The organism is Peribacillus sp. SRI_006 (assembly GCF_057586375.1).
On sequence record NZ_JBYCZT010000003.1, the window covers coordinates 230,687 to 288,357 of the forward strand.

General features: G+C 38.0%; 46 protein-coding genes (2 of these 46 running past the window's edge). 39 read left to right on the forward strand and 7 right to left on the reverse strand.

The window, feature by feature from the left end; translation table 11 throughout:
• From AC2YHV_RS05345 to AC2YHV_RS05355, 3 genes are all read left to right on the forward strand, one after another.
• A protein-coding gene (locus AC2YHV_RS05345; protein ID WP_063577410.1) for an amino acid permease crosses the window boundary here: on the forward strand, positions 1–614 show its 3' end. Its footprint begins 775 nt before the window's first position; 614 of the gene's 1,389 nt are visible here — the last part of the coding sequence; the start codon falls outside the window, past its left edge; it ends in the stop codon at positions 612–614.
• A gap of 64 nt (positions 615–678) precedes the next feature.
• The gene (locus tag AC2YHV_RS05350) at positions 679–1,029 is read left to right on the forward strand and encodes a hypothetical protein (protein WP_487372746.1); all 351 of its coding nucleotides are present in this window, start codon (positions 679–681) and stop codon (positions 1,027–1,029) included.
• Entirely contained in the window at positions 1,013–1,141 is a 129-nt protein-coding gene (locus AC2YHV_RS05355; RefSeq protein WP_487372747.1) for a hypothetical protein, read from the forward strand. Before AC2YHV_RS05350 ends, AC2YHV_RS05355 begins: the two co-directional genes overlap by 17 nt.
• Here the strand turns inward: AC2YHV_RS05355 and AC2YHV_RS05360 are convergent.
• A complete protein-coding gene (locus AC2YHV_RS05360; protein WP_487372748.1) occupies positions 1,125–1,334 on the reverse strand; it encodes a hypothetical protein in 210 nt (69 codons plus the stop codon). The two genes, AC2YHV_RS05355 and AC2YHV_RS05360, sit on opposite strands and share 17 nt — an antisense overlap.
• A 111-nt stretch (positions 1,335–1,445) precedes the next feature.
• Between AC2YHV_RS05360 and AC2YHV_RS05365 the strand changes: the two genes are divergently transcribed.
• Positions 1,446–2,795 carry an FAD-binding oxidoreductase gene (locus AC2YHV_RS05365; RefSeq protein WP_369315997.1) on the forward strand — a complete coding sequence of 450 codons (1,350 nt, stop codon included), beginning with the start codon at positions 1,446–1,448 and terminating at the stop codon, positions 2,793–2,795.
• 109 nt (positions 2,796–2,904) lie between these two features.
• Here the strand turns inward: AC2YHV_RS05365 and AC2YHV_RS05370 are convergent, their stop codons facing one another.
• Positions 2,905–3,111, reverse strand: a complete 207-nt coding sequence (locus AC2YHV_RS05370) for a hypothetical protein (RefSeq protein ID WP_487372749.1) — start codon at positions 3,109–3,111, stop codon at positions 2,905–2,907.
• A gap of 443 nt (positions 3,112–3,554) precedes the next feature.
• On the opposite strand from AC2YHV_RS05370, the gene AC2YHV_RS05375 reads away from it, so the two are divergent.
• From AC2YHV_RS05375 to AC2YHV_RS05455, 17 genes are all read left to right on the forward strand, one after another.
• Positions 3,555–4,466 (forward strand): LysR family transcriptional regulator, encoded by a 912-nt coding sequence (locus AC2YHV_RS05375; RefSeq protein ID WP_487372750.1) that lies wholly within the window; start codon positions 3,555–3,557, stop codon positions 4,464–4,466.
• A 133-nt stretch (positions 4,467–4,599) separates the two neighbouring features.
• The gene (locus AC2YHV_RS05380; protein WP_487372751.1) at positions 4,600–5,622 is read left to right on the forward strand and encodes an LLM class flavin-dependent oxidoreductase; all 1,023 of its coding nucleotides are present in this window, start codon (positions 4,600–4,602) and stop codon (positions 5,620–5,622) included.
• 73 nt (positions 5,623–5,695) lie between these two features.
• Positions 5,696–7,030: an LLM class flavin-dependent oxidoreductase gene (locus tag AC2YHV_RS05385; RefSeq protein WP_487372752.1), complete on the forward strand. Its 1,335-nt coding sequence runs from the start codon at positions 5,696–5,698 to the stop codon at positions 7,028–7,030.
• A gap of 38 nt (positions 7,031–7,068) precedes the next feature.
• Entirely contained in the window at positions 7,069–7,329 is a 261-nt protein-coding gene (locus AC2YHV_RS05390) for a glutaredoxin family protein (protein ID WP_098187108.1), read from the forward strand.
• A gap of 123 nt (positions 7,330–7,452) precedes the next feature.
• On the forward strand, positions 7,453–7,986 hold the full coding sequence (locus AC2YHV_RS05395) for a GNAT family N-acetyltransferase (RefSeq protein ID WP_239860198.1): 534 nt from the start codon (positions 7,453–7,455) through the stop codon (positions 7,984–7,986).
• Positions 7,987–8,006: 20 nt separating this feature from the next.
• Positions 8,007–8,825, forward strand: a complete 819-nt coding sequence (locus AC2YHV_RS05400; protein WP_057278661.1) for an amino acid ABC transporter substrate-binding protein — start codon at positions 8,007–8,009, stop codon at positions 8,823–8,825.
• A gap of 32 nt (positions 8,826–8,857) precedes the next feature.
• On the forward strand, positions 8,858–9,565 hold the full coding sequence (locus tag AC2YHV_RS05405; protein ID WP_057278662.1) for an amino acid ABC transporter permease: 708 nt from the start codon (positions 8,858–8,860) through the stop codon (positions 9,563–9,565).
• A 20-nt stretch (positions 9,566–9,585) separates the two neighbouring features.
• The gene (locus tag AC2YHV_RS05410) at positions 9,586–10,296 is read left to right on the forward strand and encodes an amino acid ABC transporter permease (protein ID WP_487372753.1); all 711 of its coding nucleotides are present in this window, start codon (positions 9,586–9,588) and stop codon (positions 10,294–10,296) included.
• Positions 10,293–11,063 carry an amino acid ABC transporter ATP-binding protein gene (locus tag AC2YHV_RS05415; protein WP_230136303.1) on the forward strand — a complete coding sequence of 257 codons (771 nt, stop codon included), beginning with the start codon at positions 10,293–10,295 and terminating at the stop codon, positions 11,061–11,063. The genes AC2YHV_RS05410 and AC2YHV_RS05415 overlap by 4 nt, the downstream gene beginning before the upstream one ends.
• A 23-nt stretch (positions 11,064–11,086) precedes the next feature.
• Positions 11,087–11,596: a GNAT family N-acetyltransferase gene (locus AC2YHV_RS05420; RefSeq protein WP_057278665.1), complete on the forward strand. Its 510-nt coding sequence runs from the start codon at positions 11,087–11,089 to the stop codon at positions 11,594–11,596.
• A gap of 14 nt (positions 11,597–11,610) precedes the next feature.
• Positions 11,611–12,753: an amidohydrolase gene (locus AC2YHV_RS05425; protein ID WP_487372754.1), complete on the forward strand. Its 1,143-nt coding sequence runs from the start codon at positions 11,611–11,613 to the stop codon at positions 12,751–12,753.
• Positions 12,754–13,195: 442 nt separating this feature from the next.
• Positions 13,196–14,200 (forward strand): LLM class flavin-dependent oxidoreductase, encoded by a 1,005-nt coding sequence (locus tag AC2YHV_RS05430; RefSeq protein WP_487372755.1) that lies wholly within the window; start codon positions 13,196–13,198, stop codon positions 14,198–14,200.
• Between the two features lie 68 nt (positions 14,201–14,268).
• Positions 14,269–15,102, forward strand: a complete 834-nt coding sequence (locus AC2YHV_RS05435) for a MetQ/NlpA family ABC transporter substrate-binding protein (protein WP_487372756.1) — start codon at positions 14,269–14,271, stop codon at positions 15,100–15,102.
• A 43-nt stretch (positions 15,103–15,145) separates the two neighbouring features.
• Positions 15,146–16,225 (forward strand): methionine ABC transporter ATP-binding protein, encoded by a 1,080-nt coding sequence (locus tag AC2YHV_RS05440; RefSeq protein ID WP_034305564.1) that lies wholly within the window; start codon positions 15,146–15,148, stop codon positions 16,223–16,225.
• A complete protein-coding gene (locus tag AC2YHV_RS05445) occupies positions 16,167–16,817 on the forward strand; it encodes a methionine ABC transporter permease (protein ID WP_057278667.1) in 651 nt (216 codons plus the stop codon). Before AC2YHV_RS05440 ends, AC2YHV_RS05445 begins: the two co-directional genes overlap by 59 nt.
• A gap of 35 nt (positions 16,818–16,852) precedes the next feature.
• On the forward strand, positions 16,853–17,701 hold the full coding sequence (locus AC2YHV_RS05450; protein ID WP_082609436.1) for a MetQ/NlpA family ABC transporter substrate-binding protein: 849 nt from the start codon (positions 16,853–16,855) through the stop codon (positions 17,699–17,701).
• 17 nt (positions 17,702–17,718) lie between these two features.
• Entirely contained in the window at positions 17,719–19,071 is a 1,353-nt protein-coding gene (locus tag AC2YHV_RS05455; protein ID WP_487372757.1) for an LLM class flavin-dependent oxidoreductase, read from the forward strand.
• A 140-nt stretch (positions 19,072–19,211) separates the two neighbouring features.
• On the opposite strand, the gene AC2YHV_RS05460 is transcribed toward AC2YHV_RS05455, so the two are convergent.
• The gene (locus AC2YHV_RS05460) at positions 19,212–19,997 is read right to left on the reverse strand and encodes a glucose-1-dehydrogenase (protein WP_487372758.1); all 786 of its coding nucleotides are present in this window, start codon (positions 19,995–19,997) and stop codon (positions 19,212–19,214) included.
• An 18-nt stretch (positions 19,998–20,015) separates the two neighbouring features.
• Positions 20,016–20,867: a GRP family sugar transporter gene (locus AC2YHV_RS05465; RefSeq protein ID WP_098864676.1), complete on the reverse strand. Its 852-nt coding sequence runs from the start codon at positions 20,865–20,867 to the stop codon at positions 20,016–20,018.
• Positions 20,868–21,077: 210 nt separating this feature from the next.
• Between AC2YHV_RS05465 and AC2YHV_RS05470 the strand changes: the two genes are divergently transcribed.
• On the forward strand, positions 21,078–21,638 hold the full coding sequence (locus tag AC2YHV_RS05470; protein WP_095678642.1) for a thioredoxin family protein: 561 nt from the start codon (positions 21,078–21,080) through the stop codon (positions 21,636–21,638).
• Between the two features lie 183 nt (positions 21,639–21,821).
• Here the strand turns inward: AC2YHV_RS05470 and AC2YHV_RS05475 are convergent, their stop codons facing one another.
• Positions 21,822–22,367 (reverse strand): helix-turn-helix domain-containing protein, encoded by a 546-nt coding sequence (locus AC2YHV_RS05475; RefSeq protein WP_034305549.1) that lies wholly within the window; start codon positions 22,365–22,367, stop codon positions 21,822–21,824.
• Between the two features lie 405 nt (positions 22,368–22,772).
• On the opposite strand from AC2YHV_RS05475, the gene AC2YHV_RS05480 reads away from it, so the two are divergent.
• From AC2YHV_RS05480 to AC2YHV_RS05545, 14 genes are all read left to right on the forward strand, one after another.
• Complete coding sequence (locus AC2YHV_RS05480) at positions 22,773–23,012, forward strand: PLD nuclease N-terminal domain-containing protein (protein WP_034305547.1); 240 nt, start codon at positions 22,773–22,775, stop codon at positions 23,010–23,012.
• Complete coding sequence (locus AC2YHV_RS05485; RefSeq protein WP_487372759.1) at positions 23,009–23,914, forward strand: ABC transporter ATP-binding protein; 906 nt, start codon at positions 23,009–23,011, stop codon at positions 23,912–23,914. The genes AC2YHV_RS05480 and AC2YHV_RS05485 overlap by 4 nt, the downstream gene beginning before the upstream one ends.
• The gene (locus tag AC2YHV_RS05490; protein ID WP_054397906.1) at positions 23,911–24,699 is read left to right on the forward strand and encodes an ABC transporter permease; all 789 of its coding nucleotides are present in this window, start codon (positions 23,911–23,913) and stop codon (positions 24,697–24,699) included. The genes AC2YHV_RS05485 and AC2YHV_RS05490 overlap by 4 nt, the downstream gene beginning before the upstream one ends.
• 49 nt (positions 24,700–24,748) lie before the next feature.
• Complete coding sequence (locus AC2YHV_RS05495; RefSeq protein ID WP_487372760.1) at positions 24,749–25,465, forward strand: ABC transporter ATP-binding protein; 717 nt, start codon at positions 24,749–24,751, stop codon at positions 25,463–25,465.
• The gene (locus AC2YHV_RS05500; protein ID WP_487372761.1) at positions 25,440–27,032 is read left to right on the forward strand and encodes a hypothetical protein; all 1,593 of its coding nucleotides are present in this window, start codon (positions 25,440–25,442) and stop codon (positions 27,030–27,032) included. Before AC2YHV_RS05495 ends, AC2YHV_RS05500 begins: the two co-directional genes overlap by 26 nt.
• 88 nt (positions 27,033–27,120) lie before the next feature.
• On the forward strand, positions 27,121–27,408 hold the full coding sequence (locus tag AC2YHV_RS05505) for a transposase (protein ID WP_034305533.1): 288 nt from the start codon (positions 27,121–27,123) through the stop codon (positions 27,406–27,408).
• A 359-nt stretch (positions 27,409–27,767) separates the two neighbouring features.
• Positions 27,768–28,478 carry a 4'-phosphopantetheinyl transferase family protein gene (locus AC2YHV_RS05510; RefSeq protein ID WP_095678637.1) on the forward strand — a complete coding sequence of 237 codons (711 nt, stop codon included), beginning with the start codon at positions 27,768–27,770 and terminating at the stop codon, positions 28,476–28,478.
• Positions 28,469–29,128 carry a hypothetical protein gene (locus tag AC2YHV_RS05515; protein ID WP_487372762.1) on the forward strand — a complete coding sequence of 220 codons (660 nt, stop codon included), beginning with the start codon at positions 28,469–28,471 and terminating at the stop codon, positions 29,126–29,128. Before AC2YHV_RS05510 ends, AC2YHV_RS05515 begins: the two co-directional genes overlap by 10 nt.
• Before the next feature lie 12 nt (positions 29,129–29,140).
• Positions 29,141–36,676, forward strand: coding sequence for an amino acid adenylation domain-containing protein (locus tag AC2YHV_RS05520; protein WP_487372763.1), 7,536 nt, complete (start codon positions 29,141–29,143; stop codon positions 36,674–36,676).
• A 12-nt stretch (positions 36,677–36,688) separates the two neighbouring features.
• Positions 36,689–36,955: a phosphopantetheine-binding protein gene (locus AC2YHV_RS05525; protein ID WP_487372764.1), complete on the forward strand. Its 267-nt coding sequence runs from the start codon at positions 36,689–36,691 to the stop codon at positions 36,953–36,955.
• A 26-nt stretch (positions 36,956–36,981) separates the two neighbouring features.
• A complete protein-coding gene (locus AC2YHV_RS05530; protein WP_487372765.1) occupies positions 36,982–41,700 on the forward strand; it encodes an amino acid adenylation domain-containing protein in 4,719 nt (1,572 codons plus the stop codon).
• Between the two features lie 79 nt (positions 41,701–41,779).
• On the forward strand, positions 41,780–49,465 hold the full coding sequence (locus AC2YHV_RS05535; RefSeq protein ID WP_487372766.1) for an amino acid adenylation domain-containing protein: 7,686 nt from the start codon (positions 41,780–41,782) through the stop codon (positions 49,463–49,465).
• On the forward strand, positions 49,462–52,365 hold the full coding sequence (locus AC2YHV_RS05540; RefSeq protein WP_487372767.1) for a non-ribosomal peptide synthetase: 2,904 nt from the start codon (positions 49,462–49,464) through the stop codon (positions 52,363–52,365). The genes AC2YHV_RS05535 and AC2YHV_RS05540 overlap by 4 nt, the downstream gene beginning before the upstream one ends.
• A 20-nt stretch (positions 52,366–52,385) precedes the next feature.
• Positions 52,386–53,117 (forward strand): thioesterase II family protein, encoded by a 732-nt coding sequence (locus AC2YHV_RS05545; RefSeq protein WP_369316014.1) that lies wholly within the window; start codon positions 52,386–52,388, stop codon positions 53,115–53,117.
• Positions 53,118–53,452: 335 nt separating this feature from the next.
• Here AC2YHV_RS05545 and AC2YHV_RS05550 read toward each other — a convergent pair whose 3' ends face one another.
• Positions 53,453–54,841 carry a hypothetical protein gene (locus AC2YHV_RS05550; protein WP_487372768.1) on the reverse strand — a complete coding sequence of 463 codons (1,389 nt, stop codon included), beginning with the start codon at positions 54,839–54,841 and terminating at the stop codon, positions 53,453–53,455.
• Positions 54,842–55,240: 399 nt separating this feature from the next.
• On the opposite strand from AC2YHV_RS05550, the gene AC2YHV_RS05555 reads away from it, so the two are divergent.
• On the forward strand, positions 55,241–55,759 hold the full coding sequence (locus tag AC2YHV_RS05555) for a LysM peptidoglycan-binding domain-containing protein (protein ID WP_487372769.1): 519 nt from the start codon (positions 55,241–55,243) through the stop codon (positions 55,757–55,759).
• A 69-nt stretch (positions 55,760–55,828) separates the two neighbouring features.
• A complete protein-coding gene (locus tag AC2YHV_RS05560) occupies positions 55,829–56,215 on the forward strand; it encodes a peptidoglycan-binding domain-containing protein (RefSeq protein ID WP_487372770.1) in 387 nt (128 codons plus the stop codon).
• A 305-nt stretch (positions 56,216–56,520) separates the two neighbouring features.
• On the opposite strand, the gene AC2YHV_RS05565 is transcribed toward AC2YHV_RS05560, so the two are convergent.
• Positions 56,521–57,141, reverse strand: coding sequence for a hypothetical protein (locus tag AC2YHV_RS05565; RefSeq protein WP_487372771.1), 621 nt, complete (start codon positions 57,139–57,141; stop codon positions 56,521–56,523).
• A gap of 315 nt (positions 57,142–57,456) precedes the next feature.
• Between AC2YHV_RS05565 and AC2YHV_RS05570 the strand changes: the two genes are divergently transcribed.
• Positions 57,457–57,671, forward strand: partial view of a YolD-like family protein gene (locus AC2YHV_RS05570; RefSeq protein WP_487372772.1) — the 5' portion only. Its footprint extends 37 nt past the window's final position; 215 of the gene's 252 nt are visible here — the first part of the coding sequence; the start codon lies at positions 57,457–57,459; its stop codon lies off the right edge, out of view.

Genomic DNA, 57,671 nt, shown 5'->3' on the forward strand with positions numbered 1-57,671 from the left:
GGGATCAACTGGATGACTTAGGCAGTCCGTTTGTTTCGACCTTTGCCAAAATAGGTATCACTGCAGCGGCAGGCATCATTAATTTTGTCGTCATCACTGCGGCGATGTCTGGATGCAACAGTGGGATTTTCAGTGCAGGTCGTATGCTTTACACACTGGCATTGAATGGCCAAGCTCCGAAAGTCTTTGCTAAAGTATCTAAAAATGGAGTTCCGGCATATTGCACGATCGCTGTACTATTAGGGTTGGGCATCGGGGTTATCCTGAATTACCTTGCACCGCCGCAAGTATTCCTTTATGTGTACAGTGCGAGTGTTTTGCCTGGGATGATTCCATGGTTTGTCTTACTTATCAGTGAGCTTAAGTTCAGAAAGGTAAATGCCGCTGAAATGGAGAAACATCCGTTCAAAATGCCGTTGGCCCCTTACAGTAACTATGCGACAATAGCCTTTTTACTGATGGTGCTGGTAGGTATGTGGATCAATCCTAGTACAAGGATTTCCTTGGTTGTCGGGATCGTTTTCCTAGCCTTGGTAATAGCAAGTTATTACATGCTGAAAATGGATAAACGAACACCATTGGATGTTAAATCCGATGATGAGATTTCAGGATAAGAAATTCTAGTAAAAAGCCCTTCTCTAATTCGAGAAGGGCCTTTTTTTTCCTTGTAGATCAATTGTGGAATTCACGAGTAAAACAGCGAAACTCACGAGTAAAGTCGTGGGATTCACGAGTAAAGCCGTCGAATTCACGAGTAAAACAGCGGAATTCACGAGAAAAGTCGTCGAATTCACGAGTAAAACAGCGAAACACACGAGAAAAGTCGTCGAATTCACGAGTAAAATAGCGAAACTCACGAGTAAAGTTGTTGAATTCACGAGTAAAACGGCGAAACTCACGAGTAAAGCCGTCGAATTCACGAGTAAAATAGCGAAATTCACGAGTAAAACAGCAAAATTCACGAGTAAAGTCGTCGAATTCACGAGTAAAATAGCGAAATTCACGAGAAGTTGTGGAATTCACGAGTAAAACGGCGAAACTCACGAGTAAAGTCGTTGAATTCACGAGTAAAACAGCGGAATTCACGAGTAAAGTCGTCGAATTCACGAGTAAAATAGCGAAATTCACGAGAAGTCGTTGAATTCACGAGTAAAACAGCGGAATTCACGAGTAAAGTCGTCGAATTCACGAGTAAAATAGCGAAATTCACGAGAAGTTGTTGAATTCACGAGTAAAACGGCGAAGCTTACGAGTAAAGTCGTTGAATTCACGAGTAAAACAGCGGAATTCACGAGTAAAGTCGTCGAATTCGCGAGTAAAACGGCGAAACTCACGAGTGTAGCTAATTTGACCTCGTAACAAGGGAGGGACAGCAAGGGGAATGTATCTTCATGCCAGGTTTTTTCATAGGATGTTACATATTTACCCGAGGAAGGGGTTATCTTTTGGAAAGAACAAAGCTTACCGGTCGTATCGTTACACCTAATGATGCTGAGTATGAGCGTGCCAGGATAAATAATAACTTAAGTTTTTCTAAATTCCCAAAGGTCATTGTGTTTTGTCAAAGTTCCGATGATGTGTTGAATTCATTGAAGTGGGCCCGGGAAAATCATGCACCTTTCCGGGTTAGGAGCGGCAGGCATAGTTATGAAAATTTTTCATTAGTGAATGGCGGTCTAGTCATTGATATTAGTGAAATGTACAATATCAAGGTCAATCGTGAAAAAATGATCGCAAAAATTGAAGCCGGAGCTGATTTAGGGCGAGTATATAATACGTTATGGGACTATGGCACGACGATTCCGGCAGGGACCGAAAGCAGTGTTGGTGTTGTAGGTCTTACGCTCGGCGGTGGAATAGGTATGTTAACGAGGCGCTTTGGACTTACTTGTGACAATCTACTTGAAATAGAAATGGTAAGGGCTTGTGGAAAGAGGGGAGCCAAACTCATTAAAGCGAATAGGAAAATCAATAGTGATTTATTTTGGGCATGCTGCGGGGGAGGAGGGGGAAACTTTGGCATAGTCACATCTCTTACTTTCAGGGTAACCCCCGTATCAAGGGTTTCCGTTTTCTCCGTCACATGGGGGTGGGAGGATTTCGAAGCGGTGTTTGAAGCCTGGCAGGATTGGGCCACTCAAGCTGATGAAGGCTTAACTTCAGAAATAGAATTCAAGGCAAAGGAAGCAAACGAAATTTTTGCTAAAGGTGAATTTGTTGGAACGTCACATAGATTGAAGCAGCTATTAAAGCCTTTGACAAAAACCGGTTCACCAATAAATGTCATGATAAAGGAAGTCCCATACATTGAAGCCGTAAGATTCTTTGATTATCCAGCTGGAAATCAACCGGCGCATCGAAAGAGGTCAGGATCTTTCATTGAAAAAGCTTTTCCACAGCAAGCAATCGCAACTATGAAACATTTTTTAGGAAATGCTCCAAATGAAAATGCAGCCATTTGGCACCAATCCCTAGGAGGAGTGGCGGGCCTTAAAGATCCAAAGGAGACAGCTTTTTATTATCGAGATGCCATCATCGCCCAGGAGTATCAGGCTACATGGACCAATCCAGAAGAAGAGCGGCTAAACATTCGTTGGATCAAGGACCTGAAGCATGCCTTGTCACCATTTACTACCGGTGACTATGTGAATTGGCCGGATACTCTAATCAAAGATTGGCCAACTGCGTATTATGGAGAAAATTTCAAACGGCTTAGGGAAGTGAAAACGAGGTATGATCCATACAATGCGTTTAAGTTCCCACAAAGCATACCGCCATTAAATAAGTGGGGGTGAAAAAAGCTTGGAACACCATAAACATTCGTTATATAAAGGCCTATTCCTGAATTTGGATATAGGCCTCTTTCTTCTTGTTTTGAATCAATTATTCGGATAATCCCCAGAATCATTCCGCTTGCTGGGCTTGTACTGTACTATAAACCTGATTTACGGAAGATTGGGCTTGGGCAATTTCTTGAGCAGCTTGTTTAATGGCTTCTTGTGCCAAAGCAGAGGAAGATTTTTCAATTGCTTGTGAAAGTAAGGTTTGCGTAAGGGTAACGTTAGCTTTTGCTTGATTTAATTGATTGATATCAATTTGCTGTTGAGGCATGTAGTTTCTCTCCTTATGTCATTATTGAAATTACTCCATTAGGATGACCTTTCTTTTCTATTTTATAAGGAGAAAAAAATATAACGTAGACAGATGGACAGCTTGGAAAAGTTCAATCCAAATTTTAAAAAAAGATGCACACTCAGGATTGAAAAGCGGGCAATAAGAGAATGGGATTATTCGTTTTATTTACTTAGAATCCTGAAATTTTCATCTGCATAATAGATTGCGTCCCTTGAATAAAATTGTAAGATAATGCAAAAAAAATGTGATTTATTCTTTGTTAAGTTAATTAAATTATACTTTACTTATTGGTTTTATCAGATTAAAATCGGAGAAAGAATTATTATAAGAGGATGAGCTGATTGGACAACCGAAAGCTCCTGAACGCGATAAGCGAACAGGAGCTTTTTGCGTTCATTTTGGAAAAAGGAGTTGGCTAGATGAATATTGATCATATTGAAGCGTTTATGTATGTTGTTCACCTTAATAGTTTTCATAAAGCCGCAGAGGCGATGTTTTTATCACAGCCAACGGTTTCGGCAAGAATTAAGACGCTTGAGAGTGAACTCGATTCAGTACTATTTGAGAGGCAAGGAAGAGGGATTATTTTAACCGAAAAAGGGAAAGCCTTCATTCCATTTGCGGATCAAATTATTCGTACCTTTCACCAGGGGAAAAAGCAGTTGAAGACAGGAAGCGAACTGGAGGAAATAACGATAGGGGCTAATATCATTACATCGCAATACTTTATTCCATTTGCTCTTCCTCTATGGAAAAAGGAAAACCCAAATTTACGCTTTAAATTCATTTCAGCAACAAATGATGCATTAATGGAAAAATTGCTTCAGAAACAGGTTGATATAGCCTTTATGAAGGATGTTACACATAGTGGTCTGCAAAATCACAAAACCCTTGATAATTCAATTCGTTTAGTCGTGTATCCAGGACATCCATTTCAACTTCGAACTGGGCTAACAGTACAGGAATTAGCAATGGAGCCGTTGGTATTTTTTGAGTGTGGTGCGCTTGACTGGAACCACGTTCATAAAATTTTTGAAGTATCAAATGTAGAGCCGCGCATTGATTTTCAGGTTGATCACCTGGAAGTGGCGAAGTCGCTAATTCTTAGCAGAAGCTGTATCGGATTTTTACCGTACTTATGTATTAAAAAAGAGTTAGAACAGGGAACTTTGATTGAAGTGGATGTGTCACATTTAATCAAGATAAAGCAGCACATCTATCTGACGCATTTAAATCACGGGATGGAATCCCCTTTATTATGGAAAGACATTCTTTTATCAATTCAGAAATTTGAGAAAACCCATCAGCAATTACAGATACAATCTAATTGATAGATATTTTCTATCAATACAATATTTTTTTCTATTAGTAAAACCATTGCCATTAACATGTTTTAGGTGATAGGATATGTCAAAATATAATTATTCGCATAAGTGAACTTTGAATTAAATCGGAGGAGAGAATATGAGTTATAAGCTTGGCATTTTAGACCAGAGCCCGATATTTCCAGGAGCTTCAGCATTTGATGCACTGCAGCAAACCATTAACCTGGCTAGACATGCAGAAGAGTGGGGTTATACCCGTTTCTGGGTATCCGAACATCATCATGCCGAACAGCTGGCGGGGTCCTCCCCGGAAGTATTGATTTCTTATTTATTGGCCCAGACAAAATCGATTCGGGTAGGGTCCGGAGGTGTTATGCTTCAGCATTATAGTCCATATAAAGTGGCGGAAAACTTTCACGTATTATCGAATCTTTCGCCCGGCAGGGTAGACCTTGGCATCGGAAAGGCACCAGGTGGGCTCCCCTTATCAACGAAGGCGCTACAGTTTGGAACTGTGAATGCTGGAAAAGATTTCGAAGAGCGGTTATCTTTCCTGCAAGAAATAATCGAGAACTCAGTTGATGAAACTCACCCGCTTGCAGGCATTCAAGCGACACCGCTACCTTCCGAAAAGCCTAAGATGTTTCTGCTTGGTGCAAGTGCTGACAGTGCCAGGTTAGCAGCCGAACTTAGGATAGCTTATGTATTTGCTCGATTTATCAACAGTAATGAGACTGTACTTGAAGATGCTGCACGCATTTACCAAAGTATCTATCCAACTGGTAGCTTTAAGGTATCGGTTTCAGTGATTGCTGCTCCTTCACAACAAGAAGCGGAACAGTTAACAGGTGATCAGAAGATTGTGAAAGTTCATCTCAAAAGCGGTCGCTCTGTCACAGTCCAAACCTTAGCGCAAGCTGAGTTATTCGGGAAGCAGTCTGGGGAGCTTTACGAAATAGAAGAACAGGATTCCAATATTATTGCTGGAACTCCTTCTTATGTAAAAGAAGTCTTAGCAAATTTACATGAAAAGTACGGGGTAGATGAGTTTATCCTACATTCGCCGATTTTAAAGGAAGCAGAAAGGTTCAGATCTTTTCGATTGTTGAGTCCACTTCAATTAGTCTTATCTGAAGAGAAACACGTTACGAGCCAAAATTAAAAAGGCCTCAGCAATCAGGGGAGATGTGGGATGTAGCAAATTTGAAAACCGATTAATTAAAGGAGGAGTATCGATGTCTGAACAGAGAAAGTTGAAATTTGGAGCGCTTATTCATGGAGTAGGAGGGAGTATATCCGGTTGGAGACATCCAGACATTCAAGCAGATGCCAGTGTAAGTCTTGAATTTTATAAGGAGCAGGCCCAGAAGGCTGAAGAGGGAAAGTTCGATTTACTTTTCATTGCTGACGGATTGTTTATCAATGAGAAGTCAATTCCGCATTTTTTAAATCGATTTGAACCACTTACCATTTTATCCGCACTCGCTGCTTTTACATCAAGAATAGGGCTTGTCGGAACAGTTTCCACCTCATACAGTGAGCCATTTACTGTAGCCCGGCAATTTGCTTCACTTGATCACATTAGTCAAGGTCGTGGCGGATGGAACCTTGTTACTACCCCTCTTGAGAGTACGGCCTTGAACTATAACAAAACGATTGAAGAACACCCTGATCATGCCAAACGCTATCGGATTGCATCAGAATATATACAAGTCACCAAGGGACTTTGGGATTCATGGGAGGATGACGCGTTTACTCGGGATAAAGAGTCCGGTGAGTTTTTTGATCCTTCTAAAATGCATCAATTAAAGCATAAAGGAGAATTTTTTTCCGTGCAAGGACCACTCAACATTGCCAGATCAAAACAGGGGAGACCAGTCGTTTTTCAAGCAGGTTCATCAGAAGCTGGAAAAAACCTTGCGGCTAAAGAAGCGGATGCAATCTTTACAGGTCAACCAACTTTGGGAGATGCCAAGATTTTTTATCAAGATGTGAAAAACAGGGCTATTGCATTCGGGAGAGATCCTGATGAAATTGTTATTCTGCCAGGTATCGCGCCAATCATTGGTGCAACTGAGGAAGAAGCGGAGCACAAATATCAAGAACTCGCTAACCTGGTTTCTATAGATAAGGCGCTTGACTATTTAGGACGATACTTCGATCATCATGATTTTTCCCAATATGAACTGGATGCACCTTTCCCAGATCTCGGAGACATCGGAAAAAACAGTTTCCGAAGTACAACTGATCGAATTAAACAGGAAGCCAAGGAGAAACAGTTAACGCTCCGTCAAGTAGCAGTTAAAGAGTCTACACCCCGGACTTCTTTTATTGGAACTCCAGAGAAAGTGGCGGATTTGATTCAGAAATGGTTTGAAGAGAAGGGTGCGGACGGATTTATCTTTGCTTCAAGTGTTCCTAATGCTTTAAGTGACTTTGTATCTTATGTGATCCCTATCCTTCAAAAAAGGGGAATATATCGTACTGAATATGAAGCAGAAACATTAAGAGGCAACTTGGGGCTTCCATTCCCGGAAAATCGTTATGCGAAAGAAAGCATTAATCAATGATTGAAGAATCAATTTAAAAATTGAAGGAGGAATAAGAAATGGGAGAAGCGTTATCTGTCGTCGTTTGGTCAAAACAAGGATGTCACTATTGCGAAGAGGTTAAACAATACTTAAAAGAAAAGAAGATCGCTTATCAAACGGTGGATGTTACCAATCATGATGATCGGCGAGATATTTTAGAAATCAAATATGGAGTTCGGTATGTGCCCATTATTGAAATTGGGCGAGGTAGTGTATATGAGAGCGTTACGGAAATTGGAATTCCTCATCTTGAAAAAGTACTCAAACGAGTACAATAACAAAAAATATCACGCCCTTAAATCTGAGTCTATAAGTATGACTGATTGAATTAAGGAAAGATTGCAAAAATAAATCCGACTATTCTTGTGTAAATAATATGTTATAGAAAAGGGGAGTTAATCATGACACAGTTAATCCGTCTTGCCACTGTAAACGATGCTCCAGAAGTGCTAAACGTCACACTTCGGGCTTATGAACCAATCAGGGAATTGAATATTAACTTTCTGGCTGCGACAGCTGATTTGCAGCTAGTGACGAATAATATTAGGCGGAATCTCACTTATGTTTTAGAGGAGGAGTGCCAAATTGTTTCCACCGTGACAGTTCGTCATCCATGGAATGACCCTGATCATTTCAGTCCGTACCCATTCATTTGGTGGTTTGCAGTCGACCCCCTTTATAAACAAAAAGGTATTGGCTCGACTTTGTTAACCTACGTGGAAGAAAACATACTTCGGAAACAGGTGAAAGCGCCGGCCGTCTATTTGGCGACAGCTGAACGTCATCCTTGGCTTGTTTCCATTTATGAAAGAAGAGGCTATGAGATTTTTGCAGAACGAGATCACGATGGAGAAAAAATTGTGTATCTTCGTAAAATTCTAGATGAAACGCTGTATCGCATTATTGAAAATAAAGAACCAATTGTTAGTAATTAAAAATGTTCGGGGGAATTGAGATGAAAAAAACGTTATTAATTGTCATGGCACTGCTACTAACTTTTTTAGGAGCTTGCTCTTCAGAAGAAACAACCAGTACAGCAAAATCTGGGGATTCAAAAGATAAAGAAGTTCAGAAAATCATTGTTGGAACAGGGACGCAGTTCCCTAACATTTGCTTTTTGGATAGTAATGGTAAGCTGACAGGGTATGATGTCGAGTTGGTTCGTCAAATCGATGAAAAACTGCCTGAATATGAATTTGAATTTAAAACGATGGAATTTTCTAATCTATTATTAAGTTTAGAAACGAACAAAATAGATTTTGTTGCTCATCAAATGGAAGTGAACGATGAACGGGAAGAAAAATTTCTATTTAATAAAGAACCATACAATGTCTTTCCGCTTCAAGTTACAGTTCATCAGGACAACAATGATATCCATTCCATTAAAGATTTAAAAGGAAAAAAAGCGATAGTGAGTGCAACGAGCAATTCTGCTGTTTTTCTTGAAAAGTATAATAAAGAAAATAATGCCGGTATTGAAATTGTCTATTCTGGCCAAGGCGCAGATGATACGAAGAATCAAATCAAAACTGGTCGGGCGGATGCTACCATTACTACACCATTTGCAGTCGACTTCTTAAATAAACAAGCAGATGCACAGCAAAAGGTTGTGGGTGAGCCGCTTCTTAATTCAAAAGTATACTTTTTGCTAAGAAAAGACGAAACGCCTTTACAGAAGAGAATTGATGAAGCACTTGTGGAACTGAAAGAAGAAGGGGTAGTTAGCGAACTAAGTAAAAAGTGGCTGGGGGCAGACTATTCAGTGGGATTTTAATTAGATAGTAGTAAGCGCGGAGGTGCTAAAGCATGGGGAAAGCATTTGATCCTTCATTAATCGTCGATTTCATTCCGACATTAATATATTATCTTGGAGTAACATTGCAAATTCTGGCAGCATCCGTTTTATTAGGAATGGTCATCGGGATAGCGGCAGCCATCCTGAGAGTATTTCGTATCCCTGTCTTGAATCAATTTGTCATATTATATATTTCATTCATTCGGGGAACGCCTATTTTAATACAATTATTTCTAGTTTTTTATGGACTGCCTGCAATCCTGTTATTCATTAATATTGATATTTCTAGAATGGATGCTCTGTATTTTGTCATTATTACGTATGCATTAAGTAATGGGGCACATTTTGCAGAAATATTCCGGGGAGCGATTAAGGCTGTCGATTATGGGCAAACGGAAGCAGCCTATTCTGTTGGAATGAATAATAGTCAAAGCTTTTTTAGAATTGTGCTTCCTCAGGCCATACGGATTGCTTTTCCAAATATCGCAAACTCTATTATCGGATCCTTAAAGGATACCTCACTTGCCTTTACCATTGGCGTAATGGATATGATGGGGAGGGGAGAGACATTGATTGCCGCAACTGCACATGCTCTCGAAGTCTATCTCTCATTGGCCGTTATCTATTATGCAGTCGTGCTATTGTTCGAGAAGATATTCAGACTTTATGAAAACCGCATTAATCGGCATCAATCTGTAGATGTGTCTGTTACTGGATAACAAAGGGAGGAGGGAAGGACTTGACGATTGATATATTATTCATTTGGACTGCTTTTAAGGAGATTATTAGAGCACTTCCGATCACACTTATCTTAACGATTCTTCCTCTTCTTGCAGGTTTTATTATCGGCCTCGCTGTTGCCTTGATTAGGATTTATAAAGTGAAATTTTTAAGTAGAATTGCAAATGGCTATGTTTCCTTCTTTAGAGGAACACCGATTATCATGCACATAATGCTCATCTATTTCGGTTTTCCATTATTAATCGATCAAATTTCTAAAAAGTTTGATTTGGGTATACAATCTAATTCCATTCCGATCATTTTATTTGTCTTAACCGCCTTATCGTTGAGTGCGGGTGCTTATTTATCAGAAATATTCAGATCGGGAATTATCAGTGTCTCCAATGGCCAAATGGAGGCAGCCTATTCAGTGGGGATGAATTCGTTTCAAGCCATGAAGCGAATTGTTTTGCCACAGGCCATTGCTCAGTCCATCCCGAATTTCACGAATATTTTCATTGGATTTCTGCATACGTCATCCATTGCTTTCATTGTATCCCAAAAAGAAATGACAGGAGCAGCCAATGTTGTTGCATCCACCAATTTGAAATTTTTGGAGTCTTTTATCGCTGCTGGTTTAATTTATTGGGGTCTCACAATCATTGCAGAGGGGCTTTCGTTTTTAATTGAGAAAAAGGCCACTGCCTATAATCGAGGAGGAGTACAATGATTTATTTAAAAGATATAAAAAAATCATTTAACCAGCAGCCTGTTTTAAAAGGGATTAATTTGAAAATAGGCAAGGGAGAAGTAGTTACCATTCTAGGACCAAGTGGATCTGGGAAAACGACCTTGCTTAGGTGCTTGAATTTTCTGGAGAAACCAGAAGAGGGTATCGTTCAAGTGGGAGATATACAGGTGAAGTCCAAGAAGGCGACGAAAAGGGAAATCTTGTCCCTTAGGAGACAATCGGCAATGGTTTTTCAGCATTATAACTTATTTGCTCATAAAACTGTTTTGGAAAATGTAATGGAAGGGTTAATTGTTACAAAAAAATATAAGAAAGCTGAGGCGAAACGGGAAAGTGAGCTGTTATTGAAAAAAGTAGGTTTGGGAGATAAGCATGACCATTTCCCTTCGCAATTGTCAGGAGGTCAACAGCAACGTGTTGGAATTGCCAGGGCACTTGCTTTAAATCCGGAGGTCATTCTATTTGACGAGCCAACGTCGGCACTCGACCCTGAGTTGGTTGGGGAGGTGCTTTCTGTCATAAAAGCAATTGCACAGGAAGGCATCACGATGGTGATTGTAACCCATGAAATGAGTTTTGCTAAAGAGATATCGGATCGTGTTCTTTTCATGGATGGCGGGGTGATTGTAGAAGAAGGTTCACCATTGGAAATTTTCAATGCTCCAAAGGAAGATCGAACACGACAATTTTTAAATCGGATATCAAGAGATTTTTCCGTATCGTTTTTAGAAGAAAGGGCCAATTAAAGGAAGGGGCCAAGGGAGGACGTATGATTAATACAATCGTAGTCGATGAATTGATTGAAGCAGATAAAGAGACGGTGCGCCGCTTATTGGTAGAAAGTTATCAACAATATGAACATGAATATTCGAACCCGGAAGCTTGGGAAGGATATTTAAAAAATATTGAATCCTCGTTGGATAATCCACATGTTGATAAGGTGCTGGTTGCAAAGTGCAATCAGGATATCCTTGGCACATTACAGCTTTTTCAATCATCTGAAAAAGCATATGAAAAGCCGGAACTTGGGATTTTTTCACCAATCATTCGGTTGTTGGCCGTTCATCCCGAATCAAGGGGACGCGGTATCGCTCAGGAATTATTAAAGGCTAGTGTAAATTATGCAAAATCGCAAGGTGCTTCCAGTTTGTATCTACATTCTACTGATAAGATGCATAAGGCCATTAAACTATATGAATGGTTTGGCTTTAAAAGGGATCGAACGAAAGAATTTCAAAATCAGGATATTTTAGTAAAATGCTATCGCTTGGATTTATAGAAGGAGGCGACTGTATGAGTCGAGAGCTGGAAAAGCGCTTAATATCGATACGGCGCCATTTACATCAATATCCGGAATTATCAAATGAAGAATTTGAAACGACAAAATCTATACAAACGTGGCTCGAGGAAGAGGGCATTGAAATCCGTCATACAGGATTGAAAACAGGTGTTTTTGCAGATATAAAGGGTGGCAGACCCGGACCGACAGTAGCCATAAGGGCGGATATTGATGCTCTTCCAATTGAGGAACGAACCGGGCTTCCATTTGCTTCGAAAGTAAAAGGGATGATGCATGCTTGCGGCCATGATTTTCATACGGCAGCCGTTATAGGTGCTGCCTACCTTTTGAAAGAATATCAATCAGAGTTGTGCGGGACAGTGCGATTGCTTTTTCAACCCGCAGAAGAATATGGAGGCGGAGCGGTACATGTGATAAAAGATGGTCAAATTGACGATGTAGCGGCTGTGATTGGGCTGCACAATAAACCCAATTTGCCTGTAGGCACCATTGGGATAAAAGATGGTCCGTTAATGGCGGCAGTGGACCGTTTTCATATTGTTCTTCAAGGGAAGGGGAGCCACGCGGCCATCCCTCAACACGGAAAAGATCCATTAGCAGCAGCGGCTCAGCTTATTACCGCTCTTCAAACTATCGTCAGCCGGAATGTATCCCCATTAGAAAGTGCCGTGGTGAGTGTTACGAGAATAACAGGTGGAAACACGTGGAATGTAATTCCGGGTGACGTCATATTGGAAGCAACGATTCGAACCTTTAGTTCTGAGATACGCGAAGAAGTAAAAGAGAAGTTTTATTCGATTGTGAATCATATCGCCGCCGCTTTTTCACAGGAACCTGTGATTGGTTGGTTTCCTGGACCACCCGCGCTTCATAATCATCCAGCAGTCACAGAGATGGCCCGCTTGTCTGCTCGCCAGCAATCATTGCATGTAATCAATCCAGAACCTTCAATGGGTGGTGAAGATTTCGCTTATTACCTTCAACATATCCCCGGTACCTTTGCCTTTTTTGGTACAAACGGAAACGAAGACTGGCATCATCCAGCTTTTACTATTGATGAAAATGCCATTATTAAGGCCGCTTATTTTTTATCTGAAAGTGCCAAGGATTTATTATATAACCATGGTAAGTGGTGAATATACATGACAAAGGTGCCAGACACAATTTTGTGCCTAGCACCTTTGTTGTTGTAATTCCTAAGGTTTCGGTCCAATTTGAATTCAAAGCATATTCATGATGCGAACATTCCCCCCATTTTAGCTTCCATACATAGTCACTCTTCATTTTTTTATTCCAGCTTTTCATAGACTCCTCTCCCTCTCATTGATTAATTCTATTCTGATAGCGGTAAGAAGAATAAATCTCAAACCATGATAGGCGAGAGCATGGTTAATTATTAGGCAAAGGCATTCCAAAATCATAATCAATTAATAGAATTTTTTTATCAATTAAATAAATTTTTCTATCAAATAAGGTGTTGTCAAGTGCTTGTTTACAATGTTAGGATGAATTTCAATTACATTAAAAACAACTAATTCGATTTGTTAACTCGGTATTAATGATTGGAGAGAAAGTCATATGAGTTTTAAGCTTGGAATATTAGATCAAAGCCCCATTTTTCCTGGGGAATCGGCAGTTGATGCACTTAAGCAAACCGTAAACCTAGCTCAAAAAGCTGAAGAATGGGGATATACCCGTTTTTGGGTATCGGAACATCATCATATGGAACAAGTTGCTGGGTCTTCACCGGAAGTATTAATCTCTTATTTATTATCGAAAACCACAACCATTCGTGTAGGTTCGGGAGGTGTCATGCTTCAGCACTACAGCCCTTATAAAGTCGCTGAAAATTTTCATGTTTTATCCACTCTTGCCCCGGGCAGGGTAGATCTTGGCATTGGTAAAGCACCAGGTGGATTTCCTTTATCAACAAAGGCGTTACAATTTGGAACTGTGAATGATGGAAAAGATTTTGGGGAACGTGCATCCTTATTGAGAAAGATAATTGAAAATTCAATCGATGATATTCACTTGCTCTCTGGTATTCAAGCAACACCGATACCGCCTGAAAAGCCGGAAATCTTTCTGCTTGGTGCTAGTTCAGACAGCGCTCAACTAGCCGCTAACCTCGGAATGGATTTTGTATTCGCCAGATTTATCAATAGTGATGATACCAAGCTGTATGAAGCGTCTTCTGCTTACCGAAGCAAGTACCCAGAAGGTCGCTTTATCGTATCAGTAGCGGTTGTGGCAGCTCCTACCCAACAAAAAGCAGAGGAGCTGGCAAGCGAACACAAACTATTTAAAGTTCATCTACAAAGTGGCCGGACGCTGACAGTTCAATCACGTGAGCAGGCTGAGTCATTTGAGAAGCAGGCTGGTGAAGCATATGAAATAGAAGAGCAGACCGCAAGTGTTATTGCTGGGACTCCAGGATATGTTAACGGGATTTTAAAGGAAATTCAGAAAGTTTTTCAGGTGGATGAATTTATTTTGCATACACCGCTTCGAAGAGAAGCAGAACGGATCCAATCCTTTCAGTTGTTGAGTCCGCTTCTCTTAGGGGAAGAGACCAACATATAGAAAAGATCCAGAGGGCATGAAGCAGCTGTTATTTCCAATATAAAAGGATAAAAAAGGAGCGAGAAACATTGAAGAAAATTAAATGGCTGTCCGTTACGGTTTTAACAGTAGTATTGCTGGTATTAGGAGCTTGTGGAAGTAATGAGCAAACATCATCGGAGAGTAAAGGAGACAAGGATGAGGAAGTGACTTTGAAAATTGGTGCAGCCTCAATACCACATGCAGAAATTTTAGAGTTTATCGCACCGGATTTAGAAAAACAAGGCGTGAAACTGGATGTCGTGATTTCTACGGATGGTATTCAAACGAATCAACAAACAGCAGACAAAGAATTGGATGCAAACTTCTTCCAACATACCCCTTACTTAGAGCAAGTAAATATAGATAGTGGTTTGAATTTGGTTAATGTGAAGGGTGTACATATTGAACCATTTGGTGTCTATTCCAAAAAAATTAAGTCAATAGGTGAATTGTCAGACGGAGCGAAAGTAGCCGTACCGAAAGATCCAGTAAACTTTTCGCGGTCGTTACAGCTTTTTGCGGCAAATAATATCATTGAGTTGGATGCTTCCAAGTCAGGGGATTATACGATTGAGGACATTACAAAAAATGATAAAAAAATAGAATTCATTCCAGTCGATTCCCCTCTTTTAGTTCACTCGCTAGATGATGTGGAAGCATCGGCCATTAACACAAACTATGCTCTGGAAGGACGGTTAAAACCTCTCGATGATGCACTGATAATTGAAGGGAAGGACTCACCATATGTAAACATTTTAGTTGCTCGTCCAGACAATAAGGACGATAAAGCGATCCAAAAACTTGCGAATGCATTAACGACGGAAAAGGTCAAAGAATTTATTTTTGATCAATATGAAGGAGCCGTCGTGCCCGCATTTTAAGGGGTGTCTATACCAAGCTAGTTAATATGAGGAGGTGGCCACTTTGATAGAATTTCGTCGGGTTTCAAAAGTTTTTGATGGCGGGGAGAAGAAAGTTGAAGCGTTAAAGGAGATTAATATAACCGTTGAAAAAGGGGATATATTCGGGGTTATCGGTTTTAGTGGAGCCGGAAAAAGTACACTCATCCGAACTGTGAATCTACTTGAATATCCTACTTCAGGTGAAGTGATTGTAGAAGGAAAAGACCTTGCCAAGATGTCTGAAAAAGATTTGCGTGAAGCTAAGAAAAATATTGGCATGATTTTTCAGCATTTTAATTTACTTAATTCCAAAACAGTCTTTGATAATGTGGCGATGCCATTATTGTTAGGTAAAAAAAAGAAAAAAGAGATTGAAGAACGAGTTAATGAGATTCTCCGTTTTGTTGGTCTAGAAGACAAAGCAATGAACTATCCAAATCAACTTTCAGGTGGACAAAAGCAGCGTGTCGGGATTGCCCGTGCTTTGGCTACAAACCCTTCGATTTTATTATGCGATGAAGCAACATCGGCATTGGATCCACAAACAACAAAATCAATCCTGAATCTGTTGAAACGGATTAATGAAGAATATAAAATTACCATTCTAATTATCACGCACGAAATGGAAGTGATTAAAGAAATTTGTAATCGGGTTGCAGTGATGGAGGATGGGAGCGTGATTGAATCAGGAAATGTGATCGATATTTTTGCCCGTCCACGAACAGAAACAACACGTAACTTCATTCGATCGGTTGTTCGCGATGAAGTGCCATCAAGTGTATATGGATTGCTCAATGAGGATGCCTATTTCAGTCGAATTTTTAAAATTGATTTTTTGGGATTGAGCTCTGGGCAGCCTATCGTTTCAAAAACAGCGAAGAGGTTTAATGTGGAAATAAACGTTCTGTTCGGCAATATTACTGAGTTACAAGGCATCCCATTTGGTAATTTAATTGTTGAAATAATAGGAAATGAGGATGAAATTGATCGGGCATTACAGTTTATAAAGAATCAAAATGTCAAAGTGAAGGAGGTTACGAAGGATGGAAGTAAGCAAAGAGCTCATTTTAAACGCCTTGTGGGAAACGCTGTACATGGTTAGTATTTCACTTTTCTTTGGAAGCATCATTGGAATATTCTTAGGCATTTTATTGGTTGTAACAAGAAAAGGTCATATTTATGAAAATAGATTTATTTTTTCTATCGTGAATCCGATTGTGAATATCTTCCGATCGATTCCGTTTATTATCTTGCTTGTGGCGATTATTCCATTTACAAGACTAATGGTTGGTACTTCGATTGGTACAACAGCAGCTATTGTGCCACTCGTGCTTCATATTGGCCCATATATCTCAAGACTTGTGGAGAATTCGCTATTGGAAGTGGATGAAGGCATTATTGAAGCCGCGAAAGCCATGGGAGCAACGCCGATACAAATTATTTTCAGGTTTTTAATGCCTGAGGCTTTTGCGTCATTAATTCTAAGTATAACAACTGCAACAATTGGTTTAGTGGGCGCTACAGCCATGGCAGGAGCTATAGGTGGCGGTGGACTTGGAGATGTAGCGATAACTTATGGCTATCAACGCTTTAGTACTATTACGATATTCGTCACCGTTGTAATTCTAGTAATTGTTGTTCAGGGAGTACAAAGTTTAGGAAATATATTCGAACGGAAAATTAGAAGAGTGTAGTGGCGGTAGTGTACTAAGGGAGAGTGGAATGAATGATGAAAAAATGCATTTTACCTATACTGCTTATCTTGGGGGTGTTATTGGCAGGTTGCTCAAGTGATTCAACGAATGCAGGAGGGAAACAGAAAGTGAAGGTAGGGATTAGAAACTCTGAACTTCGAACATGGGAATTTTTAAAGGAACAGGCTGAAAAAGAAGGGGTGGAAATTGAACTTGTTAATTTCTCTTCGGCATATGATCCGAACGAAGCGCTGGCAGAAGGGGATATTGATATCAACGCCTTTCAACATGTTGCCTATTTAGATTCATTTAATGCGAACAATAATACAGACATCGTTCCAATTGGGACTACAATTATTGCTCCTCTCGGTTTGTATTCAAGCAAATATAAATCGGTGGAAGAGATCCCAAATGGTGCACAAATTGCTGTCCCCAATGACCAAGCTAACTGGGGAAGAGCTTTATTGCTATTACAAGAAGCAAAACTCTTAGAGGTTGTGGATGACTTTGACGGGAATGGCGGACAGGACAAAATAAAGGAAAATCCGAAGAAAATCAAAATTGTTCCTGTCGATGGTGCCAGTGCCCCGCGTGTGATGGAAGATACAGCTGGTTCGGTGATTAATAATGGAGTTGCGGTAGAAGCGGGACTAAATTTAAAAGATGCTCTTATTTATGAAAGCAGTACTGCAAAGCCTTATATTAATATCATAGCGGCTAGGAGTGAAGATCAAGACAATGAAATTTACCGAAAATTAGTTGATCTCTATCAATCAGAGAAAACGGCTAAATTTATTGAAGAGACTTACAATGGAAACTATATTCCAACATTCATTACCTTGAAAGAATTGAGCAGTTATAAGGAGATTTATTCTAATAAATAAGGAAGGAGAGATTAGAAATGGCTCAAGACAGACAGATGAAGTTAGCTGCTTATCTGATTGGAACAGGTATGCATGTTGCGTCGTGGCGGCATCCGGCATCAAATCCCAATTCAAGTATTGATGTGAAAGCCTTGCAAAGACTCTCGAAAATTGCAGAAAAAGGGAAATTTGACCTTGCCTTTGTGGCAGATAGTTTGGCCATTAATCATGAATCGCATCCTCAGATACTTAATCGATTTGATCCGATTGTACTAATTACAGCATTAGCTGCAGCGACAGAAAAAATCGGCATTGGGGCGACAGCTTCTACAACGTATAGTGAACCATATGTACTCGCTCGCCAATTTGCTTCTGTTGACCATATAAGCGGCGGACGGGTGGGATGGAATGTTGTTACTACAGCTGATGCGACCGGAGAGACGGCCTTGAATTTCAGTCGTGATAAACATTTGGCGCACGATCATCGTTATGAACGAGCGGAGGAGTTCATCGACGTTGTCCAAGGATTATGGGATTCGTGGGAAGATGATGCGTTTGTGCATAACAAAGAAACGGGACAATTTTTTGATCCTGATAAAGTGCATGAGCTTCGGTATAAAGGCAACTATTTTTCGGTAAAAGGTCCATTGAATATCGCACGTTCGGCGCAGGGGCAGCCGGTTATCATTCAAGCGGGTGCGTCTATACCAGGGCAGCGATTAGCCGCTCGAACAGCCGAAGTCGTTTTCACACATTGGGATAACATTGAAGAATCCAAACGATATTATCAAGAATTAAAAACGTCTTTATTGGATTTTGGAAGAAGCGTGGAAGAGCTCCACATCCTTCACGGCATTTCCCCTATTATCGGAGAAACCGAGGAAATAGCCATTCAAAAATACAATAAACTCCAAAGTCTCGTCGACCCTTATGAGAGTTTGAAATTCGTTTCTGGTTATATGGGCAACGTGGATTTTTCAAAATATTCTTTAGATACACCAGCGAAGTATGTTGAATTTCCATTAGTAAATAGCATACAAAGTAACTTTAATGAAATGAAGAAAATTATTGGTGAAGAAGACATAAAAGTGGGTGAATTATATGCGAGATTTTTCAGTCCTGCCAGACGAGATAGATTTGTCGGTACACCAACTCAAGTAGCTGATGAAATGGAGGTATGGTTTACTGAAAAAGCTGCAGATGGCTTTATGCTTCAATTTCCATTGTTACCAGGAGACTTAGAGGATTTCGTCGAGAAGGTTGTTCCAATTTTACAGGAGAGGGGTTTGTTCCGTTTGGACTATGAAGGAGACACTCTCCGTGATCACCTTGGATTAAAGAATCCAAAAAATCGCTTTGCTAATGAAGAAATATCAAATTATTTGGAATAAGGGATATCTCGCATTTTCATTAGAATCATTAAAGTCATATATAATGGGAGTAAAAAGGAATTAGGGACATAGGAGAAATCCTAGTCCCTCAAATTCTTTTCTCCTAAATATCAATCGCTACTAAAACTAACAAGTTAAGTTCAGCCTTTTCCTGCTTGGAAACCTGGATATTTGGTCATTCCGCCATCAGCATATAAGGTCATTCCCGTTACATAGCTCGATTCGGCGGAAGCAAGCCAAGCGGCACAAGCGGCAATTTGTTCCGGTTTTCCGATGTATCCCATCGGTATCAGGTTGATTACTTCTTGTTTAGCTTTCGGGTCATTGAATTTTTCGGCATTGATGGGTGTGTCGATTGCACCAGGTGAAATATTATTAATGCGGATCCCTTTAGGAGCATATTCAAGTGCAAGGGTTTCTGTCATCATCTTGACTCCGCCCTTACTTGCTGCATAGTGGACAAAATGAGGCCAAGGTATCCGGTCATGAACGGAAGACATGTTAATGATATTGCCCTTAATGCCATGATCGAGCATATAACTGATTGCTTCCCTGCTTGCCAGGAACATCCCCGTTAGATTTACATCGATGACTTTCTGCCAATCTTCAAGAGTCAATTTTTCGCTGGGCACTTCATTTTCAATACCAGCATTGTTGATCATGATGTCGATTTTACCAAAGGTGTCCACAGCGAAAGAAAGCAATTTCTTCACATCCGCTTCCTTTGAAACGTCACCTTGAATGGCTGCGGCTTTCCCGCCTGCTGCTTCAATCGTTTTGATGATTTCCTTATGGTCACCATTTTCAGTGTGATAATTTAATACGACATGTGCTTTTTCTTTACCGAACCTTTCGGCCATGGCCTTTCCTAATCCTTTTGCCGCGCCAGTGATCACGACCACTTTTTTCTTTAAATCTTCATACATCATTCAGCTCTCCTTTGACTATTCTTTTGTAAAGCCAATCATGATTCCGCCAGCAATTACGAGTACACACCCGATGATGACAAAGGCCATTTGCTTTTGGGATTTTTTCTCTCCTAAAAGAAAGATGCCGCCTAAAGTGGAAATGACGATTCCCATTTGGGAAAATGAGAATGCGATGGCCACGCCCACTTTGGGATTAGCGAGCAGGAGACCGATATTACCGACAGCCCACATCATTCCGGTAAGGATATTCCGTCCGGCATACTTATTAAACGGTTTATGTTTGATGGAAAGGAGCAAGGCAGCCAGGAACATGCCAATTGCTTGCGGCAGGATGGCCGACCATCCGTCAACCTCATTCCATCTGACGACGATGACATATGTAACATAACCCACCGTAGAAATAGCAAGGTAAATAATCCCTTTTTTCATGTTTCCTTCTTTTTTGTTATCACCATCGCCATAGCTTGTCAGCAAGACACCTGTAATCAAACAGATGATTGCAACAATGCCGATGATGATTGTCATCTTGTCATTCCATTCCCTGAAAATGATGACCGCAAAAAATGTATTTCCTAGAATTTGCAGTCCTGTTGAGATTGGAACGGTTTTCGATACCCCGATTTCCTTGACGCTATTGAATTGAAATAACTGCCCGAATGCCCAGCCTATCCCGGAAATGATGCCGACAATCCACACTAGACTGCTCCATTCCGGCGGATTGATGAAAGTCATCATGATGGCGAACAGTAATGAACCGATTGTAATGCCAAGTGTTTGATTATAAGAGTTGCCTCCGAGTTTTTCGGAAACAAGCACTAAGCTGCCCCATGTCAATGCAGGGAGTAGCGCAAAGAGAAAGCCTTCCACAAAATTTCATCTCCTAAACTAGAAAACAATGTTTCTATCAATATAAAATAGTTAGTAAGCTATTGAATGTAAGTATAGTTTTCCCTTTACACGGGAAAGAAAACATGGATTTAATTTACCAATTTGTCATTTTATTTTTCGGGATGGAAACAATGAAATAATAAGTGGTTTATGGTACTTTTAATTTAAAGAATAGTTAGGAGAAATACGATGACGACACTGAATGAATGGTTTGAAAAGGGGATTCCTGCTCAAGAATTTGTATCTTCGATGAAAGTTCATAAAGAAAACTTACAATCGATCCAGCAAGGTTTTTCCACTTCTGCAGAGGACCAAGACTTTTTTGATGCATTAAAGAAGAAGGAACTTCGAGTTATTGTCATTACTGAAGACTGGTGCGGGGACGCGATGATGAATATTCCTATTCTGCTGAATATATCTGAAGCGGCAAATATCGAAACTCGCATGATTTTACGAGATCAAAATCTTGAACTGATGGATCAATATTTAACGAATGGAACAGCGCGTTCGATTCCCATTTTTATATTCATTGATAAGGATGGTGAAGAAAAAGCTGTTTGGGGACCTCGTGCACCAAAGGTACAAGAGTTCGTAATGGAGTTAAGGTCTGACCTGCCTGCCAAGGATGATGAACGTTTCGAGGCAGAGCAAAAAGCAGTTATTAAAAAGATAACTGCGGCTTTTGCTGAAGAAAAACACCTGTGGGACGAAGTATACAGCAGTATCAAGGAAACATTGGGGAACTGCTGATTGCGGGTGCATCACTTTTAGTCATGTCCCATAACGGGTGGTAAGCCCATTATGGAATTATTGGGCTGTTTCAAAACACGGACTGCAACCTGACTGGTTGGTGAATATATAGATATGTTTCCTAACGGTTTTTTCTATAATATTCGTTTTTGAGTCCAAGGTTTTGGAACAGCCTTTTCATTTTTATGATTCTGGAATAATTGTAACGCCGATTGTTCGAATAGGAGAGTCTTGTTTCGCACTTTGATTCGTTGCTTTGTAGTATTTTAACATTAGATCGTTCAATTCATTTTGGAAGTTAAGGAAGCTTTCATCATCAAGCTTTAGTTCTAAAAGGGAAAAGGTTGAACCATCTTCTGCGCAGTCTCTTTCTTCCAATTTAGTAAGATAGTTTTGATATTGGGTCATAAGGGATAATTGATAATAAGAAAAATAGTTCACCTTTTTTTCATTAGAGGATTTTTTCCATTCTTCCCCGCTAAGTCGTGCTTCTTCTTCATTTAAAACGTAGTATTTTTCGGAAACGGACCTCACTTTTTTTTCTTTTACTATGCGAATGACCCCTGAATCCAAAAGAACCTGTATATGTCTATATAATGTTGCTTGGGGTACATCTTTAATGATTTTTAACATTTCTAATGGTGTTAAACCATTTTCCCTATTTCTCATTAAAGCTTGGGTAATCTTTATTCTTACTGGGTGCATTAAAATTTCAGCTTTATTAATCATCGTATTCTCCTCACATTGGAAATTATAACTGGATAATTTTTAGTGAACTTTCCTGTTGGTCATGAATAATACGTTTAATTCTTCATATATTGTAATGTTTGAATCATTGTCATTTACATGAAAATGACACGGTTCGAAAAATAATAGTACCGAAATATTTTTTCTAAGTAAATAATAAGGTATTTTTTAATTATTTTAATTTTTAAAAAAATGTCTACATTTAATGAAAATTAATAAATATCGCTATATTTTTATTATTATTCATTATGATAATATTATCATTATAAATAACAATAAAAACTAAAACAATATTTTGTTAAGAAAAAAATAGGTGCAAAATTCCAAATTAGATGTTATCATTATCGATAATGATAATAATATTTCGTTACCAAAGGAGTGGTATATATGGAATTGCATTATGGATGGAACGAATTGAAAGATATTGATTTCATGTCTATTCTGCCGATCATTTTACCGGTAATTGCAATTGGAATGATTTTAGTGCTTATAGCATTAATTGATTTATACAGAAATCGAAAGACGAGGAAAAATGTTTTATTGTGGACACTCATCATTATTTTTGCAAATACTATCGGTCCAATTCTGTACTTCGTTATCGGTAGAAAGGACAGTGAAAGAATATGAAATTAGAAATTAAAAATGTTACAAAAAAATTCAAAGAAAAAACAGCGGTCAATAATTTTTCAATGGAATTGCAATCAGGGGAATGTGTTGGATTGATTGGGCCAAATGGGGCTGGTAAATCGACACTGATAAAAGTGATTGCAGATATTATAGATCCAAGTATGGGAGAAGTAATGCTTGATGGTAAGAAAATTTCAAAAATGAAAAAGGAAATAGGCTACTTACCACAATACCCTAACTTCTTTCAATGGATGACAGCCAAAGAAACCCTTACTTTCATGGGGCAGCTTTCGGGTATCAAGAGGGAAGAGTTATTAAACGGCATCCCAGAGATATTGTCGAAAGTGGGGTTGAGCGGGGAAGAGAATTCAAAGGTGCGGACTTTTTCGGGCGGAATGAAACAAAGGCTTGGTATTGCACAGGCGCTGTTACATAAACCGGCATTGATTGTCATGGATGAACCGGTTTCGGCATTAGATCCCATCGGCCGGAGAGAAGTGTTGAATATCATAAAAGAGATAAAGCAAGATACGACAATTTTATTATCGACGCATATATTAAGCGATGCAGAAGAAATATGTGAGAGGTTTGTCATTATAAAAAGCGGTAAAAAAATTGAGGACACAACGATGTCAGAATTATTGAACAGGAATAGCGGAAATAAAATCAATGTCGACATAACCTCTAAAAGTCAAAAATGGATTGAAAACGTTAAAAGCTTGAACTTCGTCAAAGGTGTAGAGGTAATGGGGAACAAATTAAAGATAGAAGTGGAGGATATTGAGTCAAACAAGAATATGTTACTGGCGAATGCTTTGGAGCATAATGTTGATCTTGTCAGGTTCGAAATAGATAACGATACATTGGAAGAGATATTCTTAAAATTGGTGGTGGAAAAATGAATAACTTTGCCGTTTTAGCTAAAAAGGAATTTGTTCAGATGGTACGTGAATTTAAAGTGATTTGGCTGCCGCTCGTATTTATATTTTTAGGAATAACTCAACCAGTTGTAAGCTATTATTTACCTTCAATATTAGAGGCACTGGGCGGGGGCCAAGGGATCACCATTGATCCAAGCATGGCTGCCCAAAAAGGCGGCGAAGTTCTTGCCAGTACTTTAGGGTCTCAATTTGATCAGTTAGGGGTCATGATCATCATCGTTTCCATGATGGGAGTCGTTCAATCCGATAAAGCAAATGGGATGCTTGCTTTCATACTTACAAGGCCTGTGACGGTTGGATCTTATATAAGCGGGAAAATCATTTCCAATTACCTGTTTGTTGCCTGCAGTGTGGCATTGGGATATTTGGTTTCATATCTGTATGTAGTTTTTTTGTTTACGAGTGTTGATTTTGGGGATTTAATAGTGGCTTTACTGTTCTATCTGCTGTGGATCCTATTCATCGTTTCATTCACGACGATGATCAGTACCATTTTTAATAGCCAGGGTATCATTGCATTAATTTCGATAGTATTTCTCCTCGGCTGCAGAATCATAGTTGGATTAAGTCCGGTAATAGACAATGTGAATCCGGCAAGCATGAGTAAGCATGCCATGGAAGTACTGATTTTAGGCACAGTCAATTCACAAGCGGTTTGGGGTGCATTAGCTGCACTTGCATGGACGGCAGTAACGATATTGATAACGAACATATGGATTTCTAAAAAGAAATTCAATAATGAATAAGTTGAGGATGGAAATGTGTTAATCATGAAGTGATGGGAGGATGATAACTTTGTTAAGCATCACAGATTTGGAGAAAGGCTACTCGGCCAAGAAGATTTTGAATGGTGTAAATCTAGAAATCAAAAAAGGGGAAACCTTAGGTTTTATAGGAGCAAATGGTGCAGGGAAAACCACGACGCTGAACATCATTACAGGCATTTTAGATTCAGAAAATGGAAAGGTTGAAATAAATGGCCTGACCAAAGAAGACGGCATAGAATATAAAAAACAATTTTTCTTCATTCCTGATACTATCAATGTGTTTAACAATGTTTCGGGATTTGATTGGATTCGTTTCTTGATGAACCTATATGGAAATGATGACAAAGAACGGTTGGGGAAATATATCAATCGGTTTGGGATGCAGGAGTCCATTAAAAAGCCAATGGGAAGTTATTCTTATGGAATGATGCATAAGATATCCCTGATAGCGGCTTTTACCATTAATCCCCCGATCATCATTATGGATGAACCATTGAACGGATTAGATCCAAACGCCGTTTTAGTTTTTAAGGGGTTAATCAAACAATATGTTGAAATGGGCGGTACAGTGTTTTTCTCGACGCATCTGCTGGATGTGGCAGAGAAAATTTGTAATACAGTGGCTATTTTAAAAGAGGGAAAAATCATCCTGCATGATGAGATACAAAATATAATAGGTGAAAGTTCATTAGAATCTACCTTTATGGAGGCTCAGGTATATGAAGGAAAAACTTCAGTTAACTAGATTTTTCGTTTCTTCCTTCTATAAAATGCCCAAGCAGACAATGTTGCAGGCTGTCCTGATAATAGCCGTTTTTTATATGTTTTTGCAGCTGACTGTCGTTAACGCCTTTGTTTATTTTCTTGGAGATACCCAGGTCTTCCTGTTTTATAATTTAACGATTTCCAGCATTCTGGTCTTTGCGTTGGTTTGCTATTTGTCCACATCACAAATATTTTCTTATGATGAATTTAAAGTATTGGCACCTCTGCCACTCACCTATAAGGAAATATCAAGGGCCAAAGTGTTAAGTAGCTTATGGGTCCCGATCATCTTATCAATGATGATCCAAGTGCCAACATTAGGCTTCTTGATAGTCGATCTAAAGTTTATCGAAGCGATTAAATTAATCACGTTTTTACCAATTGTCAATGGTTTAACGGCCTTGTTCCTGCTTTTTATCCTATCGTGCATGAATAGGCATTATTATAGATTCAAAAGTAAAGTAGCATACTTAATGGTTAACATTGCTATCATCCTAACGCTTATGATTATTTCCATTGTATATTTTGCAGGAAAATCACCAGTTACCATTTCAAAGGTCATCTCGGAAATAGATTTGAATTCTTTTGAAGGGCTAAAAAACTCGTTGGAATTGTTGATGAGACATATATTTGAAACCGCAAATATGATTCCAGTGATCAAATGGATATTGGATGCTTTTGTATCAAATGAAATAACCGTTCAATTTTTCATTATTTATATTTCGATAATGGTAATAGGTTTCCTTTTGTATTCAATGATTATAGAGAACATTTCTGTTCATTACTTTAAAAATGGGATATTGGGAAACAACAAAACGAATATGAAAAACTCAAAGGTTAATATATCAAAAAATCAATGGAGTAACTATTTACAAAGAGAGATATGGATCATTAAGTCTGAAGCATATTTTAAGATGCAAATCGCTTTAGGTCTTCTTTTGCCTCCGATCTTTTCACTTGTCATGTTATTGCTGATTCAGAATGAAGTATTCCCGAATTATTTGAATATAACGAAAGAGGGAGTCTTCGATAAATACTTTTCCTATTCGGTCCTTTTCTTGTGTTGTATAAATAATATAAGCGGAACCCCCTATTCAAGAGAAGGTAAATACCATTATTTACTGAAAAGCGTCCCGTTTGATGAAAAATATGTTTATTTTTCTAAAGTGATATTTTCATCAATCATCAGTATTATAGCCGTGGTGATCAGCTTTTTGATATTTGCCCTATTTGGCTATTGGGAAATGGAAAATGCAGTCATGTTATTAATCACTTCTTGTTTAGTAGTTTGCTATAATCTTCTAACACCATTATATGATATGAAAAATCCTAGTATTGAATGGGAGAACCCATCTGCTGCAATTAAATCCAACCCCAATGTATTAATAAGCCTGCTTTATGGATTACCATTATTGATCTTGGTAACAGCGATTCATTTTGGCTTGGTTTGGTTCAGTGTCCAACCCCTGATTGGAGCGCTAATGATTTTAGTGATCGCAATAGCGATCAATTCCATTTTGATTAATAGATTGAAATTAAATTTATGAAAGTCTTTATATTAGAAAAGCATTTTCGTTTGATAAAGGAAGTACAGAAAATCGGCACTAAATAAATTTAAAAAAGGAGTGTCTTATTATGGGGAAGCACCATGATAAAGATTTTAAAATTTATGCTGCTCGATTAGTATTGGAAGAAGGCAGAAAGCCTAGAGAATTGGCCGAAGAACTTAATATATCCATACCTACATTAAGAAATTGGATCAATATCTATAAAGAAACAAATGAAGTTGGCTCGGCGGACTCCAGTAATGGTTTTTCAGGGCTTAGTATGAAAGAGGAAAAGGATAAAATAATTAAAGATCTACAAGAAGAGAATGAGATATTAAAAAAGGCCATGCACATTTTCATTAAACAACCAAAATGATTGAACAGTATTAAAGCCATATTTTATTTTTCACAAATTATAGTGAAAAATAAAATATGGCTTTTTTAATTAGAAAATTTCAAGTTGATTTTTTCATTCTAAATTTCACACGATAAGTCCTATGAAAATACTACTAAAGTAGAAAAATAATAAAAAATGGTAAAGTTATTATGTAATGTAGATAATTTACAAATTTTTAATGGACTCGACAAAATTGTTGTGATAAAGTGTTATCGATAATGATAATAGGTAATATTTGACCCAGAAAATGAAATATTTGTTTAAAAAAAGAAATTTTAGAGGAAAAAAATGGACAAAAAATGCGGATTTCTAGAAAAAAGAGGGGAGGAAAATTATAAATGATTGAATACTTTATGAATAAGAAAAAAATTTATAAATCTTATATCAAGTATTATGAAGCGAATTCAGTCAATTTGGACTATATTGATGATATTTTTAACGAAAAAGAATGGAATTATTTAAATTTGCAAAATGGTCCCAAAAGATCCATCGAAGCAAAGAAAAGTTTGTACTTTGGAAAAAAAGCAATTATGGAGTTTTTTGGTATTGGTTTGGATGAAATAAAAAATGTATCCCTGTTGAAAGGAGTCTTTGGACAGCCGGTCATTGTTACAAGCTTGTTCTTTTTAATGAACATAGGTATATCCATCACACATACGGATAAAACATTCGGAATATTGCTTTTTGATCAACTGCATCCAATGGGAATCGATATTGAGACTAAAACGAAGTCCGATTCTGAATTTTTAGAAACCTACTTAACGGAATCCGAGAAAAAAATGATCAAGGAAAGCGATGGTGTTTTAAGTAAAGAAGTTTTCTTTAGTGCAAAAGAAAGTCTATCAAAGATACTAAAAACAGGATTGACCTCTCCACTTGAAATCTATGAAATTTCCAAGGTTGACATGGATCATGATAACATCTCACTTTTCTATAAAAATTTCACCCAATATAAATCAACGGTTGTACTCGTGAATGATGAAATAAGAAGTGTTACCTTTCCGATAAATTCTACGAAAATAATTGAGGGGGAATACCAATGGAATTAAAAATGGCAGCAAATGCTGAATTAAAAAACAAAAACAAATTAGTGCAATATCTTTTTAAAAAAGAGGATAGAGTTCACAAGTTAGTCATTTCGTTATTGATACTCAGTTTAATAGCAGGTATCGAAACGACGCTTTTGTTATATTCTGCAGATCAAAAAGGGATGAACGTATTAAATGGCATGTCCATTTCAGAGATCGGAGCCCTTAGTTTTGCCATTAACACAATTGTAATGGGAGCTCTTGGATTATTGGTTACATTCATCATTCAAATATTAATTGTGTGCCTATTATTTTTAGTTTTAAAAGAAAGACCGGTAAATATAAAAGGGGTTTGCCAAGCTGTCATAAATGCAGGGGTATGCATCGTGATTGGATCCGGTGTTAATGCGATCATCGCATTATTGGTTAAGAGCAAGGAAACGACATTCACTAGTTTATCCTTACTGGTGCATGATAAAAGCTCCATCCTTCACACATTCATGGCTGAGTTTGAGTTGTTTTACATTGTCAGTTTAATTCTATTCAGCTATAGTCTGGAAAAATTGGCGCTCATTAAGAGAAGAAATGCATGGATCATAACGATTGTAATCGCTTTGGTTTCTTTGGTTTTTCATATGTTGACAGTTGCATCAGGCACATATTTAAAATAATGGGGGAAAATGATGAATATGAATTCTTTAGCGAATTTATTTGAAGAAAGTGTCAGGCAATATGGAGACAATATTGCAGTAAGAAATAAGGATATGCAATTTACATATAAAGAAACGAATATCTTGGCAAATAAAATGGCAATGTACATAAAGGACAAAGGGATAAATAAAGGGGACAATGTCGGAATCTATATTGAAAAATCCGAGCAGGTTTTATTTTTGATCATAGCCCTGCTTAAATCGGGTGTTACTTATGTACCTATCGACCCTAAAAGTCCTGATGAAAGAGTAAAGCATATAATAAAGAATTCAGAATTGAAGTTATTAATTGGGGATAAAAGCCGGATGAGCGACATTGGTTGTAATTATGTATCCATTGATGAAGTGATGGATAAATCAAAAGGTATGACAGGTGAGAATGTACATACTTTAATTGAACCAGAAGATCCAGCCTATATCATTTTTACATCGGGCTCAACAGGAAAGCCTAAAGGGGTTTGTGTTTCACATGAAAACGTCATGAACTTGTTTTATGGCTGCGACGATTTGTTCGAGTTTACTAATAAAGATAAATGGACATTTTTCCATTCCTACGCATTTGATTTCTCCGTATGGGAGATGTGGGGGGCTTGGATATATGGCGGAGAAGTTGTTGTGGTTTCATTTGAAGAAAGCAGAAATCCAATATCCTTTGTTGAATTATTGATAAATACACAAACAACCGTTTTTAATTGTACGCCAAGCGCTTTCTTCGAAGTGAGTGGTGAGCTCATAAATCGTCAAAATGAATTAAGTTTAAAATACATTATTTTTGGAGGGGAAGCATTAAACTTCAAGAAATTGGCGCAGTGGTTTTCACCCGAAAATGGCAGGCTGCCAAAGCTAATAAATATGTATGGAATAACTGAAACCACCGTTCATGTAACCTACAAAGAAATCGCTAAGGGTGATGTTGAAAAAGGAATGACCAATATCGGAAAAGTCCTGCCTCATCTTGGGTTCAAAGTGATGAATCAAAATGGAGAAGAAGTAACTGGAGATGAAGAGGGCGAGTTATACGTTTCAGGAAAAGGTGTATCGCTTGGTTACTATAAAAACCCGATGATGAATGAGATGAAATTTACGGATATCGATAATGTCCGCTACTATAAGTCAGGGGATATAGTGAAACTGTTGGATGATGGTGATCTGCAATATATCTCCAGAAATGATGAGCAAGTGCAGCTAAGAGGTTTCAGGATTGAATTAGGGGAAATTGAGAGCGCGTATAATGAATTGCAAAACATCAAGAACGCAGTTGTTAGGATGGATAAAGCGTTTAATGATGATATGCATTTATTTTTATACTATGTTGCTGATGAAGAATTAGCTGCTGATTATTTGAGGGAAAGTGTAAAAAGCTCATTGCCAGCGTATATGATACCAAGCTTTTTTATCAAGGTGGACAACATCCCCCTAACTGTAAATGGAAAACTGGATAAATCTTCATTACCAAAATTCATAATAAAAGACCGTGAAACTACACCGAATTTCAAGAACCCAGCAGATGAAACAATAAGCGAAAAAGTAAGGGAATTAGTGGTTAGCATCATAGGCAATGGGGTTATAAAAAATAATCAGTCGCTACTTGAAAGTGGAATGAACTCATTATCGATAATGAGATTGATTGTCAATATTAATAATCAATTTCATATTGAAATTGCTCCTTCCGTTTTATTGGAAAACGATACGATTATGAAATTATCCGAAGTCATAGAAGCTCGTCAAAAAGAAGAGGTAAAGCAAGATTATACACCTATCCATATCAATGCCAGAAATACATATCCTTTAACATATGAGCAAGAAAATTTGTGGTTCATTCATCAAACCAATGTAGACAAATCATTATATAACATCGTTTTTTCGTATGAAATAGCAGGTGAAGTGAATGAAGGAAACCTGGAATTATCGTTAGATAAGCTAAGCAATAAACATCAAATCTTAAAAAGTGTCATTAGGGAAGAAGCTGGAGCGGGCATCTTGGTTTTCGATGAGTCGATTCATCATGATATTAATTATTTCGATGTTTCGGATCTTCCTTTAGACATGCAGGAAGAAAAAATGAATCACTTTGTGAAGGAAGAAACGGAACGGCAATTTGATTTAGTAAATGGTCCCCTCCTATCAATGACGTTAGTGAAGAGGAATGAAAGTGAATATCAATTATTATGTAACATCCACCATATTATTTTTGATGGTTGGTCGATTCCATTATTGATCAATGATTGGTTTGCCATTTATGAGGAAATCGAGAATGGCGACCGAAATGATAGAGATAACCAATCAATCCAATATGGAGATTATGCTTTATGGCAAAAAAACTCACCAAATTATGTAACAGATAAAGATAATGAGTTCTGGAGTAATGAAATAACGGCATTACGGCAAAAGTCTTTTTTACAATATGATCATCAAAAAACCGGAGAAGGTAAAAGCACGTCCGATATTATCAGCTTTTTGTTACCTAAAGAAATTCAAGACAACCTTAAAAGTCTTCATAAAAAAACGAAATCGACTTTGTTCATGAGTTTACTTACTGCCTATCAAACCTTTTTATCAGTTTACTTTGATGAAGAGGAAGTTGTCGTCGGCAGCCCTTTGGCGAAGAGAAACCATGTGGATACTGAACAATTGATAGGATATTTCGTCAACACCTTGCCCTTTAAATTACATGTATCCCAGGAAGATTCATTTGAAGGGATTTTGCGAAAAAACATAAAAAATATTGCAGGTGTTTTTGACCATCAAAATTTACCTACTAAGGAGATTTTGAAATATTTAACGGCAGAAAGAACCATGGAAAATACGCCATTGTTCGATACAGTATTCGTCCTGCAAAATAACCAAAAAGAAAAGCTGGCATATAGGAATTTCAAGTTAAAACCGAAAAAAATCAATACCTTTAAAGCTAAATTTGATTTGGTTGTTCAGGCAGAAGAAATGGATGAGGATGAATTACTCATTTCGTTTGAATTCAACAAAGCATTATTCAGTAAAACGACGATTCAAAGAATGGCTAGTAATTTTCAGCATTGGCTGTTAGAGATTACAACCAAGGAAAGCAAGCGGATAATGGACATTACCTACTTAGAGCCTGCACAGTTGCGATCATTAATCGAAATGGGGACAGGCAATGTAACTCAAGAAGTGGAAGATCATCGTTTTGAAGATGTAATAACCAGGTTTGAGAATAAAGTGAGTACAAATTTCAATGATGTTGCCATTGTCCATGGTGATGACCAAGTGACGTATAGCGAATTAAATGTCCGGGCAAATCAGGTGGCACAACGCTTATTCCTAAATCATGTAGGTGTAGAGGATAGAATTGGGATTTTTATGGATCGATCGATCAATATGGTTGCAGCCATTTTAGCCATTATGAAAGTTGGGGCGGCATATGTGCCTTTGGACCCTTCACAGCCAGTGTCACGGTTGAAACATATGATTGAGGATTCTCAAATCACATATTGTTTAAGTAATGAAGAAGGACTTCCAAAGTATCCCGGTGATGAAGGAAAACTTTTATGTATCGAAGACATACTAAAAGAACCAGAAATTGAATGCACAGTATTCGATTCAACAAAGATATCGGAAAGTGATCTGGCCTATATCATCTACACTTCAGGAACAACGGGAAAACCTAAAGGGGTCATGATTGAACATGGAGGGTTGGCCAACCTTTGTAATTGGCATATCAATTATTATTCAGTAGATGGAAAGGATGCAGCAGTACTGGTTTCGAATACATCTTTTGACGCTTCCGTTTGGGAGATATTCCCTTATCTGACGAATGGGAATAAATTCCTGATACTGGATTACTATGATTTATTGGATGTAGAGATCCTTTCGGAGAAGATGGAAAAGGAGAAGGTCACACTCGCGTTTTTTTCAACGGGGCTGCTCGAGCAATTATTTATTAACGATATGAAATTTCCAGAATCAATCAGAGCTATTTTGACAGGGGGAGATCGTTTAAAAACGATACCCGATCGTTTGAGCTTTGATTTATATAATAATTATGGTCCAACGGAGGGCACTGTCGTTGCAACAGCATATAAGGTACTTCCAAGTGATGATACAGTGATTCCAATCGGAAAGCCAATCTTAAATGCAGAAGCATACGTGTTCAATTCCAGGATGAAGCCTGTTCCTAAAGGTCAAATAGGCGAGCTGTATATCGGCGGGAAAGGCATTGCAAGGGGATATATAAATAATCCGGGGAAAAACGATGAAAGCTTCATTCAAAATCCGTTCAATCCCTCAAGGAAACTATATAAAACTGGAGATTTGGTTAAGTATGCCGAGGATGGAAATCTACTTTTTGCAGGCAGGGCTGATGACCAAGTGAAAATACGCGGATATCGTATCGAACTTGGGGAGGTCAGTGCTGTTCTAAATAAATGCCCTGGTATAAAGGATTGCTTTATAGCGATAAAAGATGAATCTAAATCGAAGAAATTCATCATAGCCTATTATATCTCCGACAATGACCTTGAAGAAAATTATATCCGGGATTATATGAAGAATCATCTTCCCCATTATATGATTCCTTCTTATTTCATTAAAATGGAGTCCTTTCCGCTAACCGTTAACGGCAAAGTGGATGCGAAGAGCTTGCCGGATACAAAAACGAACCCGGAAGGAACTAACAGTAAAAGTGTCATGAATGGAACGGAACAAAAATTGTTAAAGATATGGAAAGAGGTACTGAATAATCAGGAAATAACCATCTTTGATAACTTTTTCGAATGTGGAGGAGATTCCATCCTAAGCATTCAAATTTGTTCACTTGCCAAGAAAGAAAATCTTCTCATCACATCAAAAAACATCTTTGAAAAACAAAGTATCGAAGAGCTGGCAAAGGTTGTGGAATTGACGGGCGATGTAACGATAAATCAGTCTGATGTTTTTGGAAAGGCACCATTTACACCTATTCAAAGTTGGTTTTTTACTCAACAAATAAATAATTTTAATCATTGGAATCAATCTGTAACGTTAAAGGGCTACCCGCAATTGAATGAGAAACGGCTGCAAAGAATCATGGCCCATATCGTCAGACATCATGATGGGCTCAGATCAAGGTTCAATAGAGAAGAATCATTTTCGCAAGTGGATAAGAATATCGACACTTCTGAAAAATGGACTTTGAATTACGTAAATCTATCAAACCTGAATAAGGACCAACAGGAACGGGAAATAGCTAGACTCGGGATTGGTGCACAACAGGGCATCAACATTTCAAACGGACCACTAATGAAAATAGTATGCATCAATACTGGGCAAAACGAGCATGTAATCATTTGGATCATTCATCATTTACTTGTTGATGGGGTTTCCTGGAGAATCTTGATCGAAGATTTTGACCGGCTATATATTCAGGATATGAACAATCAGGAACTAAAACTGGATAATAAAACGACATCATATAAGGAATGGGCGAATAACCTCAATGAATATAAAAATCGCATTCCTTTAGGCATTAAAGAGTACTGGCTGAATGAACATGAAACGGTATATGAAAACGCCCTGGTCAAAACAGGAAATGTTTACGATGGAAAATCATTTGAAATGAAGCTGAATAAAGAGATTACAAGCAAAATCTATAATGATATGACAAAAGCGTATAAAGCATCTATCGATGAAATATACTTATCCATTTTCGCAGCGCTAATCGGGAAATATTTCAATAAAAAAGATATTCATTTTACTTTGGAGGGACATGGCCGCGAAGAGTTATTTCCAGGTGTCGATCTGTCCAGGACAGTAGGCTGGTTTACGACCATGTGCCCGGTTTATATAGAAAATAAAGAATCGATTTCGAACACGATTCAAGGTACAAAGAAAAAGTTGAGGACCCTGCCTAATAAAGGGATTGAGTATGGAATCATAACCGAATTATGCAACGAGACATATATGAAACAAAATAGGCCGATCATCAGTTTCAATAATTTAGGTAGATTTCACCAAAACAATGAATGGGCTGCAAAAGAGGTCACCTTTTTTAGTGAACAAGATATTCAACATAATTCCTATACCGAACATGAAGTCGATATCGAATTGCTTGTAGTGAATGAGGAGCAAACCATAAAAATAAACTATAACAGACATTTCGTAAGAGAAGATTTTGAGCAATATATTCAACACAATATGGCGGAATTGTTACGGACATTGGAAGAAGAAACAAGGGGAAAACAGATGTACCGTCCGGAAGACTTTCCATTGGTGGATATGCCCGAAGAGGAACTTAACCAGCTCTTGCACAACGAAACAGGCATTATTGATATTTATGAATTGACGGCTTTGCAAAAAGGGATGTTGTACCATAGCTTGTTTGATAGTGAAAGCAGCCAGTATAAAGTGCAGCTCATTTTTGATATTAAAGGTTTTCTGGACGTCGAAAAATTAACCAATGCCATTGTGACAACTGCAGGGAAACATGACATTTTAAAAACCAAATTGTATTCAAGCAGAAAAGGGGTATTCTACCAACTGTTAATGAGTTCCATGGATACCGAGATTGAATATGAAGAAATGATCGATCATCAAGAGAAGTTGGAAAAGTTGTTAGCAGATCAATATAAGAGCATAGATATCGAGAATAATAAGCTGAATCGCTTCATGATCGTTAAGCTTACGGAAAATCAATACCAATTAATATGGACATTCCATCATATTATTATGGATGGCTGGAGTTACTCGATGGTGATTAATGACATTTTTGCTGCTTATCATTCAATAACACCAACATCATCCGTGAGTCCTTCATTTAAAAAGTATGTTGAATATATGAAAGATTATACAAGTAATAAGGAACTGCGGGACTATTGGGCAGGAAAGTTGGAAGGTGCCCGGAATTCCGGATCCAGTTTAATGGGAGGGCAAGAAGGCGAGGGGTACATTGAGAATAGCTATTTGAAAGTATTGGATGAGGAATTAAGTGATTCCATTCAACGATTCTGTCAGGAATACAAGATTACCATGAATACTTTCTTTCTAACCGTTTGGCTAGCCACTTTGAAAGAAGTAAAAGGTACGGAAAATATATGCTGCGGCGTAGTGACATCCGGCAGGAATATTCCTATCCAAAATATTGAGGCAATGGTTGGTCCATTTATCAACACTGTGCCGTTCATCAAGCGTATCAGCCACGAAAAGACCTACATGGAAATACTGGATGAGGTTCAAAATGAATTTTTGGAATTAAGTGCCTATGAGAATACACCTTTATCAGAGATTTATGAGTGGGCTAATTTGGAAAACCAACTATTTGAATCATTATATGCTTTTGAAAACTATCCGATGAAACTAGCTAATAATGATGAAATCAATGTGAGTTTGAAAGAAGGACGGGAAACGACCCATTATCCAATCGTCATCATCATCACCCCTGGTTCAAGTGTTCAAATTAAATTTAATGAGGCAGCGGTCAATCCAAAGTTAAGGTCATCCGTACTTTCTATATTTAATCAAATCTTAAGTGAAATGCTGGAAAAATCGAAAGTGAAATGAGGGGAAATATATATGGAGATAACAATTGCGGTGAAGGAAAGGTTAATTGAGGAAAAACTTATTGGATTTTGGAAAGAAATTTTAGAACAAGAGACAATAGAAACAGATTCCAACTTCTTTGACTTAGGTGGGAATTCCCTTTTAGCGATGCAATTTATTCAAATGGTGAAGAATAACCTGGGAGTGAGATTACCAATCAAGGTGATGTTCGAACAATCCACCATAAAGGAACTATCTGTACTCATCAAACAATTGGACGATATGCATAAGTTAAGTTGAATGGAAAAGAATTGAGGTGTTTTTCTATGAACAGGATGATCAGTGAAACGGAAAATAGGCTATTAAACTTGATTTCAATTGTTATTGAACCTTTAAAACTATCACTAGTAGAGGACATGAATGAATCACTAAGGACAAATGAAAAAAAAGACGAGTTTTTGTCTTCAATAAAACAGGAGTTTGGTATTCAATTAACACCGGAAATCATTTCAAGTCAATGGAATATAGAAAAACTGGCAAGTTTTCTGGACATGCTCCTCGACATGAGGGAAGACGAGGTAAATAAGCCTTATAAACGTGGGAAAAGTGAAGGAATGCTTTCTCATAATCAAGATAGAATGTATCTGTTCGACAGCCTAGGTGAAAGGAAAATGCTCTATAATATGCCATTTAAATTCATTTTAAATGGCGTTGTGGACATTGATGACCTGCAACAGGCATTAGATTTCATGATTGAACGCCATGAAATTTTGCGAACTAATTTCAAAGGAGAAGAACATCAAATCCTTCAATTCTTATCAAAAAAAAGCCGAAACATGATTGCCTATGAAGACTGCCGGGGATTAGATCCAGAAGTCAGCGATATAATGGTCACCTCCCATCTTACTGAAGAAATGGAAAGATGCTTCGACCTGGAAAATGATCATTTATTTAATATGAAACTATTTCGAGTTGATGAAGAAAAACATTATTTGGTATGCAATTTTCACCATATCATTTTTGATGGAGTATCGTTTGTCACCTTTTTCGAAGAGTTATTGGAGATTTATGAAAGAATTCAAACAGGCAGGGTTGGGGATATTCCCCCTCTGGACATACAATATTTAGATTATGCTGTCTGGCATAAGGAGTGGGTCAAGGAAAGTACGCCAAGCCAAAGGAGGTTTTGGGAAAGTTATTTAGATCAAGAGGAAGAAGCATTAGAACTTCCGTTTGACTTTCAACGTCCAAAATCACCTTCTTACTCAGGCGAAAGACTGGAAATGGCCATAACGAATGAACTTCGTTTATTGATTGACAGGGTTTTAAAGGAGAATGGTACGACTTTATATGCTTTTATGATGACTGCCTATCAAGTGTTTTTAAGTCGGTATACCGGGAAGAATCAAATCATTGTCGGGAGTACCGTGGCAAACCGTGGCCAAGAAGAATTTGCCCGGACAGTTGGATGCTTTGTCAATACGCTGCCATTGAAGCTGACCGTTGATCCATCAGAATCATTTCATGAAATATTGAACCGGAATCGTAAAGTGATTTTGGATGTATTGGAACATCAGGCTTTTCCATTTGAAAAAATAGTTGAAATCATTAATCCAGACAGGGATCTCAGCCATTCCCCATTGTTCCAAACAGCTTTGGCAATGGAAGAAAGCTTTGATGGGAACTTTAGCAACGCATTCTTCACTCTTGAACAAGACAAATTCGAAATTCCTTATTCAAATTATGACCTGACTATAAAGGTGAAGGGTTCTCATGATTTAATCCTGGAATTCGAGTATTCCGATGAACTTTTCAGGCGGGAAACAATTGAAAGACTCATGCTGAGTTTCGAAAAATGGTTATTCCAAATTTGCAGAAATGCGGATAAACCTATCTGTCATTTGGAGTATTTAGATGACAATCAAATGAATCAATTGTTCTTTGAGTGGCAAGGTGAGGCTTCGGATGCGCATCAAAATGAGACGATCACCTCCATATTCAAAAGAATCGTCAAGAAGCATTCAAACAAATTAGCCGTAGCTGATACTGGTCAGGCCATTACTTATTCGGAATTAGATCAAAGATCGAATATGATTGCGAAATTGGTCAGAAATCATACCGAAAACGGTTCTAATAAGGTAGGCCTGCATGTAAACAGATCAATTGATATGGTAATCGGCATGTTGGGAATCATTAAAGCCGGGTGTGCATACGTTCCGCTTGATCCTATGCTGCCAGCTGAAAGATTGGAATATATCATCAATGATTCGAAAATGGATATATGCATTACGAATCAAATTGAGGCTCCTGCCATTAAAAAAATAGCAAAGGTGATTGATCTTGAATCCGTACATTACGTGGCTACCAAGTGCTGTAACGAATCTATTGCACCTTCAGATCTAGCTTACATAATCTATACTTCGGGAACGACAGGAAAACCAAAAGGTGTCATGTTGTCCCATAGAGGCGTAGTGAATTTAATAATAAGCCAAAACAAGTATTTACAACTTGATGAGACCTCAAAGGTATTACAATTTGCCACTTTTAATTTTGACGCTTCTATATATGAGATTTTTGGAAGCTTATTAAATGGTGCAGAGCTGCATATCGGGAATAATAAGGAGGAAATGTTTGATTTATTCGCATTGGAAAATCAAATCAAAAGTGAAAAGTTAACACATCTAGTATTGCCGCCAGCAGTATTGCAAGAGCTCAATATAGAGGGCTCCCATGTGAAATTCGTCGGTTCAGCCGGGTCTGAATGTCCATTAACCTTGCTGGATCGCTATCAAAGTATAAATTTCTATAATGCCTACGGTCCAACGGAATATTCAGTATGGACCACGATTGAAATGTTTAAAGCGTATGAAAATAATGGGACTACCAATAATAAAGTCTCGATAGGCAAACCCATCCTGAATACTGACGTCTACTTATTGAGTCCTGAGCAAAGACTCGTACCAATCGGTGCTCCAGGGGAAATATATATTGGCGGTGAAGGGTTAGCTGTTGGATATGTGAATAATGATGATTTAACAAAAGAAAAGTTCATTGAACACCCTTTTAAAGCTGGAAAGCGTTTGTATCGCAGCGGTGACCTTGCAAAATTCACGAGCGATGGTGAGTTGATTTTTCTGGGGCGTCAAGATAATCAAGTGAAAATCAGAGGTTTCCGTGTCGAAGTGGATGAGATTTCGGTCAACCTCAATGCGTATCCGCAAGTAAGTGACTCATTCATTAAGGTTCAGGATCAGCCAAACTTAAATAAACAAATAATCGCTTATTTCACATCCAAACAACAAGTTGATTACGATCACTTAAAAGCATTTTTAAAAGAGAGATTACCAAGCTACATGATTCCTTCATTCTTTATGCAAGTGGACAAATTCCCGTTAAATGCAAATGGGAAAATTGATTCAGCACTTCTTCCGGTACCCGTAACCAGAAGCAATACATTAGAAGAACCTGAGACGTTCAATGAGAAAGTGCTTCTTCAAATATTCAAAAGTGTCTTAGGGTTGGATGACATCAGTATCCGGGATAACTTTTTTGAACTTGGCGGCGATTCCATTCAGAGCATTCAAATATGTTCACTAGCAAGGCAGGAAAGTATAATCATCAGTCCAAAATCAATTTTTGAAAATCAAACGGTAGCAGAGCTGGCAGCGATAGCGAAAACTGAAAACAAGGTCATGATTCAACCTATAGCCACTAGAGGGAATGTGGAACTGACCCCCATCCAAGAATGGTTCTTTGCGGAGCACACTGCTTCCATCAATCATTGGAACCAGTCCATTGTTTTTAGTAAAGATTCCTGTGTTCAAATGGAGGACATTGAAAAAATTCTATCACATATCGTGGAACATCATGATGGATTGTTAACCCTATTTGAAAAACGTGACGATAAATATATCGGGAATATAGACTCCGAACACAAAACATGGGAGTTAGTCTATAAGGATATACATCATTTGGATGAGGAAACGCGAATAAGGGTGAGAGATGAATGGGAAAGTAAGGCTCAAGGTTCATTGGACATAAGTAATGGACCGATCATGAAAATGCTTGTTTTAAAAGAACAGCCGAACAAGTATCGCTTCTTTTGGGTAATCCACCATTTATTGATTGATGCCGTTTCCTGGAGGATCTTACTTGAGGATTTCAATACTCTCCATGATCAGGCATTAAACAATCAAACAGGAAGGCTTGCTTATAAAACGTCATCATTCAAAGACTGGTCAAACTTCTTGAAGAAATACAATGAATCGTTGATGGACCCTGAAACACTCCGTTATTGGGAACAAAAAACAAAAAGTGAAATAACGGATTTTAAGATAGCGGAAGACTTTATAGCTAAAGAAGAAAGAACGATGGAGAAATCATTCAGTGAGGAAGAAACTGAATTCTTGATCCAGGAATTATCAAGGCAATCGAAAGCGACTGTGGAAGAAGTATTGTTGACATTAATCGCAAAGGGTTTGAAACAATCTTTTGAAGTGAAGAACTTCTGGTTGGAAGCAGAAGGGCATGGCAGGGAAATGGTGGATGAAACAATCGATGTTACTAGGACCGTTGGCTGGTTTACTGCGATGTATCCAATATTGCTGCATTCAGATGGGACGTTTGACGATACTTTAAAAAACACGAAGAATGCTATAAGGGAAATCCCAAATAAAGGTTTTGATTATGGCGTCATCAAGTATTTACGGCCTGGGGTCATTCAGGAGCCGGATATCTACGTAACTTTTAATTACTTAGGAAGATTGGATTCTCAATTTGAATCATCCAATAGCAGGGACTTTGGTGAATTTGAAAATAAACCAAAACTGCATTTCCTGTCATTTATCCAGGATGGAAAACTAATCATAAAAATAATTTCAAAATTAGCCGAAGAAAAGATGAATCTAATAATGGAAGCTTTTGGTGATATTGTCATGGAAATCAAGGGAACTGAATTTGACCAAGGTTCTTTAATAGAAAGTGATTTCCCGGATGCAATGCTCACTGAGGAAGATTTGTTTCATATATTGAATTCTAATAAATAAGGTGATTACTGATTTAATAGAATGATTGTAGTAAGCGGGTATGGACGACACGAAGATAATGGAATCGGGAGGCGCAAAATTGGAGAAATCTATTCAGAATATCTACTCATTAACTCCGCTTCAAGAAGGAATCCTTTATGAACTGGAAATGAACAATTCAACAGAGAACCTTTACATTTCTCAAATGCGAATCAGGATAACGGGCGCTCTTGAAGTAGATGCATTGTTCGAGGCGTGGAGTCAGGTTGTAGAACGACATGAAGCATTAAGAATGAAGGTCATCTCTAAAAATATTGAAAATAATGTTCAGGTTGTCTTCAATACAATGGAATATCAACCAGAAATGATCGATATGACAGAGTTGAGTGAGCATGAACAAATAATGGAAATTAAAAGAGTGACTTCCGAATCCCAGGAGATGGATGTTAATAACTCCAATTTGATGAAACTCCAATTAGTGAAAATTGAAGAAAATCAGTTTATCTTGATTTGGACTCATCACCATATAATTTTGGATGGCTGGAGTACCAGCATAGTCATCGATGAACTCTTTGTTATTTACAGCCGAATTGTAGGAAAAGACTCCAAAGGACTTATTGAAAAACCAAAGCAATATGGAGATTTTATCCGGTATATGAATAAAACAGATGCGGAAGATATAAATCGTTTTTGGAAAGAGCTTGCAAAGGATATTGAGCAGCCGACGATCACATTTCCCGTCTTGAAACATGTGAAGGATAACCACCAGGACAATGATCTCTTCTGGGAGCTGGATAAAACACAAAGTAAGCTTTTAAGAGAGTTTGCCGCTAAAAACCATGTAACGCTTAATGTATTACTGCAATTAATTTGGTCAATCGTCCTAAAGGAAATGTCCAATCAAAATCGAATCGTCTTTGGAATCGTTAGCTCTGGCAGGTCGAATAACTTATTCAAATCGGAAGAAATCGTTGGGATGCTCATTAATACGATTCCTATGATAGCTGAAATAAACGATACAGACAGCGTTACCGATTTACTGAAACGATTCCAGGAAACATTGAACAATATGCTGGATTACTCCCAAATTTCTTTAGTGGATATCAAACGGCATACGAAATTAAAGAAGGAAGATCCGATTTTTGAAACTTTATTTGTTTATGAAAATTATCCGGAAGCGAAAGATGAAGGCTTTAGCATTGACTGGGAGGTCGAAGGCGGAAAAGAGTCACATAGCTTTCCGTTATCGTTACAAGCCCAGGATAATAAAGAAACGATTACATGCAAATTGTACTTTAATACCTGCTTCTTACAGCGTTCACTAGTATATGATATCCAATCAGCCTTCATGCAGATTGCCCATCAAATTACTGAAGCTCAGCAAATTGATGAAATATATGTGGATATTGACTTTTCAAAACTAAAAAATAATGTGAGTAAAGACGATCAAGCAACGGATGCCCATTCGATGACATCCACATACGTTAATCAAGGACTTAAAGAAATTTGGCAAGAGTTTTTCTTGAACAGCGATATTAATGGTGATTCTGATTTCTTTCAATTGGGCGGGCATTCGATAACAGCCATGAAAATGGTGTCTAAAATAAATAAAAGATTTGATGCGAATATGAAATTAGCTGATTTGTTTGAAAATCCTACCTTGAGAATGCTAAATCATAAGATCTTTCCGGAAATGAGTACACCTCCAAGAAATGAAACGCAGGTCGTTTCATCTTTCGTGGAAAAGACATTTTTGGAAGTCTTATCAACAAGTCAAATCGATAAAGATGCCGATTTTTTTGAAATGGGCGGACACTCGATTTTAGCCATGAAGTTATTGACCAAATTAAACAAAGAATACAATCAAATTCTAACTTTGAAAAATATTTTTCAAAATTCAACAATCGATTCGTTGACGGACTTCATCATTAATGAAATTTCAGATCATGACAAGGAGCACATAGAAGCGCAACAAGAAAGTCATGTTTTATCCAGTAACCAAGAGGCTTTATGGTTCAACGAAAAACTCAACGGTAAGACAGCCAATTATAATATCCCTCAGAAATATAAAATTACGGGAACAGTGGATACTTCAATGCTGGAAAAAGCCTTAAATCATGTCGTTACTAGACATGAGATTTTGAGGACGACCGTCCGTGAAAAAGGCGGTAAAGGCTATCAGGAAATCAGGGAAGATTTGTACATTAAAATAGATGAAATCGATCTCTCTGCGTTAAAGCCCGAACAGCAAAAGACTCGTATGCTGCAAATTGAAGACGATGTCCAATCGGAAATCTTTGAAATTGAAAAAGGTCCTCTCCTGACAGTGAAACTTGTTAAATTGAGTGAAAAGGATTTTGTTTTATTTGTGAATCTTCACCATTTCGTTTTTGACGGATGGTCAGTGAGTATATTTTTAGATGAATGGTTATCGTTTTATGACAGTGAAGTAAATGAAAAGGAACTTATCCTTGGAAATGACTTTAAACAATATAAGGATTTTGCATTAGAGCAGAAAAACTGGCTGGAAAATAACATGAAAGAAGAATCGCAATTTTGGGAAACAAACTTATCTGGGGAATTACCTAAATTGGAGCTTCCTTTAGATACGGTTCGTACAAAAGAAAATCGCAACGATGGCAGTAGTTTTATAGTGGAATTAACGAGGGAAGAGCTCCAGGGGTTAAAGCGGATGTCCCTGGAAAAAAACTCGACATTATTCATGACACTGCTAACGATGTATCAGTCTTTTCTAGCAAAATATACAGGTCAGAATGATATCATCGTTGGAAGTCCTTTGGCGAATAGAATGATTGAAGGGACAGAAAAGTCGATAGGTTATTTTGTCAATACACTGCCCTTTAGATTAAAGCTGGGACATGAGGAAACATTTGAAGAGATACTGCAAAGAAATACAGGCCATATCATCGACATCTATGATCATCAGCAAATGACATTGGAGAAGATCGTTGAAGTCATTAACCCTGAAAGAAATTTAGCAAGCACTTCTTTATTTCAAACCGTCTTCATTTTACAAAATAATGCCAAAGCAGGATTGGAAAGTGAATACATAAAGATAACGCCTGAAGTATTAAAATCAAAGACAGCAAAATTCGATATGAGTTTAGCTGCAGAAGAATATGAAGATAAGCTATTATTCGCCTTTGAGTATAATTCAGGGATCTTCAATGAACAAACCATTCAATCATTAGCTGAAAATTTCCTGGAGTGGATCAGGAAGATTACTTATCTGCCTGAACAATCCATTGAGAAGGTATCTGTCGTGAGTAAGAAGCAGGAGAAAGTATTATTGGAAGAATGGCAGGGAGAAACCATTCACTTTGAGGGAATCAATGACACAATCCCACAAGCCTTCCATAAAATTGTTGAGCGATTTCCTGATAAGGTAGCCATTGTTGATGGTTCCAAAACCATTACATATCGCGAATTGAATGATAAGAGCAATCGGCTTTCACACTATTTACTAAGCAAAGGGATTTCTAAAGAAGAAAGAGTCGGAATTTATGTGAATCGATCAATTGATATGGTGACGGGGATGTTGGCAGTAATTAAAGCAGGTGCTGCGTATGTTCCATTGGATCCTCATTATCCTAATGAACGATTAAGCTACATGGTTGAAGATTCGTCCATTTCCTATTGCTTGAGTCACAAAGAACTCGGAAAGAGTGGTTTGATTGACCCATCCAAAATAATATATTTTGAAAATATTGAAAATGAATCGGATTTGTCAATGACAGAGAATCTTCACATTGCAGATCAGCGGGACTTAGCATATGTCATTTATACCTCTGGAACGACAGGCAGGCCAAAAGGAGTCATGTTGGAACATAGAGGAATCATTAACTTGGTTCATAACCAAAATAAAATGATGTGTTTAGATACATCAGCTAAAGTGCTGCAATTCGCTACGTTTAATTTTGATTCATCCGTCATAGAGATTTTCAGCACACTATTGTTCGGTGCGGAGCTGCATATAAGCGTAGATAAAGAAAATCAATTTGACATGAATAAACTTGTTGAACAAATTAAGCGCGAAGGAATTTCTCATATCATTTTACCGCCTGCTGTGTTGAAGGAACTGCCAATCAATGAATTGAGCACGATTAAAGTGTTGGGATCTGCAGGTTCTGAATGTCCAGTCGAGCTCGTTTCGAAGTTTATGCATATATCGTTTTTCAATGGCTACGGGCCTACTGAATATTCGGTGTGTACAAGTTTTAAAATGTTTCCCCCCAATGAGGATGCAACAGATGAATTCGTTGTTTCAATTGGGAAGCCACTGACTAACACAGTTGCACTTGTGTTGGATGAAAACCGGAAACTAGTGCCGGCAGGAGCGGTTGGTGAACTTTATGTCGGAGGAATTGGGTTAGCGAGGGGATATCTGAATAATGAGAGCCTGACAAATGAAAGATTCATATCCAATCCATTCAACCCTGCTGAAAAAGTATACAGAACCGGGGATTTAGTTAAGCATAATAAAGCTGGGGAATTAGTTTATATAGGCAGAGCGGACGACCAAGTGAAAATAAGAGGATACCGTGTTGAACTATCGGAGGTTAATGTTTCATTACGAAAACTAGCAGAAATCAAAGATAGTTATGTAACGGCAATGGAAGATGGATTTGAGAATAAAAGGCTAATTGCTTATTATACGGTGAATGTTGAGGTTTCGGTGGATTCAATCAGAAGAAGACTGAAAGAAACACTGCCTGCTTTCATGATTCCTGCTCATTTTATGCAACTGGATAAATTCCCTTTGACGCCGAATGGGAAAGTTGATCGGAAATCCCTGCCGAAATGGAAGGAACAGTTGGATGAGAGGAAGAATAAAGTGCCGGATGTGCAAGAGCTGTCCAAAACTGAAACAGAGCTTCTGACAATATGGAGAGATGTATTAAACGATCCCGCTATAGGACCGGAAGATAACTTCTTTGAATGTGGCGGTGATTCAATCATCAGCATTCAAATATGCTCGGCTGCAAAAGAAAAAGATCTATTTATAACGCCTAAAGATTTATTTGAATACCAAACGGTCCGTGAGCTAGGGAATATTGTAAATGAGCTGGAACAAAAACAAGTGGTCCAAGAAAAAATATCAGGTTATATTCCGTTGACGCCTATTCAATCTTGGTTTTTTAATGAAAATCATGACAATATCCATCATTGGAATCAGTCAGTCGTTTTGGTGAAGGATCACGCATTGGCGACCGAACAATATAAACAAATCATCATGAAATTAATTGATCAGCACGACATATTAAGGACATTATTTGAAAAACATGGTGATTCTTATATTGGCAATATATCAAATGCTGATACGGCATGCGGTTTTCATGAGTATCATGTTTCCAGTTTTACAGATGAAAATAGTCTGAAAGTAATTAAGGAGCTGGAAGAAAACGCCCAACAAAGTTTAAACATACACAACGGCCCCATGATGAAGTTCCTTCTATTCAGGGATCAAAAGGAGGAAAGGATTTTTTGGGTGATTCATCACCTTGTGGTTGATGGTGTTTCGTGGAGGATACTTCTTGATCATTTCGAAAGATGCTATCAACAGATAAAGAATGGACAAGAACCATCACTGCCTTTAAAAACGACTTCTTATAAACAATGGTCCGAGAAACTGAACGAGTATCAGAACACTGGCCTCCCGGAAGATGCCGTTCAATATTGGGAAAAGGAAATGAATATTCCAGTTTCTCCGCTGACGCATAGCTTAGGAGAAACATGTGATTTTGAAAACATGTACAAAATACAAGTGGATGAGGACCAAACACAAAACCTCATTAAAAACACTTTAAGAAAACATAAAACGACGATTGATGAGGTTTTATTATCCGTTATTGCCCATTCAATTTCCAAAATAATGGGAATTGATGAATTTTGGCTCGATTTAGAAGGTCATGGCAGAGAGGATATTGAAGATGATATTGATCTATCAAGGACAGTAGGGTGGTTCACCTCCATTTATCCAGTAAGGATTAAAGGAATGCCGTCTTTGGGCTCAACCTTGAGAAATACAAAAAACAGATTAAGAAGTGTGCCAAACAAAGGGTTTGACTTTGGCATCCTAAAGTATATTTCCACTCGGAATCATAACTATCCAGACAGCCTTGTGAGTTACAACTATCTAGGTCAATTTAATAACACTGGTGATATGGAACAAACCAATAGCAGCAATATCGATTTGAACTATACATTTCCATATAAGCTCAATTTTGTCGCCAGCATCGTAAACAATAGGCTCATGCTGAATATTATTGGCGATAGCAACAATGAAAACTACCAAATGATATGTAAAGAAGTTGAAGTACACTTAAACAATATTTTAAGTGGAAGCGCAGATTTGAATGACTCCATTGTCGAAACGGACTTTCAAGCTGAGAAGATAGTCGATGGAAGTACGATTACCCATTTCATTAATAAGTTTAATAACATTGAAGAGATTTACCCAGTGACATCACTTCAAGAAGGGATGTTATTCCATAGTGAAGTAACTCAAAGTCCTGAATATATTTCACAGCTATCCATTGATTTAATAGGTGATCTGGACTTGGACAAATTGGAAGAAGCATGGAATGAAACCTGTAGAAAATACGACGTTCTTAGATCCGTTTTCAGGCGCAATCAATTGGGGGACCGTTACCAAATCATCCTAAATGACATTTATTATGTGTTTAATCATGTGGATCTAACGATGTTTAGTGAGGACGAAACGGCATCCAAGATAGAAAATCTTTTAGAGCATAGCAAAAACAGACAAATGGATTTAGAGAATGGTCCGCTCATGAACATCACCTTGATCCAGCTATCGGATCATCGCTATAGATTCATATGGACACATCATCATGCTTTAATGGATGGCTGGAGCCTGCAAATCGTCATTAATCATTTCTTGGATAATTATCGAAACCCATCCAATATGGTAAAAGACAGTGATGAACATAAGATTGCCTATAAGCAAGTCATGAATCATGTCAGGAATATGAATAAACAGGATGAAGCAGCTTTTTGGAATGAAGAATTGAAGGATTTCGAACAAGTAAATGCACTAGTAGGTAAGAAAACGGATAAGGAAGCTTTTACAGCGGATAAAGTTATTGAATATAGCCTGCCTGAAGAGCTTACCGAAAGATTAATAGAATTATCCAAGCGGCATAGAAAGACGATCAATACCGTTGTTCAAGGAGTTTGGAGCATCGTTCTATCGTGCCTAAGTGAGAGCGACTCAGTATGCTATGGGGTGACAAGCTCAGGAAGGAACCTCAGCATTCCGCATATTGAAAAAGCTGTAGGCTTATTGATCAATACTCTGCCATTCTCGTTGAAAATCGATTGGGAAGATGATTTGCAATCCTATCTTACTGCGATTCAAAACAAGCAATTACAAATGAGAGAGTATGAGTTCAGTTCACTTACGGATATAAAGCGATACGCTGAAATTCCATGGGATAAGGAATTGTTCCAACATATATTTGTATTCGAAAATTATCCGAGCACAGAATCGGCAGAGGATTCGCGAATCATGATCGAAAATTCAGTCGGAAGTGAATCGACCAATTTTGATCTTACGTTCTGTGCGGCTGTAATGCAATCCAAGCTGCATTATAAAATCATTTATAAAGACAGTAAATTTGCCGAAAATGAAATTTTGCATTTTATGGATTCCATGCAGGAAATATTCTTAAAACTAACAGAAAATGAAACACTGCCACCTATTGGAAAATTAATAAATCACTTGAAAGTTGGGGCCCGATGATAAGTAAATCGATGACGACGAATAAATTGATGTTAATAACTGAAGCTTTTAAAAAAATCGCGGAAGATAATCAATCAAAAGCGGCACTTTGCGAAAATGAACGTCAAATTACTTATAAAGAACTAGACATGCTTTCAGATAAGCTAGCCAAAAGGATCATAGATCTGGGGATTCAAGAAGAAACAATGATCGGTATTCCAAGCAAAAGGTCCATTGAACTGATCATAGGGATGCTTGCCATAATAAAGTCAGGCTGTTGCTATGTTCCAATCGACGAAAATTACCCATTAAAAAGATTGGAATATATGCTTGCAGATACGGATATGAAGTTCTTCTTATCGTTTAATGGTCAAGAAGGGAAGCTCCGGGAATTGGATATTGAACCAATTCTATTTGAGATGAATGAACTAAGCAGGGACTGCCATATCCCCGTTAACCGTTCCTCGGAGAATGGTCTTGCATACGTCATCTATACATCAGGAACGACTGGAAAGCCAAAAGGTGTAATGATAGAGCATAAAAGTGTAGTCAATTTAGTACTGAACTCTGAAATACTAGAAATTAATGAAAATAATAGAGTGGCCCAATTTTCCAACCCATGCTTTGATGCCGCAACCTTTGAGATATGGGGAGCTTTATTGAATGGAGCGACTTTATTCCTGATGCCGAATGAGTTCACTTCTTTTGATGATTGGAAAGAAGCGATATCCATTGGAAAGGTGGATGTAGCCTTTTTTACGACAGGTCTTTTCAATGCAATGGTAGATGAGGATCCACTAATTTTTGAAGGATTAAAGAAAATTGTGGTTGGCGGAGATAAAATCTCGGTTTCCCATGTGAGAAGATTGAAGCAAACAATCGGTCACTTCTCCTTGATTAATGGGTATGGACCAACTGAATGCACAACTTTTGCCATTTGTCATGAGGTCGAAGACAAAGATGCAGATGTTATTCCCATTGGAAAACCATTGAGCAATGTAGAAATCAAGATTCTATCTGAAGGACTAGTCGAGGTAGCAAATGGGGAAATAGGCGAAATCTACATTGGCGGTCAAGGGGTCATGAGAGGCTATTTAAATCAGCCGCAATTAACGGAACAAGCGTTGATCAAGGATGATTTGAATCAGATGAAGTGGTATAAAACAGGTGATCATGGCATCCGGTTACAAAATGGTGAGATCCTGTATAAAGGTCGGAAAGACAGTCAAGTGAAAATTCGCGGTTTTAGAATTGAACTGAATGAAATTCAAGACAAGCTTGATCAATACATGAAGATTGAAAGTTCAGTCGTTGCTGTTAAAAACATCAATGATGAAAATTATGTGATCGCTTATTACAAACATGAAGATGAAAAAGCGGAAAACGCTGAAAAGGATATTAAAGATTATCTGAACAATGAATTGCCGAAATATATGATTCCCCACTTTTTTGTCAGGGTGGATGATTTCCCGCTTAATGCCAACGGTAAAGTCGATAAAGAGAAATTATTGGAAATGGAGATCGTGCAAAATAAAACTTCCTTAGCCAATCAAGAAACTGGAAAGAAAAAAGAAGTATTGGAGATTTGGAGAAATGTATTGGGAAATCAAAGTCTAGGATTGGACGACAACTTCTTTGAACATGGAGGCCATTCCATTTTAGCTACCAAACTGGTCTATGTAATGAAGGAAACTGTACTTCCTGAAGCCACTTTACAAATCTTATTGGAAAATAATACAGTGAATAAATTTGTTGAGGCACTTGAAGTCGACTATTCTTGCAGCATGGAAGCAGTGATGGAGAAGGATTCCGTGCTCGATCGAGAATTGATGGAGAAAATAAGGGAAATATCCGCTAAACCCGTTCAAATTGAAAAAAATATGATGATTACAGGTGGAACAGGTTTTTTGGGAGCACACCTATTAAACAAATTATTACTGGAATTGGAAGATGTCAAAATCTATTGTTTGGTTAGATTTCCTTCAAGAAATAGATTGAAAGATACTTTAATGAAATATGGTCTTTGGCAGGATGAATTCGTAAGTAGAATCGTTGTAATTGAAGGGGATCTTAGTAAACATCATTTCGGTCTGGATGATGTGACATATGAGAAATTAAGCAATGATGTCTCTCACGTGTATCATGTCGGTGCTGAAACGAATTTCTTCGAGCCGTATAGCAAATCAAAAATATCGAATGTGGATGGTGTAGTGGAAGTCATTAAGTTTGCTTCATCATGCAATCGTAAAAACATTTATTATGCATCAACGCTTTCTGTCTTGACCGGAGAAAGGAAATGGGACGAGGAAGACGAATTGGTTTATTCCCCCGATTTAATGATCGGATACAGCCAGTCCAAATGGGTTGCCGAGAAATTGCTTCTTCAAGCAAGGGAACTTGGACTGACAATCGATATTTTCCGATTAGGCAGGATTTCATCTAATTCAAATGGGGTTTGGAACGAGAAGGATATGTTGTACAAGGTTTTTGAATCATTTATTGAACAAAGGATATTGCCATTTAAAGAGGAAATTCATTTCGAATTGATGCCAGTCGATTTTGTAAGTGAGTTTATTTACAAAATATCAAGATTGAAAGAGAATCAGAAGCTCGGAATCTATCATATGTTCAATGATCAGAGAGTTTCAAGTGAATTCGTGACCTCCTTCTTCGAAAAAAATGAAATACCTTACTCCAATATGGATTTGGAAGAGTGGTTACAATCTTTAAAAGAAAAGACACAATCTAACGAGATTCATTCATTAAGTGCTTTGTCCCAGTTAATAGATGAATCAACAAAATTAAAAGAGTCGGAAATCCTGCAAGGAAAAACCAAGAAGGAAATGGAACTGCTATCAATGAAAATGCCGGAAATCGATTCAAGGTATGTTGAAAGCTTTATGAAGTACATGTTGAAATAATGGATTGTAAGAGAAGGGGGATGGAAGGACTGAAGAAAACACTTTTTTGTTTCCCTTATGCTGGGGGAAGTGCATCTTTTTATAGAGAATGGAAATTTGAGGATGACGTGATAGAGGTTATTCCGCTGGAATACCCTGGACATGGCAGTAAATATAGTGAACCATTATGTGAACATATGACGGATTTGACGGATATATTATTGAAGGAAATGGAAACGAAACATCAAATGAATTCACTGGAAAACATCTCTTTGTTTGGACATAGCATGGGTGCGATCGTAGCCTATGAAATTGCGGCAAAATTAGAAGAAAGAGATGATAATAAAGTTGAACATTTATTCATTTCAAGTAAGTCATCCCCAGAATATAAAGTAGACCAAATCGATTGCTCTAATACAAAACATTTAAAACAATCGCTTGAAAAAATCGGGGGAACAAACAAGGAACTCCTGGAAACGGAAGATTTCATGAATATATTCCTTCCGATAATCCAGTCCGACTTGAATGTATTATCCAACTATCACCATGAAAAAAAACGCGATAAAAAGGTGGGAAACAAAGCCGTTTTGCTATTGGGATCGAATGATACCGTGACGAAGGAAAGTATCGAAAGCTGGAATGAATACATTGAACATATTGAAGGCTTGCATATATTAAAGGGTGATCATTTCTATATAAAGCAAAACCAGGATATCGTTTTAAAAATCATTCAAGAGTATGTACTCAATAGTCGTTGTGGAGTCTTGATTTAAGAGAGCGGACTGACTGCCTTGCACCAAAACCTGCTCTAATGTAAGTATCCGCTTGGATACCATGAAACCCAATCTTCATCTAAAAAAGGACTGATTTATTTCAGTCCTTTTTACTGTAGACAAATTTATAAAGCTCCAGTTATTTTCAGAAATCCACTCCCACGGCCGACTGTCTGCTAAGCTTCCTCGACGGAAGCGCCTGTGGGGTCCCGGCTAGCCAGTTATTCGGCAGGAATGTCGCTAATTTCTTCAATCAATGATGGGTCCATCCTTATAAAAAAGTAAAAAACAATCGAACCTCCTTTTAGGAGTCCAAACAAATCGGCGCAATTCGATTAAATGAGAAACATTGCTACTATTGTAGTCACTGCTAAACCAATGGTTACCGGAAGCAGATTCCGGCGGGCAAGTTCAAAGGGACTGACATTACATATGGCAGCTGCCGGAATCAGTGCCCATGGAATGAGGGTACCTCCGCCAACCCAAATCGCTGTTATTTGCCCGAGTGCAGTCAAGGTGGCGGTTCCTCCTCCGATTGCCGTGCCAAAGAGTTTAGCGACAGAGCCCGCTAAAGAAATGCCTGAGAAGCCCGATCCATCCAAGCCGGTGATGGCACCGATGCCGGTTAATGTGACGGCGGCTATTTCTTTCGTTAAAGGAACGGAGGCGGCCAATGCGGCACCGAGGTCATTGACGATGCCGAGGGATGTTTTCGGTAAGTAGTCACCGATGATCTGATTGAATCCAGAATCACCTAAATAAAAGAATGCGGCGATCGGAATGACGGGTCCGAATACTTTGAAGCCAAATTGAAAACCCTGAATCAAATAGCCCGTTGATTTTTCAAGCCCTTGCTGCTTATGTGCGACAAGGGATAAAATCAGCAAAATGAAAACGGCTGTACCGCCAACCAACGCCGTGGCATCCCCGCCTTGCAACTTCAAAATCGACAATGCCACAACATCCAACAGAAAGGCGATCGGAATGAAGATGGCAAAAAATTTCTTTTGTCCCAGTGTAAGCAGATTTTCACTCATTGTTTGATCTTGGACAAATCCCTCATTATCCGCCTTGATTCTTCCAAGCTTCATATCCCGCTTTAAAAGGATAAAGGCGGAGAGGGTGGTGACAACCCCCATCGTAATGACAAGGGGTATGCTCGCAGCGATGACATCACCGACTGGTATCGAAGCCGCATCGCCCGTTAGTTTAGGAGCAGCCTGAATGATGAAATCCCCTGATAATGCGATTCCGTGACCAAAAAGGTTCATCGCCATCGCCACCCCAAGTGCAGGTAAACCAGCCCGTAAGGCAACTGGGAGCAGGACTGCCCCAAGTAAGGCAACGGCAGGTGATGGCCAGAAAAACCAGGATATCACCATCATGACGATTCCAATTACCCAAAAAGCAAGTGTAGGGTTCTTAATGAATTTCGCAAATGGTGCAATCATGACATCATTAATGCCCGACTTCGTCAAAACCGTACTCATGGCAACGATGATGGAAATGATTAAAATCGTTGACATTAATTCTGTGATTGCGAAAATGAAGCTGTTGAATATCCCGCTTATGGAAGAGGCTAAACTGCCTGTAGCCACTAAAGCCAAAAGGAAAATCCCAATTATGCAGATGAGGGTAGTATCACGACGTTTTACCATAAACCCGATTATCAATGCAATAAAAACAACATAAATCCAATGGAGTGCCGTTAATTCCATCTCCATGATTCGTCCCCCTCATAAATGTGCCTAGTTACAGATTATGAAGGAGGTATGGGGTGGTGAGTTGTTTCAAAAATTTTAAAGGCGTATCTTATTTACAACTTATGATGTGAATATCGAATTTAAGAGGAGATTACAGGGTGTATTTTTTCTTTTGCTTAAGACTTAGTTGAAATAGGGGAATGTTGTATAAGATAATCCTACTGAATCAGCTATCATCCGTATAAAGTAAGTAAATGAACTTTATCTTCCACAAATAATCGATAGAATTGGCAAATCAAAGTCAAAAGGCATATATTCAATGCGCACTAAAACAATCACTTACCGGTATGGCATCATTCATTAACAAAAAAGTTTGGGTGGATCTAATGCTGAAAGCTTCGCGGATCACCATGTAAACACGTGGGGTGGACTGGAGGTGGATATACATTTATTATCGAGCCTAAGAATCTCATTAATACCCCAAATGGTAAGAGGGCTAGAATTGTATATGCAAATGATATTAGACAAAGGACCTACCATGTTGGAAACAGCAATCAGTTCTCGCTTGGAATCTGTGTTGCTGGCGATTATCGATATGACACTATGGACGAAGCTACCCTTGCAAGTATTGCAGAGTTACACGCTTCACTTGTTAAAGATGGTTTTGGTAAGTATGATAAAGCCCATAATGAAATGCCAGGTTATAGTTGGAAAGCATGTTGTCAGTATAACTGTAGAGATGCTTTTGATTGGAAAGGTTCAAAAAATCCATCCAAACCAGAACTGGCTCCTGATGTTTATACAATCCAAGAAGGCGATACTTTATGGAGCATTGCACATAAGGATGGAACAGGTGGGGTTCAAGTTGAAGATTTAATAAAAGCAAATCCTGGTATCGATCCAACTAAATTAAAAATAGGGCAGAAAATCAATTTTTGAAATGCTAAAGAGGTTATTGTACGACCAGATATAAAAGAGGATGACGAATCTTCAAACAGTAGTGATGAAGTGGTTAGGTCGATTCAAAAAACCTTAAATAGCCGTTATAAAGCTGGTCTTAATGTGGATGGATTTAATGGCCCTAAAACTCAAGCTGCAGTAATCAAAGCGTTACAAACGGAACTCAATAAACAATTCAATAAAAAGCTTGTTGTGGATGGTAAATGGGGAGTGAAAACTAAGGATGCCATCTTTACGGTAGAAAAAGGTGCGAAAGGCAATCTTACATGGATTCTACAGGCTGCACTTTATTTGGAAGGATATAACCCTGGCTCACTTGATTCTATATTCGGAAAAGGTACTGAGTCAGCATTATCTAAATTCCAGAAAGCTAAAAAGATATCTGCAGATAACAAGGCCGGTAAGGCAACTTTCACTAAATTGTTTGCTGTATAATCAAATGCCCTTACTTTTAATAGAGTAGGGGCATTTTTTTAATGTTTACCTAAATAAAACCTCACTAACTCTATTGTATTTAGTTTATCTTAAGTAGAGAGACTCACAAAAATGAAAAGGTATGAACTCTATAATATTAAAAAGAATCAGCCAATTTAAACTGATTCTTTTTAAAACGGTTAACCTTTAGTTTTAGGACTTGGTTTTTTTTAAAAGCTTAACCAATAGAATGACCACAGCGACTAGAATTACGGCAATTAATGCAGGAAATAAGATGTTATTCATATATACCATTCCTTTGTAAATTAGTTAAAACCTGTAGAAAACTTTCCGTTTTTCACTTTACCATTGATCCACAATTTTTTCCCGATTGGAGCATCAAAAGTTAATGTGTATCTAGATTCTGCTGGCTTAGATGCAGTTTCGTTTTTTCTAACGATCTTCAAAGAATCACTAGATACATGACCAGGAGGAATAACAAGGTAATCTTCATCATATACAGATTTGATTTGCCCCAAACCAGTTGATTTAACAACAGTTACATCATTATAGTACCAGTAATTCACAGTAGCTGCATACCAGTATACTTTAAAAGTTTTAGTTGTCCCTTTTGGAACTGTTGTTGCAAAAGGAGTAAATAGTTCAGAACGATCTGGAATTAAATTGTCGTCCTTATTGTCTACTACTTCGATACCCATTGTGCCAATTTCTTGTCCACTTTCATCCGTAACGACTTTTTCAACGCCTTCGTCATCAGATAGATTCACTTCTAGTTCATTTTGTTCAAAGGCATTTTCCATATCTTCAATACCTTGTTGGATTTCTTCTTCGGTATGTTTTGGTGCCGAAGGCGCCTCTTCTGCATGGCTTATTGTAGGAAACGCTAAAAGCAATCCTAACGCCATTGATGTAACTAATTTTTTCAACTTCATTTCCCCCTGTTTACCCTTACTCGAATTGAGTAGTTGAGCATATGTAATATTTTCCAACCGTAATAATTGTACCAGAATAATAACATTTTACAATAATTTTCCTAAATTATTTATAAAAAGTAAATGAATTGTCGGAAATAATCCATATTAAATCTCATATTGGTACGAAAAGAAACACATTTGTATAAGGTCAATTGATATATTTATATATAAATAGGTAAATGAAGCCTAGTATATGGAGTGATTTTTTTCTGTCTTTTATAGGAATATTAGTTCGTAATTAATGGATGTAAAGGAGGATTTATTCTGATGGGGACAATTCGTGATCGAGGGCTCGTTAAATGGCAAGCAGCATTAATTATGCCAGAACATAAAGCTCTAAATAAAAAAATACGTGAGGTTGATTATTTCTTAAATAAAAAACCTGTCCTTGATGAATACCAGGTTGAAGAGTTTGAAAACACATGGGGAACCAACAAGGTCAGCAACAGTCCGGCCAACTGGGACAACAAAATCAACTACAG

Coding starts and splice junctions, on each gene's coding strand:
- AC2YHV_RS05525 (WP_487372764.1), top strand. CDS start 36,689: ATGGAGATAACAATTGCGGTGAAGGAAAGGTTAATTGAGGAAAAACTT.
- AC2YHV_RS05510 (WP_095678637.1), top strand. CDS start 27,768: ATGATTGAATACTTTATGAATAAGAAAAAAATTTATAAATCTTATATC.
- AC2YHV_RS05455 (WP_487372757.1), top strand. CDS start 17,719: ATGGCTCAAGACAGACAGATGAAGTTAGCTGCTTATCTGATTGGAACA.
- AC2YHV_RS05425 (WP_487372754.1), top strand. CDS start 11,611: ATGAGTCGAGAGCTGGAAAAGCGCTTAATATCGATACGGCGCCATTTA.
- AC2YHV_RS05405 (WP_057278662.1), top strand. CDS start 8,858: ATGGGGAAAGCATTTGATCCTTCATTAATCGTCGATTTCATTCCGACA.
- AC2YHV_RS05370 (WP_487372749.1), bottom strand. CDS start 3,111: ATGCCTCAACAGCAAATTGATATCAATCAATTAAATCAAGCAAAAGCT.
- AC2YHV_RS05520 (WP_487372763.1), top strand. CDS start 29,141: ATGAATATGAATTCTTTAGCGAATTTATTTGAAGAAAGTGTCAGGCAA.
- AC2YHV_RS05380 (WP_487372751.1), top strand. CDS start 4,600: ATGAGTTATAAGCTTGGCATTTTAGACCAGAGCCCGATATTTCCAGGA.
- AC2YHV_RS05475 (WP_034305549.1), bottom strand. CDS start 22,367: ATGATTAATAAAGCTGAAATTTTAATGCACCCAGTAAGAATAAAGATT.
- AC2YHV_RS05470 (WP_095678642.1), top strand. CDS start 21,078: ATGACGACACTGAATGAATGGTTTGAAAAGGGGATTCCTGCTCAAGAA.
- AC2YHV_RS05390 (WP_098187108.1), top strand. CDS start 7,069: ATGGGAGAAGCGTTATCTGTCGTCGTTTGGTCAAAACAAGGATGTCAC.
- AC2YHV_RS05445 (WP_057278667.1), top strand. CDS start 16,167: ATGGAAGTAAGCAAAGAGCTCATTTTAAACGCCTTGTGGGAAACGCTG.
- AC2YHV_RS05540 (WP_487372767.1), top strand. CDS start 49,462: ATGATAAGTAAATCGATGACGACGAATAAATTGATGTTAATAACTGAA.
- AC2YHV_RS05385 (WP_487372752.1), top strand. CDS start 5,696: ATGTCTGAACAGAGAAAGTTGAAATTTGGAGCGCTTATTCATGGAGTA.
- AC2YHV_RS05480 (WP_034305547.1), top strand. CDS start 22,773: ATGGAATTGCATTATGGATGGAACGAATTGAAAGATATTGATTTCATG.
- AC2YHV_RS05485 (WP_487372759.1), top strand. CDS start 23,009: ATGAAATTAGAAATTAAAAATGTTACAAAAAAATTCAAAGAAAAAACA.
- AC2YHV_RS05415 (WP_230136303.1), top strand. CDS start 10,293: ATGATTTATTTAAAAGATATAAAAAAATCATTTAACCAGCAGCCTGTT.
- AC2YHV_RS05550 (WP_487372768.1), bottom strand. CDS start 54,841: ATGGAGATGGAATTAACGGCACTCCATTGGATTTATGTTGTTTTTATT.
- AC2YHV_RS05490 (WP_054397906.1), top strand. CDS start 23,911: ATGAATAACTTTGCCGTTTTAGCTAAAAAGGAATTTGTTCAGATGGTA.
- AC2YHV_RS05430 (WP_487372755.1), top strand. CDS start 13,196: ATGAGTTTTAAGCTTGGAATATTAGATCAAAGCCCCATTTTTCCTGGG.
- AC2YHV_RS05515 (WP_487372762.1), top strand. CDS start 28,469: ATGGAATTAAAAATGGCAGCAAATGCTGAATTAAAAAACAAAAACAAA.
- AC2YHV_RS05400 (WP_057278661.1), top strand. CDS start 8,007: ATGAAAAAAACGTTATTAATTGTCATGGCACTGCTACTAACTTTTTTA.
- AC2YHV_RS05530 (WP_487372765.1), top strand. CDS start 36,982: ATGAACAGGATGATCAGTGAAACGGAAAATAGGCTATTAAACTTGATT.
- AC2YHV_RS05450 (WP_082609436.1), top strand. CDS start 16,853: ATGAAAAAATGCATTTTACCTATACTGCTTATCTTGGGGGTGTTATTG.
- AC2YHV_RS05460 (WP_487372758.1), bottom strand. CDS start 19,997: ATGTATGAAGATTTAAAGAAAAAAGTGGTCGTGATCACTGGCGCGGCA.
- AC2YHV_RS05420 (WP_057278665.1), top strand. CDS start 11,087: ATGATTAATACAATCGTAGTCGATGAATTGATTGAAGCAGATAAAGAG.
- AC2YHV_RS05375 (WP_487372750.1), top strand. CDS start 3,555: ATGAATATTGATCATATTGAAGCGTTTATGTATGTTGTTCACCTTAAT.
- AC2YHV_RS05505 (WP_034305533.1), top strand. CDS start 27,121: ATGGGGAAGCACCATGATAAAGATTTTAAAATTTATGCTGCTCGATTA.
- AC2YHV_RS05500 (WP_487372761.1), top strand. CDS start 25,440: ATGAAGGAAAAACTTCAGTTAACTAGATTTTTCGTTTCTTCCTTCTAT.
- AC2YHV_RS05545 (WP_369316014.1), top strand. CDS start 52,386: ATGGAAGGACTGAAGAAAACACTTTTTTGTTTCCCTTATGCTGGGGGA.
- AC2YHV_RS05395 (WP_239860198.1), top strand. CDS start 7,453: ATGACACAGTTAATCCGTCTTGCCACTGTAAACGATGCTCCAGAAGTG.